Below are 57671 nucleotides of genomic sequence, written 5' to 3'. Positions count from 1 at the left end.
AAGTTCATCATCGGCTACTTCTTTGGAACCTTGTTACTACCAAAAGTACAAATTTTAGTAATGTCATATCGTGATCAAGCACCATTAGGAATTTCTTGGGCCCTAGTCGCATACATGTACGTTTACAGTATGTATTTGTTCTTCGACTTTGCTGGGTATTCACTCTTCGCGGTATCCATTAGTAATTTCATGGGTGTTAAGACGCCGATGAACTTCAGAGCTCCATTTAAATCACACAATATCAAAGACTTCTGGAATAGATGGCACATCACTTTGTCATTCTGGTTCCGTGACTTCATTTACATGCGTTTGATGTTTACCGTTATCAAGCACAAATGGATGAAGAATCGTGTTACGATCGCTAATTTTGGATATATTACTTTATTCTTGATCATGGGATTCTGGCACGGTGAAACTTGGTATTACATTGTTTATGGTATTTTCCACGCCTGCGCAATGATCACTAATGATGCTTGGTTAAGATTCAAGAAGAAACATCGTAAAAAGATTCCAAGTAATAAGTTTACCGAAGCTTTTGCAATCTTCTTAACCTTTAACGTGGTATGTTTCAGTTTCTTGATCTTCTCAGGTATTTTAAATACATTATGGTTCAGTTAGGAGAAAATTATTATGGATGAAATTAAAAATAAAATTGTTGGTATTTTAAAAGATGTTACAGGTTTGGACAACGTTGGCCAAGATGCTGACCAAGATTTATTTAAAGATGGTGTATTGGACTCAATGGCAACTGTTGAAGTATTAGTTACTTTACAAGATGATTTTGGCATCCAAGTACCAGTTTCAGAATTTGACCGTTCACAATGGTCAACCGTAAATAAAATTGCTCAACGTGTACAAGAATTGGAATAGAGTAGATTATGAAAAAAAAGTTATGGATGATTTTTGGACCGGTTATAGTTGCCATTGCTGCTTTATTGATTCTTCTTTGGGCACCGATCAACTTTAAGACGGTAACTCCTCAAAAGGTTAGACAAGCAGCAACTTCATTGGACATTCGAGTTTTAAAGGGTGAAAGTGTGAAGAATGCCGCCGAAAAGGAAAATTACATTCCTATCATTGGTTCATCGGAACTTTCTAGAATGGATCCGTTCCACCCATCTTCCATGGCGCAAAAGTATCATTGGAAGAATAAACCATTTTTGCAAGGTAATCCGGGAACAGCTTCATTGACACAAGCAATGAATGTTGGTGGGATGACTAATTTAAAGGGAAATAAAGCTGTTTTTATTATTTCCCCACAATGGTTTAGCAAATCTGGTGTTGCTGCTAATGCTTTCCAATATTTCTTATCACCACTGCAATTAACTGGATTCATTTTGAAGTCTAATACTGGTGATAAGGCAATGAATAAATACGTTGCTTCAAGAATCCTTGAATTAGGTGTCAGCAAAGGTCAAATTGAAGATGATGCCTTACAGCGTATTTCTGAAGGTAAGCAGATTACTAGTTTCCAACGTTTCTACATTAAAACCTTTGCCCGTTCTAGTCTAAAGAATCAGGATGACTTGTTTGGTTCTATTTCGATGAAGGATCATGAACAAATGATTCAAAAAGCCTCAAGCCAATTGCCAGATGACTATAACTATAAAGATTTGAATAAGTTAGCTACTAAATTAGCTAAACACAATTCTCGCGATAATGATCTTCAGATTGGAGATAGTTTCTATCGTAAGGAATTGCGTAAGAGAATTAGAACTTATCGTAATACGCACCGTCATGTAAAATATACAAGCTCACCAGAGTACAACGATTTCCAAGCACTACTTTATATGTTTGCACAAAACAAAGTGGAAGTAATGTTTGTTATTCAACCAATTAATCCACATTGGGTAAAATACACTGGTATGCCAAAGAGTTCGATCATTAACTTTGATAAGAAAATCAAATATCAATTGAGATCACAAGGCTTCAATGAAATCGTTGATTTATCGAATGTAAAGAATCAAAATTACATTGCTGAAGATACGATTCACATGGGCTGGCGTGGTTGGTTGATGCTTGATCATCATCTAAAGAGTTATTATCAAGATAAGAAAGCCAATCCAGAAAATACTCAGTATCATATGGATAGTTACTTCTTATCAAACGACTGGGCTCAAAACAAAAATGTTACTAAATAACAAAATCCTATATCAATTTTAAGTTGATATAGGATTTTGTTTTACTTCACATATTTATTGTGCTATTATCCTTTTAATCACCTCAACCTAACTTTAGGTAAAGGGTACAGGAGGAAACAAATGCAAGAATTAGCTGTTACTTATTCAATTGGTGAAGTTGCCGAAAAATTTGGTTTGTCTATTCCAACGATTCGTTATTACGATAAAGAAGGACTAATTCCTAACTTACAAAAGAACACCGCTGGCGTACGTCGTTTTTCAGAGGATAATATAGGTACACTTAAATTAATCGAGTGTCTGAAAAATGCGGGGATGCCGATCAAAGATATTAAACAATTTATTCAGTGGACACTGTTAGGTGACGAAACCTTAGATGAACGTTATCAAATGTTTCAAGAATTAAGAATTTCCGTGCAGAAACAGATGAAACAAATGCAGGAAACACTTGATACAGTCAATTTTAAGTGTGCATATTACCAAAAGGCTACTGAAGATGGTACAGAAAAATTTGTTAAAGATGAGATGCATTTGGAATAGAAAAATAAAAAAATTTGAATATTTATTTTCATAAAGTTTGTGAAACTTGTCAATACTATACTGCTATTGGAATAGACGCCTGTCCTGAAACTCGGACATGGCGCCTTTTTTACGTGTTTAAACTGCTTACATCAGGACTTATAATTTGCACAAGCAAAATTTATTTGTTAGGGTTATAAGGGTCGTTGTTATTTCTTTGTTGTTAAATAACAACTTTTTTATTTCTAAATTATGAATATAAGATATTTATTTCGATTCCAAGAATGGGGGATTTAATGAGTACTAATAAAAGTACAAAAGTAGAAGTCAAAAACCTAACTAAAATCTTTGGTAAGAGAATTGCCAAGGCTAAAGAGTTAAGTAGTCAAGGAAAAGATAAATCGGAAATTCTTAAAGAAACAGGTGCCACAGTCGGTGTCGACCGAGCTGATTTCAAGATTTATGATGGTGAAATTTTCGTTATCATGGGTCTATCAGGTAGTGGTAAGTCAACATTGGTAAGAATGATCAATCGTCTTATCGAGCCAACAGATGGTGAAGTATTGATTGATGGCGAAAACTTAATGAAGATGGATAAGAAAAAGCTTCGTGAAGTTCGTCGAAAGAAAATGAGCATGGTTTTCCAAAACTTTGGTTTATTACCTAATAGAACAATTTTGGAAAATGCTGAATATGGCTTGGAAATTCAAGGAGTAGACAAAGATACTCGTGAGAAAAAAGCCAAAGATGCGCTCGAAACAGTTGGTATTACAGGTTACAACGATGAATACCCTGATCAATTATCAGGTGGTATGCAACAACGTGTTGGTCTAGCTCGTGCTTTAGCTAACGACCCCGAAATTCTATTGATGGATGAGGCCTTTTCAGCCCTTGATCCATTGAACAGAACGGATATGCAAGATCAACTTTTGGATATTCAAGAAAGATTGCATAAGACAATCATCTTTATCAGTCATGATTTGAATGAAGCTTTGAAGATTGGTGATCGAATTATGATCATGAAGGATGCTAAGGTTATCCAAACTGGTACACCAGAAGATATCTTGACTCATCCTGCTAACGAATATGTTGAAAACTTTATTGAAAATGTTGATAGAAGTAAGGTTCTTACTGCTGGTAACGTAATGATTCGTCCGATGACAATCAATATTGAAAAAGCCGGTCCTCGTTTGACCTTGAACATGATGAAGGCTAACGAAGTTTCAACGGCTTATATTGTTAACAACCAACGTAAATTGATTGGTGTCGTTGATGCCAATGATGTTATTAAATTAGTCCGCGAGAAGAAAGGGGATATTACACCTATTATTCAAACCAAAGTTCCTACAACAGATGAAGATACACCAATTTCAGACTTGATGGATGATATCTCACAAACAGGTATCCCATTTGCCGTAATTAACGACAAGAAGCAACTGAAAGGGATCATTGTTCGTGGTGCCGTATTAGGTGCCCTTGCAGGAAATGAGGTGAGCGATTTTGAATAGTCTTTTACTATTAGGTGCTATTGCTAAACTTCCTTTGGCTGATTGGATCGACAATTTTGTTGATTGGTTAGTACAATTTACTGGCTTTTTCAATGCTGTAACTAATTTCATTGGAGCAATCAATAATGCTTTCCAATGGGTTTTCGATGCTTTACCAATTTGGTTATTCATCGTTTTAGTTTTAGCTTTAACGTATTTTGTTAATCGTGATAAGCAAAATTGGGGATTACTGATTTTTGAATTTCTAGGATTGCTTTTGATTTGGAACTTGAATTACTGGCGTGACATGACACAAACTTTGACATTGGTATTAACATCAAGTTTGATTGCACTAGTAATTGGTATTCCACTTGGTATTTTGATGGCTAAGAGTCACATTGCTGAAGTTATTTTGAAACCAATTCTTGACTTCATGCAGACTATGCCAGCTTTCGTTTACTTGATTCCTGCTGTTGCCTTATTCGGTATTGGTATGGTTCCAGGTATCGTTGCTTCAGTTATTTTCGCAATGCCACCAACAGTTAGAATGACTAACATGGGTATTCGTGAAGTTCCTGATGAATTGATCGAAGCTGCTGATTCATTCGGTTCAACTGAATGGCAAAAATTATTTAAGGTTGAATTACCAATCGCTAAAACTAGTTTAATGGCTGGTGTTAACCAAAGTATGATGCTTTCACTATCAATGGTTGTTATTGCTTCTATGATCGGTGCTATGGGACTTGGTACAGAAGTCTACTTCGCCGTTGGTAGAAATGATGCTGGTAATGGTTTCGCTGCTGGTTTAGCAATCGTTATCTTGGCAATTATTTTGGATAGATTGACTCAATCACTTACAAGAACACGCAGAAAAAACTAGGAGGGATTTTTTGAAAAAACAAAAGTTTATTAAACTTTTCTTATTAGCATTACTGATTATCCCAATTGTTTCCGCATGTAGTTCCCAAACAGCTCCATACAATAGTAAGGAAAAGTTGGGTCCCCAAATTAATTACACGATCACTGGTATCGACGCTGGTGCTGGTGTAATGGCATCAACACAAACTGCTTTGAAAGACTACAAGCTTGAAGATAACAATTGGCAATTACAACCAAGCTCAACTTCGGCTATGACTAGTACTTTGGACAAAGCTTACAAAAACAAGCAACCAATCGTGGTTACTGGTTGGCAACCACACTGGATGTTCACGAAGTACAAGATGAAGTTCTTGAAAGATCCTAAGAATAGTTTTGGTAAAGCTGAGCATATTAGTACTATCGTGCGTAAAGGCTTGAAGAAAGATTCTCCAGAAGCTTATACAATTTTAGATCGATTCCACTGGACACCAGCACAGATGTCTGATGTTATGTTGAAGGTTAACGACGGAATGGATCCGAAAAAAGCTGCTAAGCAATGGATCAAGAAGAACCCTAAGATTGTTGATAAATGGACTAAAGGTGTAAAAAAAGTTAACGGTAAATCAATCAAGTTAACTTATGTAGCTTGGGATTCCGAAATTGCTTCAACAAACGTTATCGCTGAAGTATTGAAGGAACAAGGCTATAAAGTAACAATTCAATCAATGGAAATGCAACCAGTTTGGGCTTCAATCGCAACGAAAGCTGCCGATGCAACTGTTAGTGCTTGGTTACCTAAGACATCTGCTAAATTCTATTCTGACTATAAGGGTAGATTTGAAGATTTAGGTGCTAACTTGAATGGTGCTAAGGTTGGTTTAGTTGTTCCAACTTATATGACTAATATTAATTCCGTTGATGATCTAAAAAATAAATAAAATAACTAAAAATTGGAAGAAATTCCAATTTTTTTGTGTTTTTAGGGCTTTTTTATATCTAAATGGAATAAAATAGTGTGATTGCTATGAGGTATATTAGATGAAAAAATATTTTAACCGAATGACTAGACAATTTGAACCCTTTTTCACAATGACAGGGATTGTTTAAGGGTATATAATTATATTAATTATCATATAAATATGTTATATAGGGGCGATGGCGTGGATATTCAAGCTTTTATCAATAAACGAAAAGAATTAGGCCTTTCTCAAAAGGAATTGAGCAATGGTGTTTGTACGCAAGCAACTTTGAGCAAATTTGAGAACAATGGCAAAATACCATCATTAAAGATCCTGATTCAATTGTGCAATCGTCTTGGTTTGTCTTTGGATAGCATTATCGGTGTTAGTGACAGTAGCATTAAGAAAGTCGCTAAAGAAATGAATCAAGCTGAATTCAATTTGATTATTCAAGAGTACGATCAATCCTGGGATATCATTAAAGGGATTGATCCTAAAACTTTGAACAATGATAAGCATTTGTTGATGCAATATTATTATTTGAAGGGTTATCTAAATGTTTTGGATGACGGTGATTTATTCGATGCAGTCTTTGATTTTAACCGGATTTTATCGGAATTAGATGACCGTGGCGAAACCATTTTTACCTTCCTGGCATTTGTCGGGATGGGCATGGTATATGGCAAGCAGGGAGACGATGCAAAGAGTGAATACTACTTCAGCAAGGTCTTCAATGAAATTTATACAATGTCGATTGACGATACTAGTAAAATTTGGCGTTACATCAACATTATTTTCTACTGTGCGATTTACTATTCAGAGAAACAAGATTTGGAAACTGCAAACGCACTGTTGAATTATGGGGTCAAAATTTGTTCAGAGAATCATGTTACGTATTACATTGCTAGGATCTATGCTCAACTTGCTATCAATGCTCGCAGAGTTAATGGTGACGAGAAGAAGATTCGCAGCTTTATGAACAAGGCTTTAGTCTTTTCTGAATTCAATAGTAACAAAAAAGAAATCAAACTCATTAAACGTTGGGTTGCCAGCAATAATTTGTAAAGTGTTTGATTATGAAGAAGTCATCTATTTGTTTAGGTGGCTTTTTTTGTTTGGAATTGTTTGGTTCTTTTTGGGGGGGTGGTGGTTGGATGCCGTCTTCCGCAACAGCTCTGGGAAACGCTGGAACGCTGTGGACGCAACTTGAAGCCAATTCCAAAAGCGGGAATTGTCTCCAAGATTGGTCTTTCACTAAACGCTAAAGCGTTAAGAGAAATTTCACGGCTGAGCATTTCCCAGAGCTGTTGCTCCAGACTATATAACAATTCTAATTTTTATTGAGGTAATAGCTTATGGGATTGGTGTATTGTGTTCTATTCCGAACTTGTTTTGAATCTTTGCTCTTCATAACTTAAGCGAGGAATTTTTCTAAGAATAGAAATTCTATTCCAATCTCTCCAAAACTGTTTTCCAAAATAGTGTGACACCAAATCAAAAATCTAATTCCTTAAAAATAAGAACATAGGTTAATCCCAATAGAACATCCACCTCCAAAAAAATGGAATATAAATACCCCATAGATCCGTTATTCAGCACCGGAGCAACAAAGCTGATGGGCTCAGATGTGAAATTATTCTTAGCAATTTATTGCTTAGAATAAGGTCGAGCTTTGAAATGCCGCGAACTTTGCGGTAGTTCAAAGTCGGCCCAGCACGTTGCCGCCCAATCAGCTTTGTTGCGGAGGAGCGGCATACTACACCACCACCGCAAACACCGCAAACACCGCAGACAAATAAAAAGTATATTTCTTTGACAACTAGTTTTGTGATATATTGAGGGAATAATCATAGTAGGGGAGAATTTATGAAGATTAGTAAAAAAGACATAATCAAATATAGTATTATTGGTGTTTTGTTGTTGTTTATTTTAATATATCCAGTCAAGATTTATGGTGGTGTCATGAATTTATTAGGCGTTTTGATGCCACTGATTCTTGGTGCTGTGATGGCTTACGTGTTGAACATTTTATGTGTAAAGTTGGAGAAATACTTTTTTCCCAATACTAAAATAAAAATTCTTCAAAAAAGTCGTCGGGGACTGGTGATCCTTAGCACTTTGATTATCGTCTCACTCGTTTTGGCAGGAGTCTTCTGGCTTGTTTTGCCGCAATTCTTCAGTGCCTTGAGTAATTTCTTTAAATATATTCCATCTTTTATTAACGATTTATCCAATCTTTTTGAAAAAATTAATCATAACTCGTTTGTTTCAGATCAGATTGAATCGATGAATATTGATTGGAGTTCAATTCAGGCTAAAGTAATGAAGTATTTGACTAGTGGTGTCGGTGGGGTCTTTGGTTCAACGTTTAAGATTGTTTCAGGAATCACTAAGGGATTTGTCAACTTCATTTTAGCTTTGACCTTCGCTATTTATATTTTGGCAACTAAGGAAAAATTAGGTCGTCAAGTTAAGAAATTAATGAATGCTTATATGACAAAAAAACATATTAAAAAAGTTAATTACGTTTTACATGTTACTAACAACATGTTCAGTAGTTTTATCGCCGGTCAGGTAACAGAAGCTATTATTTTAGGAAGTTTGTGTGCGATTGGAATGCTGATTTTCCGATTGCCATATGCTTTGTCGGTCGGGGCCTTTATCAGTATCACCGCTTTGATCCCAATTTTAGGAGCTTGGTTGGGTGGAATCGTTGGCTTCTTGTTGATTGCTGTTGAATCTCCAATTAAAGCTGTTTTCTTCGTGATCTTCATCTTAGTCTTGCAACAATTTGAAAGTAACGTCATTTATCCACGTGTCGTTGGGACTTCAATTGGCCTACCTGGAATCTGGGTTTTGGCAGCTATTACTGTTGGTGGCGGCTTGAATGGAATTGTCGGAATGCTTTTAGGAGTACCCGTGGCCGCAACTATTTATCAATTGGTTAAGAATGATTCAAATCGACGTCTAAATGAGGTAGAAAAAGTAGAATAAGAATATAATTTACAAAATTACACTAAGGAGAGATTGGTGTGTGGACGAATTATTTTGATTTTGTGATAATTTTTGTAGCTATATTTACTCTAGTACCTTATGTAACGTCATTGATTACTTCATGGTTAGGTCATTTGTCAAAAATTATGTTGGTCAATAACTTGGGAAATAACAGTCAACTCATCGTAGGTGGAGCTGGCGTGATTATCCACGAATTAGGCCATGCAATTTTTGCCTATCTATTTGGACATCAGGTGACCAAAGTGCAGCTGTTGAACGTCAACTACAAGAGCTCTGGGGCATTAGGTTCCGTCGATCATCGATATAACGACCGTAACGTTTATCAATTGTTGGGTAACTTCTTTATCGGCTTAGCTCCGTATTATATGTGCTCAATTGTTTTGTATTTGTTGCAAAAATTCTTGTTAAAAGCTCAATTTAGTTTAACGGCGCTAGTTCAGAGCTTAAATATCGATACCCAATTGTCAGCTAGTATGATTTTTGATTCGGTTTTAGATAATCTTAAATCAAGTTTTGCCAATGCTTCATGGTGGATGATCTTGATTTATATTGTTTTGACGATCATGATTGCCAGCACCGGCTATGATTTGAGCCGTAATGATTTTTCAACCGTTAACAAGGGAATCTTGCCTTGGGTCGTTGTTTTAATTGTCCTAGGCTCTATTTTGTATTTACTGAACCTAAGATTAGTGACAATGACAGCAGCCATTTATTTTATAACCTTTTCAATTTTATTCATGCTACACGCAATTATCAGTATCGTGTTATCAATGATCGTGATTAAAATTTTAGGCTTTATCTGAGGGAAAGACATGAAAGTATATCTGATTAGACATTCAGAAACGGATTTTTCGCAAGTTGATAGTCATCATTATGTGGGTTACGGACGAGATCTCAGTCGAATCACGCCCATATGAAATGGATTATAAATAAAAACAAGGAACTCCATCATTGGGGTTCCTTGTTTTTGTTATTCTTCAATTTCCTTAATGCGTCCCTTAAAGTCAGCTCGAATCATTTCGTGATAGAAGGCGTCTTCGACAGGATTCATGTGTGAGAAGTCAACGTCGGTTGCGGCGGTGAATGTTTCTAAATAAGTCTTGCCATTTTTTTCTTGTGAACACATGATGACCATTTGATCGGGGTCAACGTCGTTGGCAGCTGCAAGCATGCAATCGTCAGGATGGAACTTTTCCTCTAGTTCAGTGGGATTATCGCCACCAACGTTTTGCATAAATTCGTTATACATTTGAATGTATTTCTTGCCTGTTGTAACACCGAGGTCTTTAAATTTGCCGGTTGCCCAAACTTTTTGAACAATCCTGAAGTAATCATCTGATGAAATATCTGCCATAGTAAGTTCCCCTTTATTAAAGTCTTTAATAATTATTATAATAATCTTTCTAACAAAATTATAGGGGCTTGGCTTATCTGGTTTAAAAAATTGTGAGATTTGTGAAGTGTGATGGGGATTTCGGTCAAAAAGGTTATACTGCTTGAAAATCCTACATTAAGGAACTTCACAAAATCTTCAAAAAATGTTGGCATAATGTCAACATTTTTTTTATATTATTAATAAGTTGAGAAAAATTTTATTAAGGAGATTTTAATGAGGAAGAGGAAGCTTTTTTTATTAACTTTGATTCCATTAGTATTGTTGGTACTGGTGGGATGTACTAGTAAGACTGCCGATAGTGATAAACCGCTGTCGACGGCACAGATCAAAAAGAATATTGGTTCTAAGTTAATTACGACGCGTGAGGATGCTCAGGAAAAATTAACGAAGCAATATCAAAAAATTACCAAGGATAGTAATTACACTTTGGACAATCCCTATGTGAAGGTTAATCCGTACAAAGATTCGCCTTTGACGGCTTTGGTGATTTTCCAAACTGATAAAGCTGCGAAGGTCAGTTATACAGTTGAGGGTAAAACTGACAAGACTAGCATTACTAATTCGGTAAAAGGATATAAGAAAGTTCATCAAGTGCCAGTTGCTGGTTTATACGCTGATACGAACAACACGGTCACGATGACGATCACTTACAAGGACGGCACGACTGAAACGAAAGTTTTGACGATTAAGACCGGTGAACTTCCTAAGTACGTCAAGAATGCTGAAATTGAAGTAACTAAAAATGATAAAGATAAGATGGATATTGGTCAAAATAAATTAACTTTGATCAACCGAACGACTAAAGAACCGTTTGCAATCGATGCGGATGGTGAAGTTAGATGGTATTCAACTAATTATTCACAACACACAATTGAACAAACTGACAACGGTCATTTCTTGATTTTGACGAAGAAGACCGTTGATTCGATGGTTTATAATGATTTAATTGAAACCGATGTCCTAGGTCGGGTTTATAAAGAATATAGTTTTAATAGTAAAGTAAAATCAAATGATAGTAATAATGCTAAAGATGAAACGACTGTCATTCATCATGATTTATTAGAATTACCAAATAAGGATATTTTAGCGACGGTCAATGATGGCTCGAAGTATAAAGAAGATGTCATGGTTCAAATTTCTCACAAGACGGGAAAAATTGTTAAAGTGATTGATTTGAAGAAACTGTTACCTAGTTCAATGTATAAAAATTACAAGGCAGGTGCAGATGGTAAGATTGACTGGTTCCATCAAAATGCGGTCGATTATGATGCCTCGGATAATACGATTATGATTTCAGGTCGTAACCAAGATATGATCATGAAACTTAATTACAAGACTAATAAAATTATTTGGATTTACAGTGGTAAGAAGAAGTCGAGTTGGCCAAAGAAATATCGTAGTAAGATTTTGACACCAACGAAGGGAACTTCAATCACAGGTGGTCAGCACGGTTTGTATCAACTAGAAAAGACGACTGACGGTGAAGATATTATCCTTTATGACAACAATATTGATGTCACAAATGGTGATAAGAAGACTTCCGGCAAGTATTCCCAAGCAGTACAATATCATGTTAACTTGAATAACATGACCATTGATCAAACTTGGGCTTATGGGAAATCACTTGGAAAAGCCAACTTCACTAATATTATTGGTTACGCGGAACGTGAGAGTAATGGTAATACTTTGATTGACTTTGGTTTCAAGAACAAAGGTCAAGAAAGTAACATTATTGAAGTAGATTCTGACGGTAACCAAGTTTTCAATATTACAATTAAAAATGCGGCATCAAAAGCCTATGTCTATCGTGCTTATCGACTAGAATTTTATCCTAGTGGATATACGTTTGATGTAAATAAGTAGAGAGTGAAACAAGCCCGCTTAGGCTCAGACAGATAGCCTAATTTCACGAATTGCACGCCGGTTTTGCGTGTGATTTGGGGAATGTAGCTATATGGCTGGGCCTGGCTTGTGCAACTCGTTTCAAAATAGAGAGTGAAACAAGGGCGTTCAGCTCCCGGAGGATAACGTAATTTCAGGAATTGCTCGTCGCACTTTACGAGTGATTCCTGAAATTTTGTTATCTCGTAGGGAGTTGCTCTTGTGTAACTCGTTTCAAATAGAGAGTGAAACAAGAGCGCCCAGCTCCCAATTAGAAAATGGTATATAAAAAAAGTCGACCAAAGCGGTCGGCTTTTTTTTAATCGGTGAATGATTGATTCAATTTGTTCAATTCACCATCGTTAAATTTAATATCGTCTAGTTTATCAGCATTCTCAGTGATTTTATTCGTAATGTTTTCTGCTAATTTGTCGTTATCCTCTTGGCTATAATTGTCAGGTAGAATTCCGACGATCAAGTAGTCAACCGGAATCCTGTTATTGCCCCACAAGACGGGTTCTTTAAAGGTCAAAGTCATCGTGTGATTTCTAGTCTTTTGGTCAGTTGTAACGAACATATAAGCAACACGATTTTCCAAAATGACTGGTTCTTGAGCGGCACTAGCAAACAAGCTACTTTGAACGGCTTGTGCATCCAAGTTGAACTCATCGGCAGCTTTTGTAGCGGCGAGTTTCAAAGCGCTCACTTGATTATTGTCAGATAATTCGATATTTGCGGTAGTATGATTTTTTCTAAAAAGTTTAAATAGCATAATTATATCTCCCTTGTCGTATTAACAAGGAGCTTCGACATGTCTAACTCTCTTTACAATTTATATACTAACGTATCGAACCCGTTTCATAGCAAGGGAAAAATCTAAAAAGTTCTAATTTCGGATGGAATTTCAGTTGGATCTTCCAAGATTGACTCGGCACCAGCATCGCGTAATTCCGCATAGGATCCGAAGCCATAGGTGATTCCTAACGTGTGAACGTGATTAGCAATGCCACCTAAAATATCAGTTGCCCGGTCACCGACGATAACCGATTCATCAGCACTGGCACCGACACTTTCGAGAGCATATTTTAAAATGTCAGCTTTACTGGAACGAGTGACTTGATCTTCTGAAGCTCCGAAAAGTCCATCGAAATATTGATCGAGTTTTAAATAAGGGATCAATTTTTTAATGAGAGATTCAGTTTTAGCTGAAGAAATATAAAGTTGATAGCCGTCAAACTTTAAGGCTGCCAACACATCAGCAATCTGGGGGTATAAAGTTAAGTGATATAGACTGTTATTTTTGTAGTACTCATCATAAGAAGTCATCGCTGTATGATAACGTGATGGGGATAAATCAGGGTAAAACTTAGCCAAGCTTTCACCAAGGGCTGGGCCGATGAATTTCTTGTAAGTATCAGTGCCCAAGTCTTTTAATCCCTGATCTTCTGCCATGTGCTGCAAGGCTTCGATGGTTCCTGTTTGAGTGTCGGCAATGGTGCCATCAAAATCGAAAAATAAATATTTCATTATAAATACTCCTATTCTTTAATTGGTGAATGACGTGCAATAAAAATTCCGGAAGTCGTCAACAGAACTGACAAGACAATCAAGATGACGATTATCAAATTCCAAGAGTTAGTTTTAGTTTGAATCAAACCAAAGAGGGTGGGACCAACTGCAGCCAGTAAATACCCAGCCGACTGAGCCATTCCGGAAACTTCAGCGGTCTGATAAGGATTAGTAGTTTTCTCGGTGAAGAAGATCACGGCCATATTAAAGGCCAAACCTGATCCAAAACCGGTCAAAATCGTAATAATAGTTAGGAAAATAATATTCTCACTGGGCAGAAGATAGCCAAGTGGTGAAACTGCATATCCTAGAAAGAGCATGGTCAAGAGTTTTTTCATACCACCTTTTTTAACTGACAAAAAGGGCACGATAAAAGAACATGGCAGACCGCTCAATTGCAAAAGCGTCAACAAATTACTAGAGGCAATCGTCGAAATTCCGTGACTTTGTAAGAGTGATGGCAACCAAGTAATAAAGGAATAGTAGACGATCGACTGCAATCCGAAAAAGGCCGTGATCAGCCAACCTAAATCTTGATTCCAGACACTGCGGTAAGTTTTTTCCTCAATTTGTTCCTTAGTTCGCTGATTATTTTTTAAACGCGGAATCCAGAAAGTTGTGGCAATAATTCCCATCACCGACAAGATAGCCAAAGTACTTTGGAGACTGATCTTAGTAATGAAAATTCCCGAAAGAGCCGTTCCAATCGCTCCAATCAACAACATTGATAAAGTGTAAAGACTAGTTCCCAACGGAATTTGGTCGGGCATCTGATCTTTGATAACAGCCGGAACCAAAACATTACCACTGTCGATCCCCACACCGACTAGGAAAGTTCCAAACATCAAAGCCAAAGCTGTCGGAATAATTCTTAAATAACTTCCAGCAATCAAAATTAAAAAGAAAACAAAAATAGTCAATTCGTTGCCCCATTTTTTGGCAATCTTGACAATAATTGGCGACAAAACAGCAAAAGTAATCAAAGGAATCGAAGTAATCAAACCGACCATCGATTTCGGAATTCCCAATTGTTTTTCAATCGTATTCAAAAGTGGTGGAATGATCATAATCGGCAGCCGCAAGTTAGCGGCAATCAACATCATACTGATTAAGAACCAAGTTTGTGATTTTTTAGTAGACATATTTTCCCCCCTTGTAACATAGTTATATTTTAGAACAGTGGAGGCTGGTTTTTAAATGGTTTTTTATTTGGGGGTGGTAGATGCCGTCTTCCGCAACAGCTCTGGGAAACGCTGGAACGCTGTGGACGCAACTTGAAGCCAATTTTTAAGCCCGAAAATTGTCTCCAAGATTGGTCTTTCACTAAACGCTAAAGCGTTAAGAGAAATTTCACGGCTGAGCATTTCCCAGAGCTGTTGCTCCAGACTGGATTTCAGATTTTTGCAGTATTCCAGTAAATTCGGAAATTAGATAGACTTCTGTTTAGATTAAATAACTAACTGTTTTATAGTCTGAATACATTAATATTTTGATTGATTTAATACGATATTAAAAAAAGAGACTTTTACTAGAACATCAGTAATTAGCAATGTCTAGTAACATTCTCTTTTTTTGCTTTTATTATTGTTACTTCTATTTTAAATGGGGAGGGAAGCATGATAACTAGTTAAAGTGTCAAACCCTACTTTTGAATTGAATTACTATTCCTAAATGAATGGAAAATTAATAAATCATAGATTTGTTATTCAGTCCGGAATAGCAAAGCCGATTTGGCTCAGATGTGAAATTATTCTTAGCAATTTATTGCTTAGAATAAGGTCGAGCTTGAAGACAATTTCCGGTTTTGAAATTGGCTCCAAGTCGGCCCACATCGTTCCAGCCAAAATCGGCTTTGCTATGGAGGACGGCATACTTCCACCACACTTCAAAAAGAACTATTACTTACTCCATTTAGTAAAGAAATCACCAGTAAACTCGATGAACTTGTCGTAAGAAACGTTGAAATCATTGTCTTCTAAATACTCAACGAGTCCAATCAAGCCACCGACGATGAAACTGATCATCAACTCAGGTGTGTCAGATTCAGTAATCATCTTAATCAAAGGATCATTTTGATTGGCTGGATCCTTACTCTTAGTTTTAACAATATCTCTTAAAATACTGCGAAATTCGGGATAAAGATTGGCTTTGGTTTGATATTGAGGAGAAATATGATGCATGAACTTGCTATTTTTCTCCATGAAATCAACAATTTGATAAACGATTGTTTTGGCATTTGAAGTATTGTTCAATAAATCATCCAATAAATATGAAAAGACGGCATGTAACAAGGAATATTTGTCATTAAAGTAACGATAAAAAGTACTGTGATTGATCAATGCCTCATCACAAATGTCGCCAACAGTAATCTTCTCAAATGGCTTTTTTTGCAACAATGAAATCATTGCCGTGATAATCGATTTTTCTGTTCGTTGTGTTACTTGTGACATCATTTCCTCCTAAAGTACCTTCACATTTTCGTATCTAGTCATTAAAGTGTTAAAATCATAATCCTTAATTTCTTGGATACTGTCATGACCGTTGAAGAAAGCTGTTAAACTTCCGGCCAACATTAAATTCAATGGTTCGTCTTTGACATTTCTGACACCAATCACAGGCACGTTGTTAGCTACGGCATAACCGCATTCCCACATTGTTCCTGAATCAGGTTCCATTTCGTTTTCTTCTATTTTATAGTCTAGCATTGCGACTACGATATCGGAAATATTGATGTTGTTAATATCATGTTTATAAACAGCGGTTTGCCATTCAAAAGATCCCATTTCTGCATTGGAGTATTCGTCCTTGCCAGGTCGGAAAATGTCTCCAATAGTTGGATTAGCAGCTAAAAGTTTTTCAATTTCATCCAAACGTTTGATTTGGTTGGCGCTAAAAAAGGGCCCGGCTAAATATACTCGATTCTTTTTTTCCATAGTATTAAAAAAAGCTCCTTTGTGTTTATATACCAATTATACTGAAATAATTAAAAATTTCATGAAAAATACCATTGTGATTTCAAAAAATAAGTCTAAAATGTATTTTAATTTGAAAAACTAATAAAAGTTTTTATTAAGATATCTTTTCAGGGGATAAAGATGATGTTATAACGAAAGTGGCACGGAGGAATGATATTATGAACAAGAATAAATTTAAAAAAGTTCGTGATGATAGAAAGAGAGTCAATCTGCTGGCAGTGTTCGGCATCTTTTTGGCTTTCATCCTATTAATATTCTAGGGACTACGTGCTATAGATGGGATTCTAAAATCTATTAATATAAACTGAGGCCAATTTTGACCTCAGTATTTTTTTAGAGGTGATAATTTGCTCGACTTAAAAAACATTTTATATGCGGCAGTTGTCGGGGATGCCTTGGGGGTACCCGTGGAATTTGCGAAGCGTGACACTTACTACGTTGACAAAATGATAGGCAATGGAACTTGGGAAAAAGCTCCCGGAAGCTGGTCAGATGATACTTCTTTTACCTTGCCATTGATGGAAAATTTAGTGGAACACGGCAACTACGAGCAATTGATGCAAAAATTTGAAGATTACATGTTTAGAAATAAATATACTCCTGATGGGCAAGCTTTTGGAATCGGTCAAGGTTGTGCCAAGTCGATTCGTAATTGGTCGATCAATCATTATCCAGCTTTAGAATGCGGTGACCCCAGTGTTTATGCCAACGGCAATGGTGCTTTGATGCGTTTAGCGCCTTTGGCAATTCATCTGCGTAATGTTGAGCAAACAAAATATCGCTTAGAGCTGACGAGAAATCACACTTGCTTGACTCACCGGCATCCTCGAAGTGTGATGGCTAGTTTCATCTACCTAGAAATTTTGCATTTCTTATTAAATGGCGAGAATTTAACTGAAATCTTACAAAAATTACCAGACCACTTGAAAAATAATTTACAGAACTACCCGGAAGAGTTGAATGAATTCAAGAAGTTCAGTGCCATTTTTCAACACGGATTTAAGCAGACCAATCGCGAAGACATCAAATCGACTGGCTATGTAGTTGACACTTTGCATGCCTGTCTGTGGTGTGTTTTAAATACTGATTCAATCGATGAAGCGATTCTTTTGGCGGTCAATTTGGGAGACGATACCGACACCGTTGCCAGTATCACCGCTTCTTTAGCTAGTTGTTTACATCAAAATGACTGTGTAAATCCCGAATGGGTAGGGCAGTTACGTAATAAAAAACTTTTGGATAAGATTATTGATCAATTTGTTGAAATGGAAATAAAAAACAGTGACTAAAATTAGTCGCTGCTTTTTTTATTAGTTGGTTTGATTAGTGAATTGTCAGAATTACCAAACCATTTCTTGTTGATTTTTTGGAGTGTGCCATCGTTGGCTAATTGTTGTAAGCCTTGATCGATTTTCTTCTTCAAAGTTTTATCACCTTTGCGAATTCCAACAGCAAAGTCTTCGCCAGTAAAGCCACCGCTGACTGTTCGATAAGAAGCAGGATCTTTTTCCTTACTAATATAGTAGCCAGCATAAACGCTATCGATCAATAGTCCTTGAATTCGGTCATTGTCCAAATCCATCAGAGCGTTATTAAAGGAATCGTACAAGACCGGAGTTCTATTTTTGATATAGTCTTTTAGCATCGTTGGTTTCTGGTCGAGCAAGCTAGCACCGGAGGAACTCGTTTGGACACCAAGAGTCTTATTTTTCATTCCTTTAAAACTAGTGATATTTTCTTTAGTCTTAGTCACCAAAACTTGGCGATTGGCCATATAGGGTCTTGAAAAGGCCAACTGTTTTTCTCGCTCTGGGGTAATCGTATAACCATTCCAAATTAAGTCAATCGTCCGATTTCTGAGTTCAGTTTCTTTCATATTCCAGTCGATTGGTTGAAAGTCGGCTTCAATGCCATATTCTTTGAAGACGGCTTTAGCTAAATCAATGTCATAACCGACCAGTTGACCGTCTTTTTGACGAAAGCCCATCGGAACAAAAGTGTCGTCTAAACCGATAATGACCCGACCTCTTTTTTTGATGTGCGACCAAGTATCAGCCGTGTTGGCCTGTTGAGCAATTGATTTTTGATTCGTCGAACAACCAGATAATCCAAGGGCAAAAAATAGTAGTGCAATTAAAATTAAAATTTTTTTCTTCATATTATTAATCCCCCTTTGATTAATTATTTAATGGTTTGACTTCAAGCAATTGATCAGCAATCTTTTTGGCAAAATCAGGATCATGGGTGATGACGATTTGAGTAATACCAGTTTTCTTCAAATCTAAAATCACTTGGGCGACTGTATCACGCAAACTTGGATCAAGCGCTGAAGTTGGTTCGTCGTAACAAAGAATTTGTGGTTGCATGGCAAGTGCTCGAGCAATAGCAACACGCTGTTTTTGACCGCCGGAAAGCTCAAACGGATATTGGTCCTTTAAAGAAGTTAGTCCCAATTGGTCAAGAAGTTTCGTGACCTTTTTTTGAATGGTCGTCTTGTCTTGTTTCAAAACGAGTTTGGGGGCCAAGGCGATGTTTTCCATCACCGACAAATGTGGAAATAGATTGAAATCTTGGAAGACGACACCAACGACCCGTTCTTTTTCTGACTCATCGTAGGGATCAAATGGGTGATTGTTTAAAACAAAAGTTCCAGAATCTATTTTTTCCAAACCGGCGATGCAACGTAACAAGGTTGTTTTACCGGCACCACTAGGACCAACGATACTCAAAATCGAATTGTCTTTGACTTCTAAATTTAAATTATCAAGGATGGTTTTGCCATCAAAACTTTTTGTAATATTCTCTAATTTCAACATGATTTTTATCTCCTAACGGTAGTAACTGAAGCGTTTTTCGAGTACTTTGAGTAGCCAGGTGCAAACTAGTGTCAACAACAAGTAAATCACTCCGACTAAGACTAGTGGCAAGAGGGTAACGTCTCGTGAACTAGCAATATTTCCGGCTCGAAGTAGATCCCCTAAACCGATGACGTAGACTAGTGATGAATCTTTGACAAGGTTGATAACTTCATTACCGATTGAAGGGAGAACAATTTTGACCATTTGTGGAATGATGATCGTCCGGATTGTTTGCCAATAATTCAAACCAAGCACTTTAGCTCCTTCAAATTGTCCTTCGTCGATTGCTCCAAAACCACCACGGAAGATTTCGGCAAAATAGGCTGTGTAATTGAGGATAAAAGCAAATAAAGCAGCGTCGTATCTTTCAAAAACGATTGGGAAAAACGGCATATTTGGCAAGCCATAGAAAACAAAAATCAGTTGGAGTAGTAAAGGTGTGCCCCGCATTACCCAAATGTAAAACGAGATAAGCCAGCTCAAGGGTTTGAACTTTGAGCTTCTTCCTAACGAAACTAAGATTCCTAGTGGTAATGAACAAACCAAAGTCCAAAAGAAAATTTTTAAAGTCATCATCGTGCCATCTAATAGCGATGGTAAAATTTCAAAAATATAATTGATCATAATTAATTCCCCTTTCAAATATAAAAAAAACGTCCTCTAGCAAAATTGCTAAAGGACGTTTTCACGTGGTTCCACCTTAGTTCGTCAACACCTCACGATGCCGACCTCAAGAAGTTCTTGCAACTGTCGTACTCAAAAAAAAGAAAAACCCTCTCGGTCAAAAGACCAAGAGGGCGAATTTTCGCGGTACCACCTCTGATTTCTAATATCTCACGATACTAGACTCATGAAGTTACAAGAACTTCAGCTTTAACGGTGCTACCGAAATGACCTACTGTGACTTCAATCATTTAACTTACAGATGTGTTTCATCGAGGACTGGGACAACTCCCACCACCGTTGACTCTCTGGACCAGTTTGCTCAATTACTCTTCTGTCGTCGTTTTTTATATTTGTTTTAAAATGTTGAAATTATCGTACGTCCTATGAAAACTAAAGTCAAGTATTTTTATTTTAAATTGACATATACTATAAACTATAATAATATTATTCATGAAATTATATTATACGACGTATAATATAATAGAAACGAGGAGATATTATGGCAATTCAGGTATCAACTGAGATTCTTGAAGGTTCTGTTTTAGCTCTGCTCACGAGAGAAGATTATTACGGGTACGCGATTACGCGGGAAGTGCAAAAGTCATTTCCAATTTCCGAATCGACAATGTATCCCATCTTACGTCGCTTAAAAAAAGAAGGTTGGTTGAGTACTTATGACGAAGCGTATGAAGGTCGCAACCGCCGTTATTATAAGATTACTGATTTAGGTGTTGAGCAACTAGAACAAATTAAGAAGAATTGGCAAGATTTAAAGGACGCTACTGATTCTATCTTGGAGGGGAAAAATGAAGAATAAAGTAATAGATGCTTATATTGATGAATTTAAGATTTATTTGCATCAATTGAGTGAAACGGAACAAAATGATGTTGTTGAATTTTATCGTGAATACATCGCTGATGCTAATTTACAAACTTCAGATGCGATTATCAACGAATTGGGGACTCCCAAAAATTTAGCCCGCAAAGTTTTAACGGATTATTCGATTAAAATGTCAGAAGAAAACTATCAAAATGTTAACAATGGTCAATTGTCAGGAAACGAACGAGCTAAAAAGAATTTAGGGATGATCGGTTTAGTCCTATTAGCTTTGATGGCATCTCCTGTTGCGATTCCCATCGCTTTAATTATTATTTTGATGCTAGCTTTAGTCGTTGGTCTGGGAATCTTCTTTATTTTGTTATTCCTTTTCTTAGTTGCTGCTTCGGTGATCGTCGGAATCGGCCTGATTTTTATGGGGTTTTGGGTCATCTTCCAGTCATTCCCAACAGCCATCTTCTATGTAGGAATGGGCTTGTTAGTTCTTGGTGTAGATTTCTTCTTGATTCCAATTACCATTGCATTGTTTAAGTGGTTCTTTAGTGTGATCGTTATTTTCTTCCGCTGGTTAGGAAAGAAGTTACTTCACGGTCGAAAAACTCCGATGAAAGGGGAACAAAAAAATGCGTAAGTATTTCGTAACAGGTTTTTATTTACTGATTGTCGGTGGTTTGTTGTTACTCGGTGGCTTTATCATGGGTGGCAATAAGTCAGTCGTCTGGAACCATGGTTTCCAAGTTGTCACTAAAGTTGATACGACTGACCCTTTGAATGATTTCAAAAACATTAATCTTAAAGGTAAAGATATGGATGTTAGTGTTCGTTTAGGTGATCGCTATAAAATCCGTATGACTGGAGATGCTTCATCGCTGCCTAGACATGAACAAAAAGGTGATACCTTGACAGTTACTGGTCAAAACCAAAAGAATGGGACTATCGGTATTGGCGTGGATGCAATTAATCGAGCTCGTGTGACCATAACGGTACCAATGGATAAGGCACTGGATAATGTTCACATCAGAGTTTCTAATGGTTATATTCGGATGAATGATATAACGATAAAAAATTTCGTTAAGTCTGTAAAAGACATGGATTATGACTCTAATATTTATATGAGTGACGTAACGGTCGATAATGTTGAAAAATTGAACATGTACGATACTAATTTGACATTGATCAATACAAAATTGAGTAACGCTAATATTGTTGCAAATGCTTATTCACGCGTTGAAGCAACCAATACTACTTTTTTAAAGTCTAATATCAACATGGATGAATCTGATTTGATAGTAAAAGAATCAAACTTTGATACATTAAAAGCTATGGCTAATCACAGTAAAATTTCGATTTCGAAAACAACTATGATGAATAAAAATGAGTTTCGCATGTACAGTTCAGGTAAATTCAATGCTCAAGATTTAACAGTTGAGGGGATGGACTTAACTTCTGAAAATGGCTATGTTCGTTATGACGATAAAAAACAAGGTGAAACCTATCAAATTAAGCCTGATGCTCAGAATCTTTTGACCGTTGTAACGACGAAAGCCCCAATCACTATCAATTGAGTTAGGACTGTACGTTCATCTTTGTTATAATGGCGTTATTAATGTGAGGGATATAATGAATAACGCGAACAATATATCAGCTTTAGAGATTAGAAGGGATGCACATCGTGCTTTCTTAAAAGATATTAAAGGGAATATTTCACTGAATATTATTCCCATTTTGTTGAGGTTTTTAGCAGTTTATTTTGGGATGCAGGTTTATCATACTTGGATGTCAAATTTGAACGTAAATTTGGCTGATCCTGAACAAGCAAGTCAAAGACTCCAAGAAATTTCAGCTAATTTAGCTAATGACCCGTCGTCGGCAGCTCAATATATGCTAAGCCTGACGCCCCAAAGTAATGTTGCTGTCTATGCTTTCTTTTTCTTCTTTGTAATGGTCTGTGCAGGAATTTCTTATGCCTTAGTAGATAAGTTCCGCAATCCTGATGTAGAGATCAATGCAATCAAAGATAGTTTACGAGCTTTTTCAGGACGTTACTTTTTCCCGGTTTTATTCATAACGGCGTTATTCGGCTTGTTTCTAGAAGCCGGATTCATGCTCTATGTCATTCCGGGGATTTGGTTTTTAGTGATTTTCTCGCAAGCTTTTTTAGTTTTTCGAGATGATCAAAAAGATCAAGGAACATGGACTATCCGTATGGCATTTTCAAGTTTCAGTCGCAGTTCAATCGTGATGCGTGGCTACAAATGGACTTTCTTTTCCATTTGCGTAGAATTCTTCTTCTGGGAAATTTTGAATGCTTTCACGCATGAACTGTTATCAGTCTGGTTGCAGCCTTACGAACAACTGGTTTTAGCATCGTTTTATCATAAAATTGCTGATGAAAGAAAATAAAAAAATCCGTGATGATTTAATTCATCACGGATTTTTTTTATCTCAATTCAACAAAGATATAGTCGATAGCCTTGGCACCGATGGTCAATTTTGAACCATCTTCTTTAGAAACGACCAATGAGTTATCGAATTTTTCATGTTTTAAAACGGTGATCGTATCGTCAATTTCCAAATTCAAACTTCCAAAGTATTGAAGAAAGTCGTAATTATCGGAAACACGGACGATTTGCACTTTGGTATTATCAGGAATCATGCTGAGCAATTTATCGTCAGCATCGGTCTCTCCTTGGCCGTTACCAGGAATAATTCCACCATGTGGACAACGTTGAGGGTGGTCGAGAAAATCGTTTAAATGGTCAATCAAGCCATCATCTGAAGCATGTTCCAAAGCATCAGCATTGTGGTGAACATTATCAACAGGGTATTTAAGACATTCGTGTAGGAAAACTTCCCAGAGACGGTGAGTTCTTACTAACTTTTCGGAAACCTTATTCCCTTTAGGTGTTAAAACAATTTTGTTGTAAGGGGAATGAGTTAAATAACCTTCACTCGATAGAGAATTCAGCATTTCAGTAACTGAAGGTGCCGAAACATTCATGATTTCAGAGATACGTTTGTTAGTGATTTTAGTGAAATCATAATTTAGTTCGTAAATAGTTTTTAAATAATTTTCTTTGTTAGGTGACAATTTTACAACCTTTCGTTTAGCCTAATATTTTTATTAGCCCTTATATTATAGCGCATATTGTTCAACTTTGATAACTCTAAATGGTAAAATAATTACTGGATTTTAAAGGAGGAGAGATTTATGAGTGAACCAAAGCGACGTTTTGATTGGTTCGGTTTCATTATCGGATTAATTTCTTTGTACGCTGGTTATTTAGTCATTTGGTATCCTTTGCGTAGTTTGTCTACCATCGCCGTAATATTCGGATTTTTTGCAATTTTACGTGGAGTATATCAATTATGGTTCGGTTCTCAGATGACTAGATTTCTTGGCGTTAGAAGCGGTTGGACGATTTTTAGTGCAATCGTTGATATTATTATCGGTATTATTTTCATTTCCCACGTTCAAGTTGGCGTGGCAGCTATCGTTTATTTATTTGCAATCTGGTTCTTGTTGGATGCAGTGTTCCAAATTTTCACAGCTCGTTTTTACCATTTCTTTGGCAGAAAATATTATATCCTGATTGTGATTGTAGCGCTGCTGAACCTATTGTTTGCAGTAATCTTGCTATTTAATCCCGTCTTAGCAGGAGATTTTATTGTCTTCTTGTTAGCATTCTTTTTCTTTGCGACAGGGTTATCAGAAATTATTGAGGCTTTTTAACTAAAACCATTTTCTACATGTAACTAATTTGGTAAAATGTAGAGAGTGATTTGCCATCTTAGCTCAGATAGGTAGAGCATCACCATGGTAAGGTGGGGGTCGTCGGTTCAAATCCGATAGATGGCTCTAAATAGTAAAAGAATCCGAAGTGTTTATTGAAAACATTTCGGATTCTTTTTGTTTACTATGAAAATAAAAGTGGCAATCAATAATTACCTTCATATAAAAAGTAACTAAATAAAATTATCGTAAAAAGCTATTGCTCAAAATTTTGTTAATCGATATTGTTGGCTTATTAAGTGAACGGAGAGATGATTATGCAATTTTTTTACAATATTTTATTCTGCCTTTATCCTTTAGTTTTGATTTTCCTGATTGATAAGCATTTCCACATTATGGACATTCAGACTCAGCAATTTGACCTAGATTTAGGCCTGATCATTAATAAAAGTTACGTGTATACGATTATTTATTTAGCGGTGGCAATTCCGTTAGTTGTGGTTTACATATATTTATCACTGGTACCAGCCATTAATCAGGAATTCACTGAAATAGTATCGATAGTTTCAAAAGGAATTGATTTGTTATTGACCGGACTAGTTCTGATCTTCTGTGGTTCGCAATTGTTTATTTTAAATCGAGATAAAAGAAAAATTGTTGGCTAATTTGAAAAATATTATTTAGTCAATTAATTAAAATAAAATATATGGCATGATAATTAGTGTTTACGCTTACTTTCACTGACATTAAAGAACTTACGTACTATATCTCAAGAGAGTTATCATAAAATAAATCGTTATTTGACAATAAATTAGAGTAGAGTAATAATTTTCATAAATAAAATTATTACCAGTTTTATTAGATAATAATAATTATTCTAAACTCAACGAGGGAGATTTTAGTTAATTATGTTAATGAGAAAAGGGAAAAAATGGGCTTTATCATGCGTTGCAATTAGTGCAGTTGTACTAACGGGGATAAGCGCAAATAATGTTAAAGCTGATGAGGTTCCAAGTACCACTGATAGTGCCGCTACTGCTCAAAGTGCTGGTAATCAAAATAGTATTGACAGTAAAAATAATTCTGTACAATCTCAAAGTGCCGGTAATCAAAATAGTATTGATGGTGAAAATACTTCTGTGCAATCAACTCAAAGTACAGGTAATCAAAAACAAAATACTTTGGTAAAATCAGAAAATAATAATGTACAAGATGGTAAAACAATCCAAAAGGATTTTGGCCAAGAAGAGCCTAATAATCCATTAGGGTATGCCTCAAATTTTCATATTTTTGCCAATGAGGCATCATTAAATGCACATACAAATGGAAATGTTGTTGCTGGAAATCTTTATGGAAACGTAAACTTTGGAACTAATATAATTAATTCTTCAGAAAGTCATGTTGATACGGACATTTCATATATTCAGAATGTACATAATTTAGCAAATAGTTCATTTGTCAGTAAAACAGACAGTAGGTATAACAAAGTAATTTTTGGTGTTAATAACGATGTTAAATTAGGAAATGAGAGTGGTGATGGGAACGAAAAGTATCCTAGTGTCAATAATATAAAAATTGATCACTTGGATAATGATGAAATTTATCAGGATAAAGGTTCAAATGTTTATATAGATATTAGTAAATATTTGGAAAAGCTTGAGGGAAATTCTCAAAACTTAGCTGATAGCCATATAACGGCCAATATCTCAAATGATAATTTTCCTGATCGTAATCAACGAGTAATTAATTTAGAAGAATTTGAACCAACTAATAATAAAATTATTATTAGTCTTGATAAAGAATCGCTAGAAATGGATACGCCTATAACTATTGCTGGACTTTCATCCGACAAGGGAGGGACTTCTGTAATTATTAACGTGGATTCTAAAGGAGAAGCTCCGATTAATATTAATTCCCAGATTAAGTTGATTTTTAATGATGGTATCGGTGGTAATAACAAAGAGCGTCCTAATCAGGAAACTGAGTATTTTGATGATAACCATTTATTATGGAATTTCTATGATAGTACAACATCTAATAATCAGTATGCTGGAGATATTGAAATTAATAGACCGTTCCAGGGAAGCATTTTGGCACCAGATGCAACTATAAATATTCATCATAATTTAGATGGAAATATAGTTGCCGATAAAGTGAATGTACAAGGTGGAGAAACTCATAGATGGGATTTACAAGATAATTCTGATATTGAAACTGAGTTTGAAAAGCCAGTTACTATCCCTGGTGAAGTTGATTGGTTGCCTGGAGAGCCAGATCAACCCGACGAAAATGATGGTTCTAATATTGATGAACCCGATGAAAATGAAGAAAAAGATATTGATGATAATGGTAATTTAGTCGATCCCAAAGAACCCGATGAAAATACTAATGAAGGCAATGAGGGCACGGATCCTGAAGAACCCGACGAGAATAACAATAATGGTAACGAAGGCAATGAGGGCACAGAACCTGAAGAACCCGATGAAAATACTAACGGTGGTAACGAGGGTACAGATCCAAAGGAACCTGATACCGACAAAGATGACGAAGATGAAGATTCTGAGTCAGGTGAAGAAACAGGTTCTGAAAATGAAGATAACGAATCCGAAGACAAGGATTCAGAAGAAAATGGTGACGGTAACCTCATCACTAATGGTGGATCTGAAGGTAATTCTGAAAATTCAAATGATTCAAGTGAATTAGGTGAAGGCGTCTTGCCTGATGTTGTTGGTAGTGATAAGAATGAATCACAAACTCCTGCTAATGATAGTTCTGACAATGCTGCGAAGTTGCCTCAAACTGGTGCTACATCTGGTGTTTTGGCTACAATTTCTGGTATTCTTTTGATTGTTTTGGGTTTTTTATTAAAAGGGATTAAACCAAGAAAAGACTAATTAAGCTATAGAAATAACCGATTCCAAAAGGAGTCGGCTATTTTTTTCTTCTGGTATGTCCGGTTAGTAAGTAGTTGATTCCGGGAATTAAACTCAGGAACCAGATGATAACAGTTGAAATTATTATTACAATAAAATATCTAACGAAAGTTGCCGGGATACCACGTAAATCAATGTTCTTGAAGAACCATGGTTCGACGTAAAAGACTACTAAGTTGTGGATTAAATAAATTCCGAAGACTAAAGGTGACATGAATTCAAAGAAACTTTTGACGCCACTGGATTTTATCCACAAGCCTAATTTTTGTAAGAGAACAAAGGCTGCCAGAGACATTATCGGGATGAACAGTGAAGTTACGTAGTAGCTGTTATTAGTGTCAAAAGTCTTGGGAACTGATTCGGAGAAGAAATTACCAAAAGTGGCAATGCCGATGAACAAGACTAATAACGCCAATGTACTGATCTTTTTTGGATTGATATTGCTGAGGATGTACCCCAAAATGTAGTAGCCAACGAAACCGCCGACCAGCATGAAACTAGAAACTGGGGAGATTTGAAAGACATGTTTCATATCTTTGCCCATCATGACATTGACTGAAGGAATTAAGGAACAGGTGACTAACCAAACACTTGTGGCGTACATCAACATTTTCATGCTGGCGTTATCAACAAAAGTTTTAATAATTGGCGATAAAATATAAATTCCAATCAGAGGATACATGAACCAAAGAACAGGTGATGTGGGTTTACTCATGATGAATTTCAACCGATTCCAGTATGCGTGATCACTGATTTGGTTGGATGTTAAGTAGGCCGCAGTGGGCAAGATAATTGACCAGATCAAAAAGGGGATGGTTACCCTTGGAATTCGCTTTTTCCAGGTGTATGAGAGTGACAAAGTCTTGGGACTGTTGAGAATCAAGGCGCCGGAAATCATGAAGAAAATTGGCACACTGATGTGCGCGAAATGGTTGAGCATCTTGATAATTTGCCAGTCGGTCGTTCCAATGTGTTTTAAAGTGTCGACTGTGGAAACGTGAATAAAGATAACTAACAGAATAGCTATCACGCGAATGAAATCCAGATAAAAGATATGTTGTTTTTTATTCAATGGGCCAGCCCTCCATAAATAACTCTCTCAATTCTAATGTAAAATGTCCCTAAAATGAAGTATTAGCGTATGATATAATGACAAAGTAAAATTATTGATTGGAAGAATTTATTATGAGAGTAGGAGAATCCCCAGGAACTGATTTTGTTAGATATTTAATTTGGATTGCATTTTCTATCGTAACTTTGATATTGAAAAACCATGCTGCAACTAAAAGTGGTTTAAATATTTTTCTAGTTATTTTATTTTTTATTGTAGGAATTGTAACGCTATTTTTGATGATTAGAAAATATATCCGTGAAGAAGATTCTTTTTCTGATACGGCAACTGGATTTGCATATTCACTAGTCTCTAACATTGGTTTCATCAGTTTGATGATCGTCATGGCTTGCGCCTTGAGAATCTTGGTCAGCTATTTACAAATTACGGGTAATTTACCAAAATTTGTCAACGATGATGTTATGAGTTCAGATCAGAAAGTCTTTATTTTCAATGTGGTCGCTAATGTCTTTGTGATAGCTATTCAACAACAGTTAGTTCAAACTGGATTTTTCTTTAATTACTTTTTCAGAGATAGTTCAGCTTACAGTGCCGTTATGGGAATTATCTTGAGTGGAGTGATTGCTGGCTTGATTGGTTTGCCAGGTTCACTACTACAATTCTTCATGATGATGGCACTTGGTTGGTGCTATGCTTTGACTTACTTGTATACTAAAGATGAAAAAATGGCAATTTTCGTTGCGATGGTTAGTGCTTTTATTGGAACGATAATTATTTAAAGAGTGTGACTTGGAAAAGTCATATTAAGAAAAATAGCCCTGTGGTGAAGATCACCACAGGGCTATTTATTTTTGCTGTTATTCACCACTTGGTCCGACTTCTTGTCTGGAAATCAGAGTGGTAGGTTCATCGCTTAGCAATGGAGAAATTTGTTGATCGACACAAAGTGTCAAACTATGCATGGCGCGGGTGCAGATGGTGTATAAGACATCAGTACTACGCATATCAGGATAATTTTTGGCAGAGATGTCATGTCCAATTACGGCATCAAATTCTAATCCTTTAGCCAAATAAATTGGTAGGATCAAAATCCCTTTAGGAATCGAACGGAAGTTAGCATCTACCAATGTCACGATTGATTCGTCACTAAAGTGTGTGTAGATTTGTTCTGCTTGAGCTTGGTTACGAGCAAGGATGGCTACGGTGTCATATTTTTGGTTCAAGGCTTTAGCAGTTTCTTTTAGTCCATAGTAGTAGTTGTCGTCGTTGAAAACCTTAATAACAGGTTCTTCACCTTGACGGGAAAAGGCTTTGACTTCATCGCCGTTAGGTAATAACTTCTTAGCAAAGTTAGTGATTTCAGCAGTTGAACGATAACTTTGATTTAAAGTGATCGTGGTGATGCGTTTCTTTTTGAACAGTTCATTAACTTCAGTCACTAAATCATTTCTTCGATAAGAACTAGTTAAAACATCTTGAGAACGGTCGCCTAAGAGGGTCATCTTAGCATTAGGAAAGGCGTGTTCGATGTATTTTAGTTGAGCCATCGTATAATCTTGGACTTCATCGATGAAGATGTGTTGAATACTGCGGTTGACCCCACCGTCGGTTATGAAGTCACGTAAGTAGAGAATTGCCACGGCATCACTGAGGCTCAATTTGTGGGTTTCGATGTTGTGGTCGATTGATTCAATCATCGTTTGCCAGACACTTTCAGAAACTAGTTTTTGATCGAGTTTACCAAGTAAAAATAGATATTCCTTGTAAGGATTGAAGAAGTAGTTGTTGATCAAAGCGTTGTAGATTGGAGCATAGCGTTCTTTGAGGAATTCTTCGGCGATGATTTCACGTTGGTTAGTCGATTCTTCAATATTGTGATCTGTGATAATTTGTTGAAAATCTTCATCAGACAAGTTGTCGATTTCAGCTTGGACCCAATCTTCGTTGCGGTCTTCATGGATGCGTTTTTGAAGTTGTTTGATCAAAGCGTTTTTAGTCTGTAAGAAGCGGTCAGGGATGTGGTAAGCCGGATTAGTAGCTTGATAGACGGACTCAATTTCTGACTTGGTAAAGAATGGTTTACCTTCAAAGATTACATCCTCAAAATAAGGTGTGTGATCGGGATGTTCATCTTCCAGTTGTCCTAATTTCTCCAGAAAAGCTCCACTTTCCTTGTAAAGCCGCATCTTGACGGTTGTTTCGGGTAAATTGCGCTCGTCTTTTTCGTAACGTTCGAACAAAGTTTCCACTTGCACACCGGTCAAACGTAGCGATAGAAACTCATTGAGGGTAACTTGGCGCATGTTACGTTCACCCAGACTAGGTAAAACTTCGGAAATATAATTGCTGAACAACTTGTTAGGCGAGAACAAAACAATATTGTCGGCATTCATCGTTTCTCGAGAGTGATAGAGCAAATAGGCAACTCGCTGCAAAATTGCCGAAGTCTTCCCGGACCCGGCGACACCTTGAACTAGCAAAATATCGGAACGTGTGTCACGAATGATGACGTTTTGTTCATGCTGAATAGTTGCCACGATACTCTTTAAATATTCGTCGCTATATTCACTCAATACTGACTGCAAGATTTCATCGCCAACGGTTTCGTTTGTATCGAACATGTTGCGAATCTTATTGTGAACGATTTGAAATTGGCGCTTTTTCTTTAATTCAACTTCGGCTGTTCCGTTTGGAGTAGGGTAAGTTACTTTTCCTAAGGTTCCGTTGTAGTAAATTCCGGAAACTGGAGCTCGCCAGTCATAAATCAAGAAGTCACCGTCGTCACTTTGTAGAGTTGAGGTCCCGATGTAGAGCGTATCGAGTTCGCCATCTTCGACGATATCGATGCGGCCGAAGTAAGGTGAGCCTTGTAGGTTTTCTAGTTTTAACTTATTAGAATTTAAAATATTTTCATTTTCGACAGCTAAGGCAACTAATTGTTTCTGTTGTTGAACGGAAGCGTTAGTTTCCATTTGGTCATCGACTTCGGTAGTATTGACCTTAGTATTTTCACCGTAGTTTCGTTCGATTCGGTGAGTTTCTTTATGAGCTTGGTCGATACTCTGTGTAATTTTTTCGATTTTGTCGTCAATTTTTTCGGCAACAATATCAACGCGTTTTTGTTCGTCTTGTTTAGATTGATTAATCGTCATTAAAAATACCCCTCGTTGACAATTTGTCGTTTTTTCATTATGCTAATAGCAATTAAAGTACATTAAAGCATAATCATTTTTAAGTACTAATTCAAGTAGTTGCTTTCAGAGAATAGCTTCTAGGCTGCAAGAGCTATCGACCTTGTTTTAGGAAATGGGTACGGGTAGCTCCCTTAGCGCCAAGAGTGGTAGAAAAATTTCTACAAAACAGGTGGCACCACGTGCAAGCGTCCTATTGTAATACAATGGGCGCTTTTTTTGTACCCCGATTTTGTTTTAGTGAATCGATGGAGGAAAAGACATGAAAACAAATACAATTTTAACAGGTGATCGTCCCACAGGTAAGTTACACATTGGTCACTATTTAGGTTCATTGAAAAACCGTGTGAAGTTACAAAATGAAGGCAAATACAAGATGTTTATCATGATTGCTGATATGCAAGCCTTGACGGATAATGCTCGTGATCCACAAAAAGTTCGTAACAGTTTAGTTCAAGTTGCCCTTGATTATTTGTCAGTCGGCATCGATCCAAGTAAAACTAATATTTTAGTGCAATCACAAATCTCTGCTTTAAACGAATTAACAATGTATTATCTTGATCTTGTCAACGTTTCTCGTTTGGAAAGAAATCCAACCGTTAAATCAGAAATTAAGCAAAAAGGCTTTGGTCAAAGTATCCCAGCCGGTTTTCTAACTTATCCAGTCAGCCAAGCAGCCGATATTACAGCTTTCAAAGCTGATACCGTTCCAGTTGGTGACGACCAAGAACCAATGTTGGAACAAACTCGTGAAATTGTCCGTACTTTCAACAACACTTATAACGTTGATACATTAGTTGAACCAGAAGGAGTCTTCCCACCAAAGGGTCAAGGACGCTTGCCTGGTATCGATGGTAACGCCAAGATGAGTAAATCATTGGGCAATTGCATCTACTTGTCAGATTCAGCTGATGAGGTGACAAAAAAGGTTATGTCAATGTACACTGATCCCAATCACGTACACGTCGAAGACCCCGGTAAGATTGAAGGTAACACTGTCTTCACATACCTTGATGCTTTCGGAACTGATAAGGAAAAGATTGCCGAACTTAAAGAGCACTATCAAGCTGGTGGTCTAGGGGATGTAAAGGTTAAACGTTATTTAAATGATGTCTTACAAGAAATCCTCGAACCAATTCGCAACCGTCGTGCAGAATATGAAAAAGATATTCCTGGTGTTTACGATATTCTTAAAAAAGGTAGCGAAAATGCCAATATTGTAGCTAACCAAACTTTATCTGAAGTTAGAAAAGCCATTGGGGTTAACTATTTCGACTAGTTTCTGAAAATAAAAATAGTTTTACAGAAAAATGCTATGCTTAACTCTTGATTTTATCAAGAGTCGGGTGTAGCATATTTTTTGTTCTAAAATATTAAAAGTTTTTTTGAAAAAAATGAGGTGATAAAGTGGACGACTATAATTTGGTTGGTTTTGCCATGCGTTACACGATGGTCAAAAAGCGAATTGCTGCTAGTTATTTGAAAAAAGAGGATTTGAATACTTTTGAAAGTATCCTTTTGGCAATTGTCTTTAAGCATGGTGAATGCACCCAAGATAAGCTCGGAGAAATCACTTTATTCGATGGCGCAAGTATTGCGCGTGCTTTGAAAAAACTAGAGGATCGCGGATTTGTATCCCGGCAGGCTGATCCTAACAATCGTCGTAAGAAAATCGTAACAATTACTGACGCAGGCTTGAATCTTTATGGTGAAGTTCGTAAAGCTTTTCAAGATAGTAATGACATGATTTTTAAAGGCATAACTTCTGAAGAACAAAAAGAATTAGATAGTATTTTAATGAAGGTTTACAAAAATCTTGATGATATTGAAATACCAACTAAATAAATTAAGAGAAGAGGAATATTGTTATTATGGCGAATAATAAAGCAATTGTGGATGCACACGGGAAACCTTTCAACCGTAATCTATTGGTGTTAGTGCTTCTTGTGGGTACATTCTGTACGGTTTTAAACGGTACAATTTTAACAACAGCTTTTCCAACCTTGATGAAAGAATTCAACGTCACAACTTCTGATGTTCAGTGGTTAACAACTGGATTCTTGATGGTCAACGGAATTATGATTCCCGTTACCGCTTGGTTGAGTAATAATTTCAGTACAAAAATTTTATATATTATCGCAATGTCGACCTTTTTAGTCGGTACGATCATGGCCTTTGTGGCTCCAACCTTTTGGGTTATCCTAGCAGGACGTTTGATCCAAGCGGTTGGTGTTGGTATTACCATGCCTTTGATGCAAGTGGTAATGCTGTCAATTTTCCCAACTAATCAGCGTGGTGCCGCCATGGGATTAGGTGGTCTAGTTATTGGATTGGCTCCAGCGATTGGACCAACACTATCAGGTTTCATCATTGATAACTTTGAGTGGAGAGCTCTTTTTGGAATGATCATTCCAATTGTTATTTTAGTTTTGATTTTAGCATTTTTCTTCATGCGTCCAGTTATTCAAACACATCGTACAAAATTAGATGTATTATCATTGGTTGAATCAACTCTAGGTTTTGGTGCTATCCTTTATGGATTCTCATCTGTCGGTGACGACGGTTGGGGTTCAATGACCGTTATTGGTTCAATCGTTGTTGGTATCATTTTTATTCTCTTGTTTGGTTATCGTCAATTACACATGGACAAACCATTCTTGGAATTACGGGTTTTCACCGAAAAGAAATTTGCGATTGCCGCTGCCTTGTCATCAGTTACTAACATGGCGATGGTTGGTGTTGAAATGGTCCTACCACTTTACCTTCAAATCGTGAAAGGGATGTCAGCTTTCCATTCTGGATTGACTTTGCTCCCAGGGGCTTTGATGATCGGTGTTATGAGTCCAATCACTGGTAACGCCTTTGATAAGTATGGACCAAAGGATTTGGCTCGCATGGGAATGTTCCTGTTAACAGCCGGAACAATTCCTTTCTTGTTCTTGACTAAGCAAACACCAGTCTTGGATATTGTGGTTCTTTACATGATCCGGATGTTTGGTATTTCCATGGTCTTGATGCCCGTTACAACTGATGGTATGAACGCCTTACCATTCAACTTGATGAGTCACGGTACAGCTGTTAATAATACAGTTCGCCAGGTTTTCAGTTCTATGGGTACAGCTATTTTGGTCAGTGTCTTGACTAATGTAACTAACAACTTGAAACCCGGACAATCAATTTTAAAGGCTACTCCATTGGCCTACCAAGATAAGTTCTTCAGTGCTACTTTGAGTGGTTACCATGCAGCCTTTGGTGTTGCCATCTTCTTCTGTTTAGTCGGATTCTTGATCACCTTTATGGTTAAGGGCAGTGCTAAGTCAAAAGAAGTTACAATCGAAAAGACAGAATTGGCAGGTGAAGAATAATGGTTTTGATTTCAATTTTAATTTTTGCAGCTTTAGCCTATTTCTTCGCTGTCTTTCTAAAGAATAAAAAAGTCGGCTACAGTCTATGTTTTACCTTCATCGCACTATTTATTGTCGGTTTAGTAATGTTGATTTCCAATGAATACAATCATTTTGGAATGGAAAAAGTTACGACCGAAAAGACCCAACAGATTCAATCGGTTCAAAAGGGAAGCAATTTGTTGTTGAGAAAAGATTTGGGAACTAGTGGCAAAGAGAACGTCTACGTTTACCGTACACCAGCGACCGCTAAAGCCAAGAAACCTCAAACAACTAAAGTTAATCTGCACGTCAAGAATATTGTCAAGACCGGTGATTATGCAAATGCAACCTTGACGAAGAAAACGACACGTTGGAAATATAAGAATGGATTTTACTCTTTCTTGTTTGGCATTTCAGACAACAATAAAGAATTCGTTAAACAGACGAACACCTTCAAGGTTGGTCAAGATTGGTTAGTTCTCACAACTACCCAAGCTAAGCAACTCCAAAAGAAAATGAGCAGTAAATCATTCAAGCAACAAATGAAACAAGAAGGCGAAGCTTTCGTTAAGGCAGCAGTTGTCAAAGCAATGCAAGCAAATCCTGCCATGACAAGCAGCCAACAAAAACAAGTTATGCAACAAGCCCAAAAAGAGTTCCAAGCACAGGCTCAAGCAAAACTAGTCGAAGAAATAACAAAATAATATTGATTTTGATATGGAGTCGAATACGTTAAGTGTTTGGCTCTTTTTTTAGTTTGGTGGTAGATGCATGCCGTCTTCCGCAACAGCTCTGGGAAATGCTGGAACACGGTGGGCGCAACTTGAAGCCATTTTCAAACCCGGAAAATGTCTCCAAGATTGGCCTTCTACGTAAGCGCTAAAGCGCTAAGTAGAATTTCACGGCTGAGCATTTCCCAGAGCTGTTGTTCCAGACTGGATTTCACGTTTTTGCAGTTGTCTCTGTGGAATTTGAAGTGGATTCGGTTCTATTCGAGGTAAGCATAAAATTGATTTATGATCTGGATACGTTATGATCAATTGAATTTTGGTTAGTAAGATTTTATAAAAAATGAATGGAAGACATTACTAGAAATGCAGTAAATTGTAGCAGACTAATAATGTCTTCTTTTTTGTACTGTTCATTTTTCTATTATGAATAGAGGTAGCAATTAAACTATAAAAATACCAAGCATCATATATGAATAGAATTAATATTCCTAAAATAATGGAAAACAGATAAATCATAGATCCGTTATTCAGTCCGGAATAGCAAAGCCGATTTGGCTCAGTGGTGAAATTTCACTTAACGCTTTAGCGTTTAGTGAAAGGCCGAGCTTGGAAATGCCGCGCACTTTGCGGTAGTTTCAAGTCGTGCCCACCACGTTCCAGCCAAAATCGGCTTTGCTATGGAGGACGGCATACTTCTCCCAATACTCAAAATCCAGAAGAAATTGTATCTAATTTTTCATATTGAAATTTAATGTAAACTCTCTCATAATTGTTTTCGAAAGGGGATATTATGGGGATTAAAAAACAATTACTTTTTGCAACTTTGTTTGCATCTAGCTGCCTATTGTCAACAACAGTAGTAAAAGCTGATACAACAAATGTTCAAGAGGAAACTCAACCAACGCAACAAGTACAACAACCAGTTTCACAAGCTACACAAACAAAAACTACATCAGGGGATGCTGTCGAAAGTAGCTCAAAAACTGAAACAGACCAAACTCAAAGTGTTCAAGCAAATAAACAAAACGGCACACAAAATTCTGTTTCGACACAAGCTGATTCACAAGCTCAAACTACTGCAGAAAATACTCAAGTAGAACAAAATGCGACGACTCAAGCTACTCAAGTCCAAAATTCATATCAGGATACAGCGGTGAATGGTGTTTTCACAATCGGTAACCAAACAGTCACTTTGTATGACAATAATGGCAATTTGATCACTAATCGTCGCTTGATGGCAAATACTGCCTGGCGAGCAGATTATCGTCGAGTTAATAACGCCAATAATAAGCAATATTATCGTGTGGCTACAACCGAATACGTTGACGCTACAACGGGAACATATAAAGATTATGCTCAACCATACTCAGGAGTTGTAACAGTAGTTTATAAAAAAGGTGCTAGTGTTCACGATTTTCAAGGTTTTGGTGACAAGGCAGTATATTTAGGAAATAATTTACCAACTGGAAGTAGTTGGAAAGTAAATAGTAAGGCCCAATTTGGTGGTAAGAATTGGTATCAAGTTGGTAAGGACACTTGGCTGCCTCAAGATTATGTAGTTGAATCAAGCGGCCAATACAAGGAAGCCAACTGGCTTTCAGGTGTACCATTGATTTCACAACGGCCAGAATTACCAAATGGCTGTGAAATTACCGCAGTTACGATGATGTTACAATATGCCGGTGCTAAAGTTAATAAAATGCAAATGGCTAGAGAAATGCCACGGAGCGGAGATCCTAACTATGGTTATATCGGACAACCTTGGGACGGAACCGGAATTACAATTTTCCCATCAGCTTTGATGAGCCTTGTGGAAAAATATGCCGGGTCAGCCAAAGATTTAACTGGTCAAACATTTAACGCCGTTAAATATCAAATCAATATTGGACATCCAGTCGTAACATGGAACACACTCCACGGTTTCCCATACCACGCTTTAGTTGTAACTGGCTATGACAAGAATTATGTCTATTACAATGATTGTTGGACAAACCAAACGACTCAAATGGGAATCAACCAATTTATCAATAATTGGAATACCCAAAGAAGACGTGCAATTAGCTATTAAAGAATTGTGATGGTTCTTTTTGGGGGATGGTGGTTAGATGCCGTCTTCCGCAACATTTCTGGGAAATTGCTGGAGAATGTGCGCACGACTTGAAGCCTTTTTCAAACCCGGAAAAGGTCTCCAAGTTCGGCCTTCTAGTAAGCGATGAATCGGTTCTCATCTTAGTTTGGTTATAAAAGTTACAGAAATGCTTTATTAATGGTATTTCAATTAGTAGTGACTTCTTGTTTTTCCCATTTTTATGGTAAACAGATAAAAAAATAAAACTGGAATCTAGTCTGGAGCACAATCCCTGTGATGACTCAGCCGCCATATTTTCCTTATCGCTTTAGCGATTAGGAAAAGACCTAGTTTTGAGATTTTGCGTACTTTGCAAAAGCTCAAAATAGCGTCGGCAGCGTTCCAGCTCATCACAGGGATTGTGCGGAGGACGGCAATTTACACTAACTCACTAACCAAACTAGAACGAGATCCGATGAATCGCTAACTAGAATTTGACGGCTGAGCATTTCCCAGAACTGTTGCTCCAGACTGGATCCGATTCTTTGCTGTTATTTCAGTAAATTCTGAGTGGGATATGGGTTCTATTCAAAATTTACGCAGAACTGATTTAGAGTCTGGATACGTTGTAATCATTTGAATGTTAATTAGTAAAATTTCATAAAAAATAGTAGAAGACATTACTAGAGATGCAGAAATTGCAGCAAACTAGTGATGTCTTCTTTTTTATACTGTTGGTATTTCTATTTTGAATAGGTAAGCAATTTGATTATAAAAATATCAAACACTATATATGAATAGAATTGGTATTCCTAAATGAATGGAAAGCAAATAAACCATAGATCCGTTATTCAGTCCCGAATAAAAGCCGATTTGGCTCAGATGTGAAATTATTCTTAGTGCTTTAGCGCTTAGAATAAGACCAAGCTTTGAGATTTTGCGTACTTTGCAAAAGCTCAAAGTTGTGCCCAGCACGTTGCCTCCAAAATCGGCTTTGCTATGGAGGACAACATACTTCATCCCCCTGTCATATTATTCGTATTTTGAGTACCAATTACATAGTAAATTTTGTATGATTAATAAGGATATTTGTAAGCTAATAAATAGATTATGCACAATAGAATTGTGATAATGGTAATTAAGAATGATTTTTAGAGGTGATATTGTGGAAAAAGTTTTTGAGGTACACGATTTATCTTATACAGCTGGGGATAAAGAAATTCTTAAACATATCAATTTGGAGATTGAAAAAGGCAAATACATCACGGTCATTGGACCTTCAGGTAGTGGGAAGAGTACACTGATGCGTATTTTAGCGTCGATGATTTCCGCTACATCCGGTGAAGTGATCTTCGATGGAAAAAGAATTGAAACTTATGAGCCAACTACATACCGTCAACGTGTTTCTTATGCTTTTCAACAACCAACTCTGTTTGGTAAGACCGTGCGCGAGAATTTGAACTTTCCATTTGAAGTTCGAAATCTTGAATTTGATGAAGGAAAAGTTAAGCAATATTTGAAGATGGTCAATCTTGATGAAAGCTACATTGATAAAAGTGTCAATGATGTTTCTGGTGGGGAAAAGCAGCGGATCGCCTTGATCAGAAATTTGATTTTTCCACCGGAAGTGTTGATAACTGATGAAGTTACCGCCGGACTAGATGTGGAAAATAAAACAATTGTCCACGAAATGTTACAACAGTTTAATCAACAAGGAGTAACAATTCTGCGCGTTACTCATGATGAGTCAGAAATTGAAGCCTCACACGATACGATTACGATTAAAGATGGGATGGTGCAAAATGTCTAATTTAACAGTGTCTAATTCTACTTTAATGTTGGGATTTGTCTTAGTTCTAGTTGCGTTAGTGATTGGTTACTTTGAAAAATTACAGATCAATAAAGATATTTTAATTGGTGTTATCCGGGCCATCGTTCAATTGTCGATTGTGGGATACATTTTGAAATTTGTCATTAAAGCCGATGATATTTGGCTAACAGCCGCTTGTTTTGTGATCATTGTGATCAATGCATCCTACAATGCTGGTAAGCGTGGCAATGGGATTCCTAAGGCTTTTCAGTCGTCACTGTTGGCGATTTTTGTCGGAACGACAATTACTTTAGGAACACTAGTTTTAACTGGTTCAATCAAGTTTATTCCCGAACAAATAGTTCCAGTTACCGGTATGATTGCCAGTAACATCATGGTCGCCATTGGCCTTTGTTACCGCAATATGAAGCAAACTTTTACCGACCGTCATCAACAAATTCTTGAGAAATTAGCCTTGGGTGCCGATGTGAAATTGGCGTCACTCGATATTTTACGCGATAGTATCAAGAGTGGTATGCAACCGACGATCGATTCAATCAAGACGTTAGGTTTGGTTAGTTTACCAGGTATGATGTCCGGATTGATTTTTGCGGGAGTTGATCCAGTCAAAGCTATTAAATACCAAATTATGGTTACTTTTATGCTCTTAGCTTCAACTGGTCTAGGTTCAATTATTTCTTGCTATTTAGGCTATCGTCAGTTCTTTAATGAACGTAAACAATTAAGAAATGAACTAATTTCTTAGCTATGTGAAAAATAGGTCTACTATGTAGGCCTATTTTTTTATATAATTGATACAATGGGATGTGATGTAATTTGAAGTTAGCAGTTATCGAAATTGGATCTAACTCCATTAGAACATCTGTGTATCGATCTTCAAAAAAGAATCGTTTTAAAACGTTGGATCGTTGGCGTGAGCCGGTTAGATTGGGCAAATCTATTACCCAAAGTCGACTTTTGACCAATGAACAGATTGAAGAAACAATTGATGTTCTAAAGAAATTTCAAACGCGAATTGAAAGGTACCAAGTAGACCGAACTAGTTTGATTGCTACGGCAGCAGTCAGAATGGCTAAGAATCAGGAACAATTGATCTTTGCTGTTTTAAAAGAAACTGGTCTCCAATTAGAAATCATCAACGAGCAAGAAGAAGCTTATTATGACTACGTGGCAGTCAGAAGTACGATGCGGATAAAAGACGCACTGATTGTCGATGTTGGTGGCGGTAGCAGTGAAATTAGTTTAGCCAAGAAAGGACGCTTAAAGCATGGCTTGAGTATTCCGATTGGAGCAATTTCAATTTCGGATTTGTATTTAGCGAGTGATCCAATTAAACAAGAAAAATTAAGAGCGGCTCGAAAAGATATTGACGAACGACTAGATCGACTAGGTTGGATGAATACTAATGCCACCTTCGTTGGTTTAGGTGGTACGTTGCGGGCTGTAACGAGTATTTTGAATCGTGAAAATAAGAAAAAGAAGACACTTCACAATTCGGTGATCACGACTAAACAAATTGATGAACTTTTTGATAAGTTGATTCATTTGTCAGTTGAAAAGCGTAGTCAAATCAAAGAATTGAGTGATGGCCGTTATGAAGTTATTTTAGGTGGAATTTTGATAATTTCAGAAATCATCAAAAAAACCCCCTCGACCGAAATTCGTTTTTCAAACTTTGGCGTGCGAGAAGGTTATGTCTTTAACTATTTTCATAAGATGCATTTGAAAGAGTGAATTAGGCACGACTTGGAATGGTAATTTGAGCACTGCTCAAGACATGTCCAGTCATTTTGTGCAATAATTCATTCATCCAGAAACCATTTTCCAAATCAAGATTATCATCTAGTGCGAACACTTTGAGAATGTAATCATGGGTTTGATCGGGTGGATTAGGACCGTTGTATCCAGTTGGAACATCGGATCCGTCAAGTAGAGGACTAGCAGAACTATTCTTTCCTTGAACGACTGGATTTTTGGCTAATTGACTGAAGTTTTCAGGGATGACTTGAGAACTAGGAATATTAGCAGCAGTCCAGTGAATCCATTCAAATCCACAGACGGGAATTGAATCAGGATCAGTAAAAGTCAAAGCGATAGTTTTTGTTTCTGCTGGAAGATTAGATAATTGAATTGGGAAACTGATAATAGGTTTCCCATTTTTTATTTCTTCAGGAGCAGCGTATTTGCCATATTTATCGGGCAACAAATTGTTGGGTAAATCAACTTTGATATCCATATAAAAATCTCCTTTGAATGAGGTGTAGTAATGAAACAAATAGATAATAGTGATCTATCTACTAATATTGTAGAACAGGTGCAAAAGATTGAACAAGCTAATAATAAGAAAATCAGTATCTATGCTGATTACTCGGATCAAGATTTTCTAACACTTGACCAAGCTAGTCACGAAATTAAAGGTGACGAAATTAAGATTATTATCACGAATGAAAAGTTCCGTGATTTCGTTTTAGCACATGAGTTGTATCATATTGAACTAGAATTGTCAGACGAGCCAAGTATCAGTTGTGCAGTAACTTCAGGTAAGCCTGACTATGATGGACGAATTTTAGCCATCGCTAATTCAGTTTTTGAAACATTGGAACACGTCTCGGTTTTGAAGTCACAACAAGCTGATGGTACTTACAATGATGAAACTAAGGCTGAGTTCTTGAAAGGTATCGATGCTGCTTTGAATCCGAAGGTACAACTAGACCTTGCCAATATGCGGTTTTATCGGACTTTGATCATGTTCGATGGTATTATTTTTGGTGAACACGCCAAAGATAGTGAGTGGAAAGATGAATTTCCAAGTTCATACAAGTATGCTAGTCGTTTGGTCAAAATTGCTGAAGCTAACGATTTAAGTGATTCATTCCACTTTAGAAGAGCTCTAGTTAACGCGCTTGATACTTACAATGAAGTTATTCTAGAGAATGGCTATGAAGGTTTAGGCTATCACGAATTTTTGAATATTACGCCGGTACTTTCCAAGCGTCAATTGCGTTTAGAATTGAATCAAGTTTACCAAGTTAAACATTCAGCTTTTAAGAATCGTGCAACTGGTAAAGATGCCTTTGTTTTGCTAGGTATCAATGATGGACAAAGTGTGACAACTCTAGATATCGACCCTAATAAAGTCACACCAGAGTTTTATAAAGCATTCTATCAATATAAAATTGAAGATGTTTTCAAGAAAGAAGAGGTCAGATTTTTAACTAGATAGGAGGAGTTTTTGTGCAAAAGATTGAGGAATTTAAACAATTATTGAAAGAGGCAAAATTCGTAACATTTCTAACGGGTGCCGGAGTTTCAGTTCCATCGGGGATTCCTGATTATCGTTCGAAGAATGGACTCTATAAAAGGGAAAAATTTAATTTTCCGCCCGAGTATATGTTGAGTCACGACAATTTAATCAAGCATCCAGATATTTTTCACGATTTTGTCGTTCATAATATGTACTTTCCTGATGCACAACCAAATATCATTCATAAAAAGATGGCTGAAATTTCCAATCAAAAAGGTGCTATCGTGACACAAAACGTTGACAAGTTGCACACTAAAGCTGGTGCAAAAAATGTCATAGAATTTCACGGTAACTTGTACGATAATATTCATTGCTTAACTTGTGGCAAAGAGTTCGATTACAAGCAGTATTTGAAGGATTATCGACATCACGAAGACAACGGGATCATTCGTCCGGGGACGACGGTTCTGTATGGTGAAAATATTAACCCTGAAAACTTTCAAAATGCCGCTTTGGCGGTTCAAAAAGCTGACTTATTGGTCGTGGTTGGAACTAGTTTCAAAGTTTATCCGTTCGCCGGTTTACTAGAATACAGTTCACCTAAGGCAAAATTAGTCGCTATCAATAAGGAAGATTTACACATGGATTCAACAGGTTTAATGATTACGGATGATGCAACGAACGTTTTTTCACAAATATAAAAAAATGCTATACTTAATATCAATTTGAAAGCGGTGGAGGTTAATATATTGACTGAAGATAAAAAAACATTTTACATAACAACTCCCATTTATTACCCATCAGGTAAATTAACAATTGGGAACTCATATACAACGATTGCGGCGGACACATTAGCTCGTTACAAACGTAATGAAGGCTACGACGTCTTTTTCCTAACTGGAACAGATGAACATGGTCTCAAAATTGAACAAAAAGCCGAAGAAAAACACATGCAACCACAAGAATACGTGGACATGATGGCTAAAGGTATCAAAGAACTCTGGAAGAAATTGGACATTTCCAACGACAAGTTCATTCGTACCACTGACGAATATCACGTTAAGGCTGTCCAAAAGATTATTGAACGCTTGATCAAACAAGGCGATATTTATTTAGGTGAATATGCTGGCTGGTATTCAGTTGATGACGAGGAATATTTCACTGAATCACAATTGGCTGAAGTTTACCGTGATAAAGATGGCAATGTTACCGGCGGAAAAGCTCCTTCTGGACATGAGGTTCAACTAGTTAAAGAACCTTGTTACTTCTTTAGAATGAACAAGTATGCCGACCGTTTGTTGCAATATTACAAAGATAATCCAACCTTCATCCAACCAGAAATTAGAAAAAATGAAATGATCAACAACTTCATTAAACCAGGTCTTGAAGACTTGGCTATTTCAAGAACTAGTTTCAACTGGGGTGTTAAGATTCCAAGTAACCCTGAACACGTTGTTTACGTTTGGGTTGATGCTTTGTTGAACTATATCACAGCTCTAGGCTATGGTAGCGATGACGATTCACTCTTCAAGAGATACTGGCCAGCTAATGTTCAATTCGTTGGTAAGGAAATTGTCAGATTCCATACAATTTATTGGCCAATTATTTTGATGGCACTAGATTTGCCACTTCCAAAACAAGTCTTTGGTCATGGTTGGTTATTGATGAAAGACGGTAAGATGTCTAAATCTAAGGGTAACGTTGTTTATCCTGAAATGTTAGTTTCTAGATACGGACTAGACTCACTACGTTATTACTTGATGCGTGCTATGCCATTTGGAAATGATGGTGTCTTCACTCCGGAAGATTACATTGACAAGATCAATTACGATTTAGCTAATGACTTAGGAAATCTTTTGAACAGAACTATTTCAATGATCAACAAGTATGACGATGGCAAGATTGTGACAACGACAGCTGTTACTGACTTGGATAAAGATTTGGAAAAGACTTATGCTGATACTTTGAGCGAGTATCGTCAACACATGAATAAGTTTGAATTTCCTGATGCACTAGCTAGTGTCTGGGCCTTCATCAGTCGCGCCAACAAGTATATTGATGAAACACAACCTTGGGTTTTAGCTAAAGATGATAGTAAGAAAGCTGAATTACAATCAGTTCTTGGACATTTAGCTGAATCACTTCGCTTGATTGCTTTGTTGATCAGTCCAGTTATGACACAAGCACCAGTTAAGATGTTTGCTCAATTAGGATTAGATTATGACAATGACAAGTCATTAGACTTTGGTGAAACAGTTGTTGGTAAGACAGTGACTGAAAAACCAGAACCAATTTTCCCAAGACTAGATGCAAAAGAAGAAGTCGATTACATCAAGGGTAAGATGGCTGAAGAACAAGCTAAGCATGGTGCTGGTAAGTTGAGTAAGTCTGCTCAAGCTAAAGCCAAGGCTCAAAAAGAAGCTGACGACGGTTTCCCAGAAGAAATTCAATTCGACGATTTTGCTAAAGTTAAGATGGTTGTAACTGAAGTTCTTGATGTTAAACCAGTTGAAAATTCTGATAAGTTATTACAATTTAAGCTTGATGATGGTACTGGCGTTGATCGTCAAATCCTTTCAGGTATGCACAAGTATTATCCAAATTACAAAGAATTGATCGGTAAGAAAATCTTAGCAGTTGTTAATCTCAAACCTCGTAAGATGGTTGGTGAATGGAGTAACGGAATGTTACTTTCAACTGAAAAAGGTGACGAAGTTAAACTTGCTATTGTCGACAATTCCCACAAGAATGGAGCAGTTTTAGGTTAATCTATGAAAATATTTGATACGCACACACATTTAAATGACGAAGCTTTTGCCGGTCAAACCCAACAATTTATCGACAACGCAAAAGAACTAGATGTTGTGGAAATGGCCATCATTGGTTCGAATGAAGAATTTAATATTGAAGCAATTCGTCTAGCTCAAAATTATCAACCACTGCATGCCGTTGTTGGTTGGCATCCTGAATTTTCTAAGGAATACAACGAAGAACAACTTGTTAATCAAATCCAGTTACCAGAAGTAGTCGGTATCGGTGAAATTGGTTTGGATTATCACTGGGAAGAAGATCCTGAACCAGCAATTCAAAAGAAGGTTTTGATTCAACAATTAGATGTGGCTAAGCAATACAATATGCCGGTTTCTATTCATTGCCGTGACGCCTTTGATGACATGTATCAAATTTTGAAAAATCATGATATGTCTAAATCTGGTATCATCATGCACAGTTTCAACGGGGATGTAAATTGGTTGAACAAGTTCTTAGATCTTGGTTTGTGGATTTCTTACAGTGGTGTGGTTTCATTTAAAAATGCGCCTGAGGTTCATGAATCAGCTAAGAATACGCCTTTAGATCGACTCTTGGTGGAAACTGATGCACCTTATTTGACGCCAGAACCTTATCGTGGTCATCAAAATCAACCAGCTTATACGAGATATGTGGTTGATGCGATTGCCAAGTTGAAGGACATCGACCCATCTGTTGTGGCTGAAGAAACCTTTAATAATGCTCACAAAGTGTATAATTTATAATTATGAAAAAAATAAAAGAAATTATTGTGGTTGAAGGCAAATCCGATACTAATCGTTTGAAAGATTGTTTCGGGGATGTCGACACGATTGAAACGACGGGATCGGCTTTGAATCAAGAAACGCTGGAACGCATCAAAATTGCCCAAAAGACACGGGGGGTAATTATTTTTACCGACCCAGATTTTAATGGCAATCGTTTGCGGACTATCATTTCAAAAGCTGTTCCAGATGCTCAACAGGCTTTTTTGCCCAGAAATCAAGCTACTCCTAAGAAGAGCGACGGTAGTTTGGGAATTGAACATGCCAATAATGCCGACATTAAGGCTGCTTTAGAGGCAGTTTACACGAAGAGTGACACCGATTTTCAAAATTACGACCGTGCTGATTTGGTCAACTTGGGCTTGACGGGGTTAAGTGATTCGCAGCAAAGACGTGAATTCGTTGGCTCTGAGTTGAAGATTGGTTACACGAATGCCAAGCAATTTTTGAATCGATTGAATATGTTTCAAATTGCTCCCGAAGATTTAGTTTCAGCAGTTAAAAAATTTGATGAAGGAAGTACCCATGACACAAAATAGATTAAGTATCGCCGATCCTATTCGTACCAATGACATCATGCGTAAATACAAGCTACGTGCCAAGAAAAGTTTAGGACAAAATTTTTTAACGAATGAAAAAGTCTTGGACGGAATCGTTGACGCTAGCGGCTTACAAGCTGATGAAATTGCGATTGAAATTGGTCCTGGTATTGGTGCTTTGACGGAAAAACTTGCACAAGTGGCCCAAAAAGTTTATGCCTTTGAAATTGATGAAAACTTGATTCCAGTTTTGGCTGATACGTTGCAGTATTACGACAACATCGAGGTTATCAATCAGGATATTCTAAAAGTTGATCTTGACCAATTTGTCAAAGATCACAATTTGGAAGGTAAGACAATTAAGGTAGTTGCCAACTTGCCTTACTACATCACAACGCCAATCATGTTGAATCTTATTAACAGTGACTATCCATTCCAATCATTAGTTTTGATGATGCAAAAAGAAGTTGCTGAAAGAATTACCGCTAATCCGGGTCATCGTGAATATGGTTCCTTGACAATTGCTGTGCAAACACAAATGAAAGCTAGAATCGATCGAATCGTTGGACGTAATTCATTTATTCCTAGACCAAAAGTTGATTCAGCCGTAGCAGTTTTGGATCGTTTGCCAAAAGCAGAAATCGATATTGACGATCCAGTCTTTTTCAACAAAGTTGTTCGTTCATCTTTTGCACATAAACGTAAGAGCTTGATGAACAATTTGTTGAATTGGCAAGGTCGCACTGATGAAAGCCGTGAAAAAATTAAAGCGATTTTTGAAAAGTGTGGGATAGCCGAGAATGCCCGAGCAGAGCAAGTTTCGATTGATCAATTCAAGCAAATGGCTGAAGAATTTAAGAAATGAAAAGACTGTAAGCAAAGATAATCCTTGAAATTTTCAATAAAACGTGGTAAAATTTCACTCCTAAGGAGTGATTATTATAATGCCAACATCATTGAAGACAATCAAGAGTCGTTTAGATTCACACTTAGGTGAGAATTTAACAATTGTCGCACAAGCAGGTCGTAAGAAAGTAATCCGCCGTCGCGGAACTTTGTCAGAAACGTTTCATTCAGTATTTGTCGTAGATTTGGATCAAAATGAAAACTCTTTTGAAAGAGTTTCATACAGTTATGCCGATTTATTGACAAAATCAATTGATATTCACTTTGATAGTGAAGAACCAGCTGAAGAATCTGATATGGATTCAGAAGCAGAAGCCGAATAATAAGAACTCGTTAGTGGGTAACAACCCAATTTTATGAAAACAAGCTCTACAAAAATAAACCTAAGGCAATCGTATTTTGATTATCTTGGGTTTATTTTTTTGGGGTTTTGGTGTTTGGGTAAAGTATGCCGCCCTCCGCAACAAAGCTGATTGGGCTGGAACGCTCTGGGCACTATTTTGAGCTTTTGCAAAGTGCGCAAAATCTCAAAACTAGGCCTTATTCTAAGCGCTAAAGCGCTAAGAATAATTTCAGAGCTGAGCCCATCAGCTTTGTTGCTCCGGTGCTGAATAACGGATCTATGTTTTATATAATTTCCATTTTTTTAGAAATAGATGTTCTATTGGGGTTAACCTATGTTCTTATTTTTATGGAAATGGAATTTTAAACTAGCGTCACGCTATTTTTTAAAACAGTTTAGAGGGGAATTGGAATAGAATTTCTATTTTTGAAAAAAGTTCTTCAATTAAATTATGAAGGCAATGACCCAAACCGAATTCAGAATAAATTGAAATTCTTAAACGAATGGAAAGCAAATAAAAAATAGATCCGTTATCTAGTCTGGAGCACAAAACCTGTGATGGCTCAGCCGCCAAATTCTACTTAGTGCTTTAGCACTTAGTAGAAGGCCAATCTTTGAGATTTTTCCGGGCTTGAAAAAGCTCAAAGTTGCGCCGGCAGCGTTCCAGTCCATCACAGGTTTTGTGCGGAAGACGGCATAAAGTTAGTAAAATGATACTGTTTACATTCAAAAAAATATGAATTGTTCATTGTTTTGCTTTATAATCTTGTAGAGAGATACGTTTTAGGAGAAAAAAAGATGAAAACACGAAGAAGCGAACGTTTAATTGATATGACTCGCTATTTACTCGAACGACCACATACGCTAATTTCACTAGCGTTTTTCGCTGACCGTTACGAATCAGCTAAGTCATCAATATCAGAAGACTTAGGAATTTTAAGAAGAACCTTTATGATTCGAGGCATTGGAGTTTTGGAAACTTTGCCCGGAGCTGGTGGCGGGGTGATTTTTACACCTGGAATTTCTAAAAAAGAAGCCACTGAATTTGTGGAGGAAACTTCAAAAAAATTAGTTGAACCAAATCGGATTTTGCCTGGAGGTTATTTGTATTTAACTGATTTATTGGCAGATCCAGAATTGCTAAGAAATGTCGGTCGAATGATTGCTACACAGTATTCACAAAGTTCAATCGATGTCGTCATGACAGTGGCTACTAAGGGAATTCCGATTGCCCAAAGTGTCGCTAATTTCTTGAATATCCCATTTGTGATCGTCCGTCGTGATTCTAAGATCACTGAAGGTTCAACAATTAGTGTTAACTATGCTTCAGGTTCTAGTGACCGAGTTGAAAAAATGGAACTTTCCAAACGTAGTTTAAAAGAAGGTTCCCGCGTTTTAGTTGTTGATGATTTCATGAAGGGTGGCGGTACGATCAATGGATTGCGTAGTTTGATCTCAGAATTTAACGCAATTTTTGTTGGTGCTACAGTCTTTGCTGAAAATATTAATATCAACAGTCAATTTGGTGATTCAGACGTTACTTCAATTTTTAAAGTAACTAAAATTGATACTAAAAATCGAATTTTAAACGTTGAACCAGGAAATTATTTGACAAATACTGATTTTAGTTATTTTGAATAAATTCTTGATTGAGCAGTTATGTATAATAATGCTATTATATATAAGGATATTTGAATGACTGAAGGGAGTTTCTGATGTCGAATCGTTATGTAATAATTCTTGCAGCCGGAAAAGGCACAAGAATGAAGTCGAGACTATACAAGGTATTGCATCCTGTTGCAGGTAGAGCCATGGTTGACCATGTTTTGACTCAAGTTGAGAAAATTGAACCTGACTTGATTGAAACAATTATTGGTAATGGTGCTGATAAGGTTAGAGATCTACTTGGTGATAGAACGAAGTACGCTTTACAAGAAGAACAACTAGGAACAGCTAATGCCGTGATGCAAGCTGAAAAAGATTTAGGAAATAAAGAAGGAATCACGCTAATCGTAAATGGTGATACACCACTTTTCACTGCCGAAACTTTTGAAAGCTTACTTGACTATCACGAGAAACAAGAAGCAGCTGTAACAATTTTGACAGCCCACGCTGACAATCCATTTGGTTACGGTCGTATTGTCCGTGATAATGGTGGCAATGTTGAAAAAATTGTTGAGCAAAAAGATGCTTCAAGAAGTGAGCAAGAAATTCAAGAGATCAATACAGGTGTTCTCTGTTTTGACAACAAGGTGCTCTTTGAAAACTTGCACAAAGTTAATAATGACAATGCTCAAGGCGAATACTATTTACCAGACGTGATTTCTCTTTTGAAGGAACAAGGTAAAAAGGTTGCCGCTTATGAAATGGCTGATCTTAGTGAATCACTAGGTGTCAATGACCGTGTTGCTTTGTCACAAGCTGAAAAACTTATGCAAAGAAGAATCAACGAAAGTCATATGCGTGACGGTGTTACAATCGTTGACCCAGATAATACTTACATTGATATTGATGTTGAGATTGGTAACGATACTGTTATCGAACCTAACGTTAAGATTTTTGGTAAGACGACTATTGGTTCAGAATGTGTAATTGGTTCAGGTTCAAGAATTTCGGATTCAGAGATTCAAGATAATGTTGAAGTTATCAGTTCAACAATTGAAAGTGCCATTATGCACAAGGGTAGCAACATTGGTCCTAATTCCCACTTGCGTCCTAAAGCTGAAATTGGCCGTGATGTGCATATCGGTAATTTCTGTGAAGTTAAGAATGCCAAGATTGGCGATAGAACTAAAGTAGGACATTTGACTTACGTTGGTGATGCAACACTTGGAACTGACATTAATGTTGGTTGTGGAGTTGTCTTCGTCAACTATGATGGTGTTAAGAAGTGGCACAGTACAATTGGTGACCATTCATTCATTGGTAGCAATTCAAATATTATTGCTCCAGTAGAAATGGCTGACCACTCATTTATTGCAGCGGGTTCAACTATTACAAAGGATATTCCAAAGCATGCGATGGCTATTGCGCGTCAAAGACAAACAAACAAAGAAGATTTTTGGGATAGATTACCACTATCAAAAAGTGAAGAATGGAAATAAGGGTGAATAATTAAATGTCATTTGAAAATAATGAACGACGTATGAAAATTTTTGCATTGAACTCAAACAAGCCATTGGCAGAAAAAATTGCTAAGACTGTTGGAGTACCACTTGGAAAGTCATCAGTTACACGTTTCAGTGATGGTGAAATCCAAATCAATATTGAAGAAAGTATTCGTGGAGCAGAAGTCTTCTTAGTTCAATCAACTTCAGCACCAGTTAACGACAACTTGATGGAACTTTTGATCATGGTTGATGCACTAAGACGTGCTTCAGCTAGTGTGATCAACGTTGTGATTCCTTACTACGGTTATGCAAGACAAGACCGTAAGTCACGTTCACGTGAACCTATCACAGCTAAATTAGTTGCTAATATGTTACAACGCGCCGGTGTTGATCGTGTGCTTGCACTTGATCTTCATGCTGCACAAATTCAAGGATTCTTTGATATTCCAGTTGACCACTTGATGGGTGCCCCATTATTGGCCGACTATTTCCTAACAAATCATCTTGAAGAAGATGCCGTAGTTGTTTCACCTGACCACGGTGGTGTTACTCGTGCTAGAAAGTTAGCCGAATTCTTGAAGACACCAATTGCTATTATCGATAAGAGAAGACCTCGTGCTAATGTTGCCGAAGTTATGAACATTATTGGTAATGTTAAAGGCAAACGCGCCATCATCATTGATGATATGATCGATACAGCTGGTACAATTTCACTTGCATCACAAGCTTTGATCGATGCTGGTGCAACTGAAGTTTACGCATGTTGTACACACCCAATCCTTTCAGGTCCTGCTATTGAAAGAATTGAAGCCTCACCAATCAAGACATTGGTTGTAACAGATTCAATCAATCTCCCTAAAGAAAAAGTTATCGACAAGATGGTTCAAGTTTCAGTTGGACCACTTATCGGTGAAGCAATCAAACGTATTTACGACAATGAACCAGTTAGCCCATTGTTCGACACACGTTTCAAGAGTAAGAACTAGACAAAACAGAGAGTGAAACAAGCCGGTTAGGCTCAGACAGATAGCCTAATTTCACGAATTGCACGCCGATTTTGCGTGTGATTTGGGAAATGTAGCTATATGGCTGGGCCTGGCTTGTGCAACTCGTTTTGAACAGAGAGTGAAACAAGGGAGTTGCTCTTGTGTAACTCGTTTAAGAAATGTTATAAAAAGAGCCACTTTGTAAAAAGTGACTCTTTTTTGATACCGTTTTTAATTTAAGCCGGGATGACTTCGTGATATTATGAGCAATAGAAAGGGCCGATTAAGACCAGTGGGAGTGATATTTATGAAACAATACAAGATTATCGTTTGGGGTCTAGGAAACGTTGGTAGAGCAGCTATCAGAATGATTCAAGAAAAAGAATCTCTGAAATTAGTTGGTGCCGTTGACGTAGATCCTAAGAAAGTTGGTAAAGATGCTGGTGAGATTTTTGATTTTCCAAAGACTGGTATCACCGTAACTGATAATATTGAGTCAGCTTTACAGTTAGATGCTGATGTAGTTTTAGATTACACACCTTTGGTAAGAGACGAAAAAGGCGGTTTTACTCCAAGTGCAAAAGATATTTGTAAAGTTTTAAAAGCTAAGAAGAATGTAATTACGACTTTGCCAATATATTATTCACAAGCAACAACACCAGATTTGTATAAAATGATCAACGATACAGCTAAGGAAAATGGCGTTTCTTATTTGCCAACTGGCTTATTGCCGGGAGCTTATGCTTCGTATATTCCAACTGTTTTGGCAGGTTTAATGGGTCGAGTTGATAAAATTACGGTTCAATCTGGAGAAGATGATCAGCACAACTATTCCAGTTGGGTCAAAGTCTTCGGTTATGGAATGGACCCTGAAAAGTTCCCTCAAGATAAATTAAAGTTAGGGATTGCCTCATACTACATTTCTGGAGTTTACGAGATGGGTGATCGCCTAGGCTTCAAGTTTGATGATATGCAGATTGAACATACTTGCTATACCGCTCAAGAAGATTTGCATCCAATTTTTGGTACGGTCAAAAAGGGTACGATTGCTGGACACAAGTTCGTGATGAGCGGCATGGTCAACGGTGAGGCCAAAGTTAGTTTGATTTATGTGCATAAGATTTGCGATGACGTTAATAAGACCCCAGCCATTGACAATAAGATCCATATCGAAGGAATGCCGAAATCACTCGATATTAGTATCAATGGGATGATGCCACTAGACGAAAGCTATGTAACTAGTGCTGCGCCAAGTGTTAATGTGATTCCAATGGTAGTCGATGGTCAGAGCGGATTCTTACAAGCTTTGGATTTAAAAGTTGTTACACCACTGAAATAAGGCAAAATAAAAACAGAGGTTTATTTTCTGACGAAAGTCTTAATAAATCTCTGTTTTTTTAGTTAATAACGATTGTTATTATTATGTCTTTGTTGATATCTTAGTAAATCACGTATTTGTTGTAAGTATTCAGTTTGTGGATCAGGTATTTCCTCACCATTTTGGTCAAACTTACTACGAGAGCCATCACGACGCATGCGGTTCATCATCTTAACGATCAAGAACACGACGAACATGATGATTAGGAAATTGATTATGGCATTGATTAAGTCACCGATTAAAAAGGTTGCACCTAATACTTGAAACTTCATGTCAGACAGGTCAATTTGCCCAATGATGAGTCCAATTAGCGGATTCAAAAGGTAAGTGGTGATTGCTGATACTAAACTATTAAAAGCAGCACCAACGATAACACCGACGGCTAAGTCAACAACAGTACCACGGGAAATGAACTCTTGAAATTCCTTTAACATTCGACTGATCTCCTTCATTGATTTTTACAAGTACAAACTTCACTTTACTATATTTTGAAAAAAATGAAAGAGTAATTTTATTTTTATTAGTGTTGGTTAAGTATGTCGTCCTCCATAGCAAAGCCGATTTTGGCTGGAACGATGTGGGCACAACTTTGAGCTTTTGCAAAGTGCGCAAAATCTCAAAGCTTGGCCTTATTCTAAGCGCTAAAGCGCTAAGAATAATTTCACATCTGAGCCAAATCGGCTTTGCTATTCCGGACTGAATTTCACTTTTATGTTTTATTTGCTTTCTATTCATTTAGGAATACTAATTCTATTCATGTGTAATACTTGATATTTTTATAGTCAAATTGTTTTTTCTATTCAGAATAGAAATATGAACAGTACAAAAGGAAGACATCACTAGTTTGCCGTTTTACTGCATTTCTAGTAATGTTTTCTATTGTTTTTTTATAAAATTTTACTAACTAAAATTTAAATGAGCATAACGTATCCAGATTATAAATCAATTCTATACTTATTCTGAATAGAACCGAATCCACTTCAAAATTCACCAAAATATTGCATAGATTTGAAATTCAGTCTGGAGCAACAGTTCTGGGAAATGCTCAGCCGTGAAATTTTGGTTAGTGCTTTAGCACTTACCAAAAGACCAATCTTGGAGACAATTCCCGTTTCTGGAATTGGCTTCAAGTTGCGTCCACCGCGTTCCAGCGTTTCCCAGAGCTGTTGCGGAAGACGGCATTTTAACCACTACCTCCAAAAAAGAAATACACTAATTCTTTTTATACTCAGCATACTTCTTCTTAATAGCACTCAAATCAGTTAGAGCTAATTTTTGATTGACCTCATCAGTCATAGCTTTCTTAGTATCTTCATCCCATTGATAAAACTTCGCCATGTACTCAATCACATTAGTTTTAATTGACTTCATATGTTTCAAATCAAACAACATTTGACTACTGCAACGTAAGAGAAAATCAATTGGATGTTCGACCATTTCGTTTTGTAAACCATATTCTAACATAGCCCAATCAACTCTTGGTAGACGTGCCTTAGTGTGTGTTTCAGGTAGTAGTTTGTAAATACTTTCGACGTTTGAGCCGTAACGTTGAACTAGTTTTTCGGCATCTTCACGGTCCAAATCATAATTGGTGATGCCCTCATGAACTTCTTTATCAAAGAAATCCATCCAGTTTTCTCCACCGCCGACATCACCACCGCCAAGGGTTAAATCTCTTGTTTGAGCGGGTTGGAAATCATAATTACTTTCGACGGTCAATTGTTGTGCTACACGGTCAACGATTTTTTCAGCCATTTTACGATAGCCAGTTAACTTTCCACCAGCAATGGAAAGTAGACCACTGTCTGATTGGAAAATCTCATCTTTACGAGAAATTTCAGAAGGTTTCTTGCCTTCTTCTTGAATCAATGGTCTGACACCACTCCAACCAGTTTCGACATCATCAGGAGTTAGGTATTCTGGCAAATCAAACATTTGGTTTGCAGCGGCTAGGATATAAGTTACGTCTGTGGCGGTAATTGAAGGCTCTTTGGGATCGTCGGTCCAAGTTGTGTCGGTCGTTCCAATATATGTTTTGCCTTCACGAGGGATAGCAAACATCATTCTGCCATCGTGGAAAGGTGTATCAAAGTATACGGAATTAGAGATTGGGAATTTTTCATGATCAATTACTAGGTGAACGCCTTTAGTTAGGTGAAGATGTTTACCTTTGTCAGAATCATCCATTTTTCTGATTTCATCTACCCAAGGGCCAGCGGCGTTGATAACTTTTTTGGCATGAATTTCACCAATATCTCCGGTGATTTGGTCTTCAAAGGTAACACCGACTACTTTGTCAGATTCATATAGCAAACCAGTTACTTTGACATAGTTAGCAATTTGAGCACCTAAATCATTGGCCTTTTTTAAAACTTCTAAGGTCAAACGAGCATCATCAGTTCGGTATTCAACATAGACACCTGCACCTTTTAGATTTTCGGATTTCAAATAGGGTTCACGTTCGATTGTGTCACGGGCATTTAACATATATTTTCTTTCGGAGTATTTAACTTCGGCTAAACGGTCATAGACATCCAAGCCGATAGCGGTGGTGAAGGGACCAAAAGTTCCACCTTCATAAAAAGGCAACATCATTTTGACGGGTGTAGTGATTTGCGGAGCGTTGTTATAGACGATTGCACGTTCACTACCGACCTCATGAACTTCTTTTATTGCGGCTTGTTTTAAGTATCTTAAACCTCCATGAACTAACTTAGTTGAGCGGCTAGAAGTACCGGAAGCAAAATCACGCATTTCAAGCAGGCCAGTTTGAATATGGCGACTTTGCGCATCTAAGGCGATGCCACTACCGGTGATACCACCACCAATGACTAATAGATCCAATTTTTGGTCTTGCATTGCTTGCAGATTGTTTGTTCTTGTTTGATTCGAAAATTCTTTCATGAAATCCTCCAATCGCTCAAATTTAGTTCATTGAGCTTAATAAGAAATACAATTTTGAATACTTGCTACTACTTATTTTAATAAAATTAAAGGTTATTTGAAAGCGATTGTCTCTAAAGTGTAGTGAAAACTGCTGTTTTTTCAAAAAGTATCCTTGATGAGTTTAGAAAAATAGCATCTATTCATATTTGTACGTAAAAATCAGTACTTATGAATAGATGCTGTTATTTTTTATTTCTAGATAATTATTAGGATGAAATGAAGTATAGAGCCGCAAAGTAATTCAATACTCATTATGAACAAATCTATATCTATCTCGAAATTTATTGGATCAGCTGTAAGAATATGTACTTAGTCTGGAGTACAAGTCCTGTGATGGCTCAGCTGCCAAATTTCACTTAGTGCTTCAGCACTTAGTGAAAGGCCTAGTTTTGAGATTTTGCGAACTGTGCAAAATCTCAAAATAGTGCCGGCCGCGTTCTGCGATAATCCTTATATGGTTGACATTTCAAAATAGTATAAAAATGTTAACCCAGTAATGGAGGGATTTTATGCAGAAATATACACCTAATCAAAAAATCAAAA

The 57671-nt window shown here is 37.0% G+C and carries 54 protein-coding genes, 1 tRNA gene and 1 other annotated feature (1 of these 56 running past the window's edge); of the genes, 40 read left to right on the top strand and 15 right to left on the bottom strand.

Going from position 1 to position 57671, the window contains the following annotated elements; translation table 11 throughout:
- From dltB to EGT49_RS05635, 10 genes are all read left to right on the top strand, one after another.
- Window positions 1-618 carry the 3' portion of a D-alanyl-lipoteichoic acid biosynthesis protein DltB gene (dltB, locus tag EGT49_RS05680; protein WP_135372388.1) on the top strand. 594 nt of this gene lie to the left of the window's left edge, so 618 of the gene's 1212 nt are visible here — the last part of the coding sequence; its start codon lies beyond the left edge, outside the window; it ends in the stop codon at window positions 616-618.
- 12 nt (window positions 619-630) lie between these two features.
- The gene (dltC, locus tag EGT49_RS05675) at window positions 631-870 is read left to right on the top strand and encodes a D-alanine--poly(phosphoribitol) ligase subunit DltC (RefSeq protein WP_179949620.1); all 240 of its coding nucleotides are present in this window, start codon (window positions 631-633) and stop codon (window positions 868-870) included.
- Between the two features lie 8 nt (window positions 871-878).
- Window positions 879-2141, top strand: a complete 1263-nt coding sequence (dltD, locus tag EGT49_RS05670; RefSeq protein WP_135372386.1) for a D-alanyl-lipoteichoic acid biosynthesis protein DltD — start codon at window positions 879-881, stop codon at window positions 2139-2141.
- Between the two features lie 120 nt (window positions 2142-2261).
- Window positions 2262-2678 carry a MerR family transcriptional regulator gene (locus EGT49_RS05665; RefSeq protein ID WP_135372384.1) on the top strand — a complete coding sequence of 139 codons (417 nt, stop codon included), beginning with the start codon at window positions 2262-2264 and terminating at the stop codon, window positions 2676-2678.
- Between the two features lie 275 nt (window positions 2679-2953).
- Window positions 2954-4165 carry a quaternary amine ABC transporter ATP-binding protein gene (locus EGT49_RS05660; protein ID WP_135372382.1) on the top strand — a complete coding sequence of 404 codons (1212 nt, stop codon included), beginning with the start codon at window positions 2954-2956 and terminating at the stop codon, window positions 4163-4165.
- Entirely contained in the window at window positions 4158-5024 is an 867-nt protein-coding gene (locus tag EGT49_RS05655) for an ABC transporter permease (protein WP_135372380.1), read from the top strand. Before EGT49_RS05660 ends, EGT49_RS05655 begins: the two co-directional genes overlap by 8 nt.
- A 10-nt stretch (window positions 5025-5034) precedes the next feature.
- The gene (locus EGT49_RS05650; protein WP_135372378.1) at window positions 5035-5940 is read left to right on the top strand and encodes a glycine betaine ABC transporter substrate-binding protein; all 906 of its coding nucleotides are present in this window, start codon (window positions 5035-5037) and stop codon (window positions 5938-5940) included.
- Between the two features lie 222 nt (window positions 5941-6162).
- A complete protein-coding gene (locus EGT49_RS05645) occupies window positions 6163-7026 on the top strand; it encodes a helix-turn-helix domain-containing protein (RefSeq protein ID WP_179949619.1) in 864 nt (287 codons plus the stop codon).
- An 801-nt stretch (window positions 7027-7827) separates the two neighbouring features.
- Window positions 7828-8955 (top strand): AI-2E family transporter, encoded by a 1128-nt coding sequence (locus EGT49_RS05640; protein WP_135372374.1) that lies wholly within the window; start codon window positions 7828-7830, stop codon window positions 8953-8955.
- 38 nt (window positions 8956-8993) lie between these two features.
- Complete coding sequence (locus EGT49_RS05635; protein ID WP_135372372.1) at window positions 8994-9779, top strand: hypothetical protein; 786 nt, start codon at window positions 8994-8996, stop codon at window positions 9777-9779.
- A gap of 167 nt (window positions 9780-9946) precedes the next feature.
- Here EGT49_RS05635 and EGT49_RS05630 read toward each other — a convergent pair whose 3' ends face one another.
- Window positions 9947-10330, bottom strand: coding sequence for a hypothetical protein (locus tag EGT49_RS05630; protein ID WP_135372370.1), 384 nt, complete (start codon window positions 10328-10330; stop codon window positions 9947-9949).
- Between the two features lie 255 nt (window positions 10331-10585).
- On the opposite strand from EGT49_RS05630, the gene EGT49_RS05625 reads away from it, so the two are divergent.
- Window positions 10586-12235, top strand: coding sequence for an aryl-sulfate sulfotransferase (locus EGT49_RS05625; protein ID WP_167849767.1), 1650 nt, complete (start codon window positions 10586-10588; stop codon window positions 12233-12235).
- 337 nt (window positions 12236-12572) lie between these two features.
- Here EGT49_RS05625 and EGT49_RS05620 read toward each other — a convergent pair whose 3' ends face one another.
- From EGT49_RS05620 to EGT49_RS05600, 5 genes are all read right to left on the bottom strand, one after another.
- The gene (locus EGT49_RS05620) at window positions 12573-13025 is read right to left on the bottom strand and encodes a PTS sugar transporter subunit IIA (RefSeq protein WP_135372368.1); all 453 of its coding nucleotides are present in this window, start codon (window positions 13023-13025) and stop codon (window positions 12573-12575) included.
- A 104-nt stretch (window positions 13026-13129) separates the two neighbouring features.
- Complete coding sequence (locus tag EGT49_RS05615) at window positions 13130-13780, bottom strand: HAD hydrolase-like protein (RefSeq protein WP_135372366.1); 651 nt, start codon at window positions 13778-13780, stop codon at window positions 13130-13132.
- Between the two features lie 11 nt (window positions 13781-13791).
- Complete coding sequence (locus tag EGT49_RS05610; protein ID WP_135372364.1) at window positions 13792-14964, bottom strand: MFS transporter; 1173 nt, start codon at window positions 14962-14964, stop codon at window positions 13792-13794.
- 756 nt (window positions 14965-15720) lie between these two features.
- On the bottom strand, window positions 15721-16272 hold the full coding sequence (locus tag EGT49_RS05605; RefSeq protein ID WP_135372362.1) for a TetR/AcrR family transcriptional regulator: 552 nt from the start codon (window positions 16270-16272) through the stop codon (window positions 15721-15723).
- 9 nt (window positions 16273-16281) lie between these two features.
- Window positions 16282-16755: a nucleoside 2-deoxyribosyltransferase gene (locus EGT49_RS05600; protein ID WP_135372360.1), complete on the bottom strand. Its 474-nt coding sequence runs from the start codon at window positions 16753-16755 to the stop codon at window positions 16282-16284.
- 389 nt (window positions 16756-17144) lie between these two features.
- Here EGT49_RS05600 and EGT49_RS05595 point away from each other — a divergent pair, with 389 nt between their 5' ends.
- A complete protein-coding gene (locus EGT49_RS05595) occupies window positions 17145-18086 on the top strand; it encodes an ADP-ribosylglycohydrolase family protein (RefSeq protein WP_135372358.1) in 942 nt (313 codons plus the stop codon).
- 2 nt (window positions 18087-18088) lie between these two features.
- On the opposite strand, the gene EGT49_RS05590 is transcribed toward EGT49_RS05595, so the two are convergent.
- Genes EGT49_RS05590 through EGT49_RS05580 form a run of 3 tightly spaced genes read right to left on the bottom strand, consistent with a single transcriptional unit; the run spans window position 18089 to window position 20279 of the window.
- On the bottom strand, window positions 18089-18955 hold the full coding sequence (locus EGT49_RS05590; RefSeq protein ID WP_135372356.1) for an amino acid ABC transporter substrate-binding protein: 867 nt from the start codon (window positions 18953-18955) through the stop codon (window positions 18089-18091).
- A gap of 19 nt (window positions 18956-18974) precedes the next feature.
- A complete protein-coding gene (locus tag EGT49_RS05585) occupies window positions 18975-19613 on the bottom strand; it encodes an amino acid ABC transporter ATP-binding protein (protein ID WP_135372354.1) in 639 nt (212 codons plus the stop codon).
- A 12-nt stretch (window positions 19614-19625) separates the two neighbouring features.
- Window positions 19626-20279, bottom strand: a complete 654-nt coding sequence (locus EGT49_RS05580; RefSeq protein WP_135372352.1) for an amino acid ABC transporter permease — start codon at window positions 20277-20279, stop codon at window positions 19626-19628.
- Window positions 20280-20445: 166 nt separating this feature from the next.
- Window positions 20446-20668: a binding site (T-box leader), on the bottom strand.
- Window positions 20669-20820: 152 nt separating this feature from the next.
- On the opposite strand from EGT49_RS05580, the gene EGT49_RS05575 reads away from it, so the two are divergent.
- Genes EGT49_RS05575 through EGT49_RS05560 form a run of 4 tightly spaced genes read left to right on the top strand, consistent with a single transcriptional unit; the run spans window position 20821 to window position 23562 of the window.
- Complete coding sequence (locus EGT49_RS05575; protein ID WP_135372350.1) at window positions 20821-21138, top strand: PadR family transcriptional regulator; 318 nt, start codon at window positions 20821-20823, stop codon at window positions 21136-21138.
- Window positions 21128-21790 carry a DUF1700 domain-containing protein gene (locus tag EGT49_RS05570; protein WP_135372348.1) on the top strand — a complete coding sequence of 221 codons (663 nt, stop codon included), beginning with the start codon at window positions 21128-21130 and terminating at the stop codon, window positions 21788-21790. The genes EGT49_RS05575 and EGT49_RS05570 overlap by 11 nt, the downstream gene beginning before the upstream one ends.
- Window positions 21783-22724, top strand: coding sequence for a DUF4097 family beta strand repeat-containing protein (locus tag EGT49_RS05565; RefSeq protein WP_135372346.1), 942 nt, complete (start codon window positions 21783-21785; stop codon window positions 22722-22724). Before EGT49_RS05570 ends, EGT49_RS05565 begins: the two co-directional genes overlap by 8 nt.
- Window positions 22725-22779: 55 nt before the next feature.
- Window positions 22780-23562, top strand: a complete 783-nt coding sequence (locus tag EGT49_RS05560) for a DUF975 family protein (RefSeq protein ID WP_135372344.1) — start codon at window positions 22780-22782, stop codon at window positions 23560-23562.
- Between the two features lie 37 nt (window positions 23563-23599).
- On the opposite strand, the gene EGT49_RS05555 is transcribed toward EGT49_RS05560, so the two are convergent.
- On the bottom strand, window positions 23600-24250 hold the full coding sequence (locus EGT49_RS05555; protein WP_135372342.1) for a metal-dependent transcriptional regulator: 651 nt from the start codon (window positions 24248-24250) through the stop codon (window positions 23600-23602).
- Window positions 24251-24370: 120 nt separating this feature from the next.
- On the opposite strand from EGT49_RS05555, the gene EGT49_RS05550 reads away from it, so the two are divergent.
- From EGT49_RS05550 to EGT49_RS05535, 4 genes are all read left to right on the top strand, one after another.
- A complete protein-coding gene (locus EGT49_RS05550; RefSeq protein ID WP_135372340.1) occupies window positions 24371-24892 on the top strand; it encodes an HdeD family acid-resistance protein in 522 nt (173 codons plus the stop codon).
- Window positions 24893-24944: 52 nt separating this feature from the next.
- Window positions 24945-25018 (top strand) — tRNA-Thr (locus EGT49_RS05545).
- 191 nt (window positions 25019-25209) lie between these two features.
- Window positions 25210-25557, top strand: coding sequence for a hypothetical protein (locus EGT49_RS05540; protein ID WP_135372337.1), 348 nt, complete (start codon window positions 25210-25212; stop codon window positions 25555-25557).
- A 243-nt stretch (window positions 25558-25800) separates the two neighbouring features.
- Window positions 25801-27786, top strand: coding sequence for a collagen-binding domain-containing protein (locus EGT49_RS05535; protein WP_135372335.1), 1986 nt, complete (start codon window positions 25801-25803; stop codon window positions 27784-27786).
- A 37-nt stretch (window positions 27787-27823) separates the two neighbouring features.
- Here the strand turns inward: EGT49_RS05535 and EGT49_RS05530 are convergent, their stop codons facing one another.
- Window positions 27824-28897 (bottom strand): acyltransferase, encoded by a 1074-nt coding sequence (locus EGT49_RS05530; RefSeq protein WP_135372333.1) that lies wholly within the window; start codon window positions 28895-28897, stop codon window positions 27824-27826.
- 113 nt (window positions 28898-29010) lie between these two features.
- On the opposite strand from EGT49_RS05530, the gene EGT49_RS05525 reads away from it, so the two are divergent.
- A complete protein-coding gene (locus EGT49_RS05525; RefSeq protein ID WP_135372331.1) occupies window positions 29011-29676 on the top strand; it encodes a CPBP family glutamic-type intramembrane protease in 666 nt (221 codons plus the stop codon).
- A 78-nt stretch (window positions 29677-29754) separates the two neighbouring features.
- Here the strand turns inward: EGT49_RS05525 and helD are convergent, their stop codons facing one another.
- Complete coding sequence (helD, locus tag EGT49_RS05520; RefSeq protein WP_135372329.1) at window positions 29755-32049, bottom strand: RNA polymerase recycling motor HelD; 2295 nt, start codon at window positions 32047-32049, stop codon at window positions 29755-29757.
- A 301-nt stretch (window positions 32050-32350) separates the two neighbouring features.
- Here helD and trpS point away from each other — a divergent pair, with 301 nt between their 5' ends.
- From trpS to EGT49_RS05480, 8 genes are all read left to right on the top strand, one after another.
- Complete coding sequence (gene trpS / locus EGT49_RS05515) at window positions 32351-33367, top strand: tryptophan--tRNA ligase (RefSeq protein ID WP_135372327.1); 1017 nt, start codon at window positions 32351-32353, stop codon at window positions 33365-33367.
- Between the two features lie 128 nt (window positions 33368-33495).
- Entirely contained in the window at window positions 33496-33933 is a 438-nt protein-coding gene (locus EGT49_RS05510; protein WP_135372326.1) for a MarR family winged helix-turn-helix transcriptional regulator, read from the top strand.
- 26 nt (window positions 33934-33959) lie between these two features.
- On the top strand, window positions 33960-35453 hold the full coding sequence (locus EGT49_RS05505) for an MDR family MFS transporter (RefSeq protein ID WP_135372324.1): 1494 nt from the start codon (window positions 33960-33962) through the stop codon (window positions 35451-35453).
- A complete protein-coding gene (locus EGT49_RS05500) occupies window positions 35453-36178 on the top strand; it encodes a DUF4811 domain-containing protein (RefSeq protein WP_135372323.1) in 726 nt (241 codons plus the stop codon). Before EGT49_RS05505 ends, EGT49_RS05500 begins: the two co-directional genes overlap by 1 nt.
- Window positions 36179-36995: 817 nt before the next feature.
- A complete protein-coding gene (locus EGT49_RS05495; protein ID WP_135372321.1) occupies window positions 36996-38273 on the top strand; it encodes a C39 family peptidase in 1278 nt (425 codons plus the stop codon).
- Between the two features lie 1165 nt (window positions 38274-39438).
- Window positions 39439-40083, top strand: coding sequence for an ABC transporter ATP-binding protein (locus EGT49_RS05490; protein WP_135372319.1), 645 nt, complete (start codon window positions 39439-39441; stop codon window positions 40081-40083).
- Window positions 40076-40849, top strand: a complete 774-nt coding sequence (locus tag EGT49_RS05485) for an ABC transporter permease (RefSeq protein WP_135372317.1) — start codon at window positions 40076-40078, stop codon at window positions 40847-40849. Before EGT49_RS05490 ends, EGT49_RS05485 begins: the two co-directional genes overlap by 8 nt.
- A 71-nt stretch (window positions 40850-40920) precedes the next feature.
- Window positions 40921-41838, top strand: coding sequence for a Ppx/GppA phosphatase family protein (locus EGT49_RS05480; protein ID WP_135372315.1), 918 nt, complete (start codon window positions 40921-40923; stop codon window positions 41836-41838).
- 1 nt (window position 41839) lies between these two features.
- On the opposite strand, the gene EGT49_RS05475 is transcribed toward EGT49_RS05480, so the two are convergent.
- Window positions 41840-42340, bottom strand: a complete 501-nt coding sequence (locus EGT49_RS05475; RefSeq protein WP_135372314.1) for a YbhB/YbcL family Raf kinase inhibitor-like protein — start codon at window positions 42338-42340, stop codon at window positions 41840-41842.
- Window positions 42341-42370: 30 nt separating this feature from the next.
- Here EGT49_RS05475 and EGT49_RS05470 point away from each other — a divergent pair, with 30 nt between their 5' ends.
- The 11 genes from EGT49_RS05470 to EGT49_RS05420 all read left to right on the top strand — a co-directional run bounded on the left by EGT49_RS05470 (window position 42371) and on the right by EGT49_RS05420 (window position 54143).
- Window positions 42371-43327: a hypothetical protein gene (locus tag EGT49_RS05470; RefSeq protein WP_135372312.1), complete on the top strand. Its 957-nt coding sequence runs from the start codon at window positions 42371-42373 to the stop codon at window positions 43325-43327.
- Between the two features lie 20 nt (window positions 43328-43347).
- Window positions 43348-44049, top strand: coding sequence for an NAD-dependent protein deacylase (locus EGT49_RS05465; RefSeq protein ID WP_167849769.1), 702 nt, complete (start codon window positions 43348-43350; stop codon window positions 44047-44049).
- A 45-nt stretch (window positions 44050-44094) separates the two neighbouring features.
- A complete protein-coding gene (gene metG, locus EGT49_RS05460) occupies window positions 44095-46116 on the top strand; it encodes a methionine--tRNA ligase (protein WP_167849768.1) in 2022 nt (673 codons plus the stop codon).
- Between the two features lie 3 nt (window positions 46117-46119).
- Window positions 46120-46881 carry a TatD family hydrolase gene (locus EGT49_RS05455; RefSeq protein ID WP_135372307.1) on the top strand — a complete coding sequence of 254 codons (762 nt, stop codon included), beginning with the start codon at window positions 46120-46122 and terminating at the stop codon, window positions 46879-46881.
- A 2-nt stretch (window positions 46882-46883) separates the two neighbouring features.
- Window positions 46884-47459: a ribonuclease M5 gene (gene rnmV / locus EGT49_RS05450; RefSeq protein ID WP_135372305.1), complete on the top strand. Its 576-nt coding sequence runs from the start codon at window positions 46884-46886 to the stop codon at window positions 47457-47459.
- Window positions 47446-48324, top strand: coding sequence for a 16S rRNA (adenine(1518)-N(6)/adenine(1519)-N(6))-dimethyltransferase RsmA (rsmA, locus tag EGT49_RS05445; protein ID WP_135372304.1), 879 nt, complete (start codon window positions 47446-47448; stop codon window positions 48322-48324). The genes rnmV and rsmA overlap by 14 nt, the downstream gene beginning before the upstream one ends.
- A 79-nt stretch (window positions 48325-48403) precedes the next feature.
- On the top strand, window positions 48404-48688 hold the full coding sequence (locus tag EGT49_RS05440) for a Veg family protein (RefSeq protein ID WP_135372303.1): 285 nt from the start codon (window positions 48404-48406) through the stop codon (window positions 48686-48688).
- An 818-nt stretch (window positions 48689-49506) separates the two neighbouring features.
- Window positions 49507-50349 carry a pur operon repressor gene (purR, locus tag EGT49_RS05435; protein ID WP_135372301.1) on the top strand — a complete coding sequence of 281 codons (843 nt, stop codon included), beginning with the start codon at window positions 49507-49509 and terminating at the stop codon, window positions 50347-50349.
- Window positions 50350-50423: 74 nt separating this feature from the next.
- Window positions 50424-51812, top strand: a complete 1389-nt coding sequence (gene glmU, locus EGT49_RS05430) for a bifunctional UDP-N-acetylglucosamine diphosphorylase/glucosamine-1-phosphate N-acetyltransferase GlmU (protein WP_135372299.1) — start codon at window positions 50424-50426, stop codon at window positions 51810-51812.
- A 14-nt stretch (window positions 51813-51826) separates the two neighbouring features.
- Window positions 51827-52804, top strand: a complete 978-nt coding sequence (locus EGT49_RS05425; RefSeq protein WP_135372297.1) for a ribose-phosphate diphosphokinase — start codon at window positions 51827-51829, stop codon at window positions 52802-52804.
- Window positions 52805-53111: 307 nt separating this feature from the next.
- Window positions 53112-54143 carry a hypothetical protein gene (locus EGT49_RS05420; protein ID WP_167849765.1) on the top strand — a complete coding sequence of 344 codons (1032 nt, stop codon included), beginning with the start codon at window positions 53112-53114 and terminating at the stop codon, window positions 54141-54143.
- 62 nt (window positions 54144-54205) lie between these two features.
- Here the strand turns inward: EGT49_RS05420 and mscL are convergent, their stop codons facing one another.
- Together mscL and EGT49_RS05410 are read right to left on the bottom strand one after the other, a co-directional pair.
- Complete coding sequence (gene mscL, locus EGT49_RS05415; RefSeq protein ID WP_135372293.1) at window positions 54206-54616, bottom strand: large conductance mechanosensitive channel protein MscL; 411 nt, start codon at window positions 54614-54616, stop codon at window positions 54206-54208.
- 778 nt (window positions 54617-55394) lie between these two features.
- Complete coding sequence (locus tag EGT49_RS05410) at window positions 55395-57086, bottom strand: glycerol-3-phosphate dehydrogenase/oxidase (protein ID WP_135372291.1); 1692 nt, start codon at window positions 57084-57086, stop codon at window positions 55395-55397.
- Window positions 57087-57671 lie beyond the last annotated feature (585 nt).

This window comes from Companilactobacillus suantsaicola (genome assembly GCF_004745525.1).
Taxonomy (GTDB): Bacteria; Bacillota; Bacilli; order Lactobacillales; family Lactobacillaceae; genus Companilactobacillus; species Companilactobacillus suantsaicola.
Note: the sequence above shows the minus strand (reverse complement) of the source record. Positions and strands in the feature narration are given on the sequence as shown.

Coding starts and splice junctions, on each gene's coding strand:
- EGT49_RS05590 (WP_135372356.1), bottom strand. CDS start 18,955: ATGAAGAAAAAAATTTTAATTTTAATTGCACTACTATTTTTTGCCCTT.
- EGT49_RS05575 (WP_135372350.1), top strand. CDS start 20,821: ATGGCAATTCAGGTATCAACTGAGATTCTTGAAGGTTCTGTTTTAGCT.
- dltC (WP_179949620.1), top strand. CDS start 631: ATGGATGAAATTAAAAATAAAATTGTTGGTATTTTAAAAGATGTTACA.
- EGT49_RS05585 (WP_135372354.1), bottom strand. CDS start 19,613: ATGTTGAAATTAGAGAATATTACAAAAAGTTTTGATGGCAAAACCATC.
- EGT49_RS05505 (WP_135372324.1), top strand. CDS start 33,960: ATGGCGAATAATAAAGCAATTGTGGATGCACACGGGAAACCTTTCAAC.
- EGT49_RS05605 (WP_135372362.1), bottom strand. CDS start 16,272: ATGTCACAAGTAACACAACGAACAGAAAAATCGATTATCACGGCAATG.
- mscL (WP_135372293.1), bottom strand. CDS start 54,616: ATGTTAAAGGAATTTCAAGAGTTCATTTCCCGTGGTACTGTTGTTGAC.
- helD (WP_135372329.1), bottom strand. CDS start 32,049: ATGACGATTAATCAATCTAAACAAGACGAACAAAAACGCGTTGATATT.
- EGT49_RS05630 (WP_135372370.1), bottom strand. CDS start 10,330: ATGGCAGATATTTCATCAGATGATTACTTCAGGATTGTTCAAAAAGTT.
- EGT49_RS05580 (WP_135372352.1), bottom strand. CDS start 20,279: ATGATCAATTATATTTTTGAAATTTTACCATCGCTATTAGATGGCACG.
- EGT49_RS05600 (WP_135372360.1), bottom strand. CDS start 16,755: ATGGAAAAAAAGAATCGAGTATATTTAGCCGGGCCCTTTTTTAGCGCC.
- trpS (WP_135372327.1), top strand. CDS start 32,351: ATGAAAACAAATACAATTTTAACAGGTGATCGTCCCACAGGTAAGTTA.
- EGT49_RS05485 (WP_135372317.1), top strand. CDS start 40,076: ATGTCTAATTTAACAGTGTCTAATTCTACTTTAATGTTGGGATTTGTC.
- EGT49_RS05475 (WP_135372314.1), bottom strand. CDS start 42,340: ATGGATATCAAAGTTGATTTACCCAACAATTTGTTGCCCGATAAATAT.
- rsmA (WP_135372304.1), top strand. CDS start 47,446: ATGACACAAAATAGATTAAGTATCGCCGATCCTATTCGTACCAATGAC.
- EGT49_RS05620 (WP_135372368.1), bottom strand. CDS start 13,025: ATGCTATTTAAACTTTTTAGAAAAAATCATACTACCGCAAATATCGAA.
- glmU (WP_135372299.1), top strand. CDS start 50,424: ATGTCGAATCGTTATGTAATAATTCTTGCAGCCGGAAAAGGCACAAGA.
- EGT49_RS05610 (WP_135372364.1), bottom strand. CDS start 14,964: ATGTCTACTAAAAAATCACAAACTTGGTTCTTAATCAGTATGATGTTG.
- EGT49_RS05440 (WP_135372303.1), top strand. CDS start 48,404: ATGCCAACATCATTGAAGACAATCAAGAGTCGTTTAGATTCACACTTA.
- EGT49_RS05470 (WP_135372312.1), top strand. CDS start 42,371: ATGAAACAAATAGATAATAGTGATCTATCTACTAATATTGTAGAACAG.
- EGT49_RS05550 (WP_135372340.1), top strand. CDS start 24,371: ATGAGTGAACCAAAGCGACGTTTTGATTGGTTCGGTTTCATTATCGGA.
- EGT49_RS05540 (WP_135372337.1), top strand. CDS start 25,210: ATGCAATTTTTTTACAATATTTTATTCTGCCTTTATCCTTTAGTTTTG.
- EGT49_RS05525 (WP_135372331.1), top strand. CDS start 29,011: ATGAGAGTAGGAGAATCCCCAGGAACTGATTTTGTTAGATATTTAATT.
- EGT49_RS05455 (WP_135372307.1), top strand. CDS start 46,120: ATGAAAATATTTGATACGCACACACATTTAAATGACGAAGCTTTTGCC.
- EGT49_RS05425 (WP_135372297.1), top strand. CDS start 51,827: ATGTCATTTGAAAATAATGAACGACGTATGAAAATTTTTGCATTGAAC.
- EGT49_RS05665 (WP_135372384.1), top strand. CDS start 2,262: ATGCAAGAATTAGCTGTTACTTATTCAATTGGTGAAGTTGCCGAAAAA.
- rnmV (WP_135372305.1), top strand. CDS start 46,884: ATGAAAAAAATAAAAGAAATTATTGTGGTTGAAGGCAAATCCGATACT.
- EGT49_RS05500 (WP_135372323.1), top strand. CDS start 35,453: ATGGTTTTGATTTCAATTTTAATTTTTGCAGCTTTAGCCTATTTCTTC.
- EGT49_RS05410 (WP_135372291.1), bottom strand. CDS start 57,086: ATGAAAGAATTTTCGAATCAAACAAGAACAAACAATCTGCAAGCAATG.
- dltD (WP_135372386.1), top strand. CDS start 879: ATGAAAAAAAAGTTATGGATGATTTTTGGACCGGTTATAGTTGCCATT.
- EGT49_RS05420 (WP_167849765.1), top strand. CDS start 53,112: ATGAAACAATACAAGATTATCGTTTGGGGTCTAGGAAACGTTGGTAGA.
- EGT49_RS05660 (WP_135372382.1), top strand. CDS start 2,954: ATGAGTACTAATAAAAGTACAAAAGTAGAAGTCAAAAACCTAACTAAA.
- EGT49_RS05535 (WP_135372335.1), top strand. CDS start 25,801: ATGTTAATGAGAAAAGGGAAAAAATGGGCTTTATCATGCGTTGCAATT.
- purR (WP_135372301.1), top strand. CDS start 49,507: ATGAAAACACGAAGAAGCGAACGTTTAATTGATATGACTCGCTATTTA.
- EGT49_RS05615 (WP_135372366.1), bottom strand. CDS start 13,780: ATGAAATATTTATTTTTCGATTTTGATGGCACCATTGCCGACACTCAA.
- EGT49_RS05560 (WP_135372344.1), top strand. CDS start 22,780: ATGAATAACGCGAACAATATATCAGCTTTAGAGATTAGAAGGGATGCA.
- EGT49_RS05570 (WP_135372348.1), top strand. CDS start 21,128: ATGAAGAATAAAGTAATAGATGCTTATATTGATGAATTTAAGATTTAT.
- EGT49_RS05495 (WP_135372321.1), top strand. CDS start 36,996: ATGGGGATTAAAAAACAATTACTTTTTGCAACTTTGTTTGCATCTAGC.
- EGT49_RS05625 (WP_167849767.1), top strand. CDS start 10,586: ATGAGGAAGAGGAAGCTTTTTTTATTAACTTTGATTCCATTAGTATTG.
- EGT49_RS05640 (WP_135372374.1), top strand. CDS start 7,828: ATGAAGATTAGTAAAAAAGACATAATCAAATATAGTATTATTGGTGTT.
- EGT49_RS05565 (WP_135372346.1), top strand. CDS start 21,783: ATGCGTAAGTATTTCGTAACAGGTTTTTATTTACTGATTGTCGGTGGT.